33 protein-coding genes and 1 pseudogene (1 of these 34 cut by a window edge) are annotated in these 42,598 nt (G+C 71.9%); 20 read left to right on the plus strand and 14 right to left on the minus strand.

Features of this window, described 5'->3' with window-relative positions; translation table 11 throughout:
• The 5 genes from ACZ7L1_RS22010 to ACZ7L1_RS22030 form a co-directional block, all read left to right on the plus strand.
• Nucleotides 1-247, plus strand: partial view of an oxygenase MpaB family protein gene (locus ACZ7L1_RS22010; protein WP_471439412.1) — the end only. The gene continues 641 nt to the left of window position 1, outside the view; the window shows 247 of its 888 coding nt (coding positions 642-888); its start codon lies off the left edge, out of view; it ends in the stop codon at nucleotides 245-247.
• Nucleotides 248-305: 58 nt separating this feature from the next.
• Complete coding sequence (locus ACZ7L1_RS22015; RefSeq protein ID WP_471439413.1) at nucleotides 306-1,916, plus strand: phytoene desaturase family protein; 1,611 nt, start codon at nucleotides 306-308, stop codon at nucleotides 1,914-1,916.
• Nucleotides 1,917-1,979: 63 nt separating this feature from the next.
• Nucleotides 1,980-3,089 (plus strand): nitronate monooxygenase, encoded by a 1,110-nt coding sequence (locus tag ACZ7L1_RS22020; protein ID WP_471439415.1) that lies wholly within the window; start codon nucleotides 1,980-1,982, stop codon nucleotides 3,087-3,089.
• Entirely contained in the window at nucleotides 3,086-4,636 is a 1,551-nt protein-coding gene (locus ACZ7L1_RS22025) for an acyl-CoA synthetase (RefSeq protein ID WP_471439416.1), read from the plus strand. Before ACZ7L1_RS22020 ends, ACZ7L1_RS22025 begins: the two co-directional genes overlap by 4 nt.
• Nucleotides 4,637-4,702: 66 nt before the next feature.
• Nucleotides 4,703-6,199: an acyl-CoA synthetase gene (locus ACZ7L1_RS22030; RefSeq protein ID WP_471439418.1), complete on the plus strand. Its 1,497-nt coding sequence runs from the start codon at nucleotides 4,703-4,705 to the stop codon at nucleotides 6,197-6,199.
• A gap of 6 nt (nucleotides 6,200-6,205) precedes the next feature.
• Here ACZ7L1_RS22030 and paaK read toward each other — a convergent pair whose 3' ends face one another.
• On the minus strand, nucleotides 6,206-7,501 hold the full coding sequence (gene paaK, locus ACZ7L1_RS22035; RefSeq protein ID WP_471439420.1) for a phenylacetate--CoA ligase PaaK: 1,296 nt from the start codon (nucleotides 7,499-7,501) through the stop codon (nucleotides 6,206-6,208).
• 158 nt (nucleotides 7,502-7,659) lie between these two features.
• On the opposite strand from paaK, the gene ACZ7L1_RS22040 reads away from it, so the two are divergent.
• Nucleotides 7,660-8,496 (plus strand): alpha/beta fold hydrolase, encoded by an 837-nt coding sequence (locus ACZ7L1_RS22040; RefSeq protein WP_471439421.1) that lies wholly within the window; start codon nucleotides 7,660-7,662, stop codon nucleotides 8,494-8,496.
• A 16-nt stretch (nucleotides 8,497-8,512) separates the two neighbouring features.
• On the opposite strand, the gene ACZ7L1_RS22045 is transcribed toward ACZ7L1_RS22040, so the two are convergent.
• The 7 genes from ACZ7L1_RS22045 to ACZ7L1_RS22075 all read right to left on the minus strand — a co-directional run bounded on the left by ACZ7L1_RS22045 (nucleotide 8,513) and on the right by ACZ7L1_RS22075 (nucleotide 17,691).
• Nucleotides 8,513-9,106: a GTP-binding protein gene (locus ACZ7L1_RS22045; protein WP_471439423.1), complete on the minus strand. Its 594-nt coding sequence runs from the start codon at nucleotides 9,104-9,106 to the stop codon at nucleotides 8,513-8,515.
• Entirely contained in the window at nucleotides 9,087-9,461 is a 375-nt protein-coding gene (locus ACZ7L1_RS22050; protein ID WP_471439425.1) for a DUF742 domain-containing protein, read from the minus strand. The genes ACZ7L1_RS22045 and ACZ7L1_RS22050 overlap by 20 nt, the downstream gene beginning before the upstream one ends.
• Nucleotides 9,454-9,885, minus strand: coding sequence for a roadblock/LC7 domain-containing protein (locus tag ACZ7L1_RS22055; protein ID WP_103844764.1), 432 nt, complete (start codon nucleotides 9,883-9,885; stop codon nucleotides 9,454-9,456). Before ACZ7L1_RS22055 ends, ACZ7L1_RS22050 begins: the two co-directional genes overlap by 8 nt.
• Before the next feature lie 14 nt (nucleotides 9,886-9,899).
• Nucleotides 9,900-12,689 carry a sensor histidine kinase gene (locus ACZ7L1_RS22060; RefSeq protein WP_471439427.1) on the minus strand — a complete coding sequence of 930 codons (2,790 nt, stop codon included), beginning with the start codon at nucleotides 12,687-12,689 and terminating at the stop codon, nucleotides 9,900-9,902.
• A 241-nt stretch (nucleotides 12,690-12,930) separates the two neighbouring features.
• Entirely contained in the window at nucleotides 12,931-14,115 is a 1,185-nt protein-coding gene (locus ACZ7L1_RS22065) for an FAD-dependent oxidoreductase (protein ID WP_471439429.1), read from the minus strand.
• 67 nt (nucleotides 14,116-14,182) lie between these two features.
• Complete coding sequence (locus ACZ7L1_RS22070) at nucleotides 14,183-15,721, minus strand: amino acid adenylation domain-containing protein (protein ID WP_471439430.1); 1,539 nt, start codon at nucleotides 15,719-15,721, stop codon at nucleotides 14,183-14,185.
• Nucleotides 15,718-17,691 (minus strand): beta-ketoacyl synthase N-terminal-like domain-containing protein, encoded by a 1,974-nt coding sequence (locus ACZ7L1_RS22075; protein WP_471439431.1) that lies wholly within the window; start codon nucleotides 17,689-17,691, stop codon nucleotides 15,718-15,720. The genes ACZ7L1_RS22070 and ACZ7L1_RS22075 overlap by 4 nt, the downstream gene beginning before the upstream one ends.
• Before the next feature lie 845 nt (nucleotides 17,692-18,536).
• On the opposite strand from ACZ7L1_RS22075, the gene ACZ7L1_RS22080 reads away from it, so the two are divergent.
• A complete protein-coding gene (locus ACZ7L1_RS22080; protein WP_471439433.1) occupies nucleotides 18,537-19,565 on the plus strand; it encodes a GAF domain-containing protein in 1,029 nt (342 codons plus the stop codon).
• A gap of 93 nt (nucleotides 19,566-19,658) precedes the next feature.
• Here the strand turns inward: ACZ7L1_RS22080 and ACZ7L1_RS22085 are convergent, their stop codons facing one another.
• Complete coding sequence (locus ACZ7L1_RS22085; protein ID WP_471439435.1) at nucleotides 19,659-21,290, minus strand: acyl-CoA synthetase; 1,632 nt, start codon at nucleotides 21,288-21,290, stop codon at nucleotides 19,659-19,661.
• 187 nt (nucleotides 21,291-21,477) lie between these two features.
• Between ACZ7L1_RS22085 and ACZ7L1_RS22090 the strand changes: the two genes are divergently transcribed.
• From ACZ7L1_RS22090 to ACZ7L1_RS22125, 8 genes and pseudogenes are all read left to right on the plus strand, one after another.
• A complete protein-coding gene (locus ACZ7L1_RS22090; RefSeq protein WP_471439437.1) occupies nucleotides 21,478-22,278 on the plus strand; it encodes a crotonase/enoyl-CoA hydratase family protein in 801 nt (266 codons plus the stop codon).
• Between the two features lie 22 nt (nucleotides 22,279-22,300).
• Nucleotides 22,301-23,242, plus strand: a complete 942-nt coding sequence (locus ACZ7L1_RS22095; protein WP_471439439.1) for a Zn-ribbon domain-containing OB-fold protein — start codon at nucleotides 22,301-22,303, stop codon at nucleotides 23,240-23,242.
• Nucleotides 23,239-24,288 carry a thiolase domain-containing protein gene (locus tag ACZ7L1_RS22100; RefSeq protein ID WP_471439441.1) on the plus strand — a complete coding sequence of 350 codons (1,050 nt, stop codon included), beginning with the start codon at nucleotides 23,239-23,241 and terminating at the stop codon, nucleotides 24,286-24,288. Before ACZ7L1_RS22095 ends, ACZ7L1_RS22100 begins: the two co-directional genes overlap by 4 nt.
• Complete coding sequence (locus ACZ7L1_RS22105; RefSeq protein WP_471439443.1) at nucleotides 24,285-25,451, plus strand: thiolase domain-containing protein; 1,167 nt, start codon at nucleotides 24,285-24,287, stop codon at nucleotides 25,449-25,451. Before ACZ7L1_RS22100 ends, ACZ7L1_RS22105 begins: the two co-directional genes overlap by 4 nt.
• A gap of 83 nt (nucleotides 25,452-25,534) precedes the next feature.
• Complete coding sequence (locus ACZ7L1_RS22110) at nucleotides 25,535-25,777, plus strand: DUF397 domain-containing protein (RefSeq protein ID WP_471439445.1); 243 nt, start codon at nucleotides 25,535-25,537, stop codon at nucleotides 25,775-25,777.
• Nucleotides 25,778-25,901: 124 nt separating this feature from the next.
• On the plus strand, nucleotides 25,902-26,810 hold the full coding sequence (locus ACZ7L1_RS22115; protein WP_471439447.1) for a universal stress protein: 909 nt from the start codon (nucleotides 25,902-25,904) through the stop codon (nucleotides 26,808-26,810).
• Between the two features lie 61 nt (nucleotides 26,811-26,871).
• Nucleotides 26,872-27,228, plus strand: a pseudogene (locus ACZ7L1_RS22120) (nuclear transport factor 2 family protein); the annotation flags it as partial.
• 153 nt (nucleotides 27,229-27,381) lie between these two features.
• Nucleotides 27,382-27,879: a hypothetical protein gene (locus ACZ7L1_RS22125; RefSeq protein ID WP_103844891.1), complete on the plus strand. Its 498-nt coding sequence runs from the start codon at nucleotides 27,382-27,384 to the stop codon at nucleotides 27,877-27,879.
• 58 nt (nucleotides 27,880-27,937) lie between these two features.
• On the opposite strand, the gene ACZ7L1_RS22130 is transcribed toward ACZ7L1_RS22125, so the two are convergent.
• A complete protein-coding gene (locus tag ACZ7L1_RS22130; protein ID WP_471439449.1) occupies nucleotides 27,938-29,914 on the minus strand; it encodes an N-acetylmuramoyl-L-alanine amidase in 1,977 nt (658 codons plus the stop codon).
• A gap of 285 nt (nucleotides 29,915-30,199) precedes the next feature.
• A complete protein-coding gene (locus tag ACZ7L1_RS22135) occupies nucleotides 30,200-31,339 on the minus strand; it encodes an aminoglycoside phosphotransferase family protein (protein ID WP_471439451.1) in 1,140 nt (379 codons plus the stop codon).
• A gap of 234 nt (nucleotides 31,340-31,573) precedes the next feature.
• Here ACZ7L1_RS22135 and ACZ7L1_RS22140 point away from each other — a divergent pair, with 234 nt between their 5' ends.
• Nucleotides 31,574-33,073, plus strand: coding sequence for a DNA-binding protein NsdB (locus ACZ7L1_RS22140; RefSeq protein WP_471439453.1), 1,500 nt, complete (start codon nucleotides 31,574-31,576; stop codon nucleotides 33,071-33,073).
• A gap of 60 nt (nucleotides 33,074-33,133) precedes the next feature.
• Here the strand turns inward: ACZ7L1_RS22140 and ACZ7L1_RS22145 are convergent, their stop codons facing one another.
• From ACZ7L1_RS22145 to ACZ7L1_RS22155, 3 genes are all read right to left on the minus strand, one after another.
• A complete protein-coding gene (locus tag ACZ7L1_RS22145; protein WP_471439455.1) occupies nucleotides 33,134-34,519 on the minus strand; it encodes a PP2C family protein-serine/threonine phosphatase in 1,386 nt (461 codons plus the stop codon).
• A gap of 279 nt (nucleotides 34,520-34,798) precedes the next feature.
• Nucleotides 34,799-35,824: a Gfo/Idh/MocA family protein gene (locus ACZ7L1_RS22150; RefSeq protein WP_471439457.1), complete on the minus strand. Its 1,026-nt coding sequence runs from the start codon at nucleotides 35,822-35,824 to the stop codon at nucleotides 34,799-34,801.
• A 77-nt stretch (nucleotides 35,825-35,901) separates the two neighbouring features.
• Nucleotides 35,902-36,999: a baeRF3 domain-containing protein gene (locus ACZ7L1_RS22155; RefSeq protein WP_471439459.1), complete on the minus strand. Its 1,098-nt coding sequence runs from the start codon at nucleotides 36,997-36,999 to the stop codon at nucleotides 35,902-35,904.
• Nucleotides 37,000-37,393: 394 nt separating this feature from the next.
• Here ACZ7L1_RS22155 and asnB point away from each other — a divergent pair, with 394 nt between their 5' ends.
• The 4 genes from asnB (at nucleotide 37,394) to ACZ7L1_RS22175 (ending at nucleotide 42,372) form a co-directional block, all read left to right on the plus strand.
• A complete protein-coding gene (gene asnB / locus ACZ7L1_RS22160) occupies nucleotides 37,394-39,235 on the plus strand; it encodes an asparagine synthase (glutamine-hydrolyzing) (protein WP_471439461.1) in 1,842 nt (613 codons plus the stop codon).
• A 326-nt stretch (nucleotides 39,236-39,561) separates the two neighbouring features.
• On the plus strand, nucleotides 39,562-40,194 hold the full coding sequence (locus ACZ7L1_RS22165) for a chaplin (protein WP_471439463.1): 633 nt from the start codon (nucleotides 39,562-39,564) through the stop codon (nucleotides 40,192-40,194).
• Between the two features lie 444 nt (nucleotides 40,195-40,638).
• A complete protein-coding gene (locus ACZ7L1_RS22170) occupies nucleotides 40,639-41,493 on the plus strand; it encodes a GNAT family N-acetyltransferase (protein WP_471439464.1) in 855 nt (284 codons plus the stop codon).
• A gap of 102 nt (nucleotides 41,494-41,595) precedes the next feature.
• Nucleotides 41,596-42,372, plus strand: coding sequence for a GNAT family N-acetyltransferase (locus tag ACZ7L1_RS22175; RefSeq protein ID WP_471439465.1), 777 nt, complete (start codon nucleotides 41,596-41,598; stop codon nucleotides 42,370-42,372).
• Nucleotides 42,373-42,598: the final 226 nt, after the last annotated feature.

The raw sequence follows: 42,598 nt of genomic DNA on the forward strand, positions 1-42,598 counted from the left end.
GCTGTGGCGGCGGGTGGCGAACCTGGCCTACGCCGCCCTGCCCCCGTACGCCCACGAACTCTACGGCCGCCCGGCCCCGAGCCCCGCTGCGGTCACCCGGCGGCTGCGCCTGACCGGCACCCTGCTGCGCCGCATCCCCGCACGGGTGCGCTGGCAGGTGCCCCCGAAGCACGTTCTGCGCGCCGTGGCCCGGCTCGGCCCGGGTGCACGGCCCGCACCGTACAAGGTCGGCGGGCACGTCGGCTGATCCGGCGCCGCCCGGCCCGTCTCTGGCCGATCCGGATCTTCGCGTGCTACGAAGAGGCATGCCTGCACGCGAAGGACACGAGGGAAACCACAGACACGAGCGATTCGACGCCGTGATCGTCGGCGGCGGTCACAACGGCCTCGTGGCCGCCGCCTATCTGGCCCGGGCCGGGCGATCCGTGCTCGTGCTGGAGCGGCTGGACCACACCGGCGGCGCCGCCGTGTCCACGCGCCCGTTCGCCGGGGTCGACGCACGGCTGTCGCGCTACTCCTACCTGGTCAGCCTGCTGCCCCGGAAGATCGTGCGGGACCTGGGGCTGGACTTCCGGGTGCGGGCGCGCACCGTCTCCTCGTACACCCCCGTCGAGCGGCACGGGCGCCCCACGGGGCTGCTCGTCGGCGGTGGCGAGCGGCGTACCAGGGAGGCGTTCGCGCGGCTCACCGGCTCCGAGAGCGAGTTCGAGGCCTGGCGGCGCTTCTACGGGATGACCGGGCGCGTGGCCCAGCGGGTGTTCCCGACGCTCACCGAGCCGCTGCCCACCCGTGAGGACCTGCGCCGCCGCATCGACGACGAGGAGGCGTGGCGGGCCCTGTTCGAGGAGCCGATCGGCGCCGCGATCGAGGCCCGCTTCACCGACGACCTGGTCCGCGGAGTCGTCCTCACCGACGCGCTCATCGGCACCTTCGCCGACGCCCACGACACCTCCCTGAAGCAGAACCGCTGCTTCCTGTACCACGTCATCGGTGGCGGCACCGGCGCGTGGGATGTCCCCGTCGGCGGCATGGGCGCCCTCACCGACGCGCTCGCCGCGGCCGCGCGCGCTGCCGGGGCGGTCGTCGCCACCGGCCGCGAAGTGGTACGGATCGACACCGACGGGCGCGCCGCCGAGGTCGCCTACCGGAGCGCGGACGGGGAGGGCACCGTCTCCGCCCGGCACGTCCTGGTGAACGCCTCCCCGCAGGAGCTGGCCCACCTCACCGGCGACACCCCGCCGGCCCCGGCCGAGGGCGCCCAGCTGAAGGTGAACATGCTGCTCACCCGGCTGCCCGCGCTGCGCGACACCAGCGTCGACCCGCGCGAGGCGTTCTCCGGCACCTTCCACATCGCCGAGGGATACGAGCAACTGGCCACCGCCCACGCCCAGGCCGCCGCCGGTTCACTGCCCGCCGCGCCACCGTCCGAGATCTACTGCCACTCGCTCACCGACCCCACCATCCTCGGCCCCGACCTCGTCGAGCGCGGCTACCAGACCCTCACCCTCTTCGGCCTCCACACCCCCGCCCGGCTCTTCGAGGAGGACAACGACGCCGTACGCGAGGAGCTGCTGAAGGCGACGCTGGCGCAGCTGGACGCCCACCTCGCCGAGCCGGTCGAGAACTGCCTGGCCACCGACGCGGACGGGCGTCCCTGCATCGAGGCCAGGTCCCCGCTCGACCTGGAGCACGACCTCCGGCTGCCGCGCGGCAACATCTTCCACCGTGAACTGACCTGGCCGTACGCCCAGGAGGGCACGGGCCGCTGGGGCGTGGAGACCCGGCACGCGAACGTCCTGCTGTGCGGCGCGGGCGCGGTGCGCGGCGGCGGGGTGAGCGGCGTGCCCGGGCACAACGCGGCAATGGCGGTGCTCGAGGACCTGGGGGAGCCGCTGCCGAAAACCAGAGCCGTCTAGAAAAAACTGACGGCCCATCAGAAAACTCTTCCGTCCTCTCGACCGCTGCGGCATCCTGCGCCCATGCAGACGGAGCTGAGCAAGCAACTCGGGGTCGAGCACGCCCTCTTCGGGTTCACGCCGTTTCCCGCCGTCGCCGCGGCGATCAGCCGGGCCGGCGGTTTCGGCGTGCTCGGCGCGGTCCGCTACACCGCCCCCGACGACCTGAAGCGCGACCTCGACTGGGTCGACGCGCACGTCGACGGCCGCCCCTACGGACTGGACGTCGTCATGCCCGCCAAGAAGGTGGAGGGCGTGACGGAGGCCGATGTCGAGGCGATGATCCCGGAAGGACACCGGCAGTTCGTCAGGGACACCCTCGCCAAGTACGGGGTGCCCGAACTCGCCGAGGGCGACGCGTCCGGGTGGCGGATCACCGGCTGGATGGAACAGGTCGCCCGCAGCCAGCTCGACGTCGCGTTCGAGTACCCGATCAGGCTGCTGGCCAATGCTCTCGGCTCCCCGCCCGCCGACGTCGTCGAACGCGCCCACGACCAGGGCGTCCCGGTCGCCGCGCTCGCCGGCAGCGCCCGGCACGCCCGCAAGCACCAGGAGGCGGGCATCGACATCGTGGTCGCGCAGGGGTACGAGGCCGGTGGCCACACCGGTGAGATCGCCTCCATGGTGCTCACGCCCGAAGTGGTCGACGCCGTCGACCCGTTGCCCGTGCTGGCCGCCGGCGGCATCGGCAGCGGGCAGCAGGTCGCCGCCGCCCTGGCGCTCGGTGCGCAGGGCGTTTGGCTCGGCTCCATCTGGCTGACCACCACGGAGGCCGAACTCCCCTCGCCCGTCCTGGTCCGCAAGCTGCTGGCCGCCGGCTCGGGCGACACCGTCCGCTCCCGGGCGCTGACCGGCAAACCGGCCCGGCAGTTGCGTACCGCGTGGACCGACGTCTGGGACGACCCGGACGGCCCGGGTGCCCTTCCCATGCCGCTGCAGGGCCTGCTGGTCGCCGAGGCGATCACCCGCATCCAGAAGTACGAGGTGGACCCGCTGCTCGGCACGCCCGTCGGCCAGATCGTCGGTCGCATGACCGGCGAACGCAGCGTCCAGGCCGTCGTCGACGACCTCACCCGGGTCTTCGAGAAGGCCGTCGACCGCATCAACCGAATCGCCGGAAGGAGCGGGCGGTGAGCCGGTCCGCCAACGGTTTCTGGGCCCAGGCGGCGGCGGATCCCGAGCGCATCGTCCTCGTCGCCCCCGACGGGGAGGAGTGGAGCGCCGGGCGGCTGCTCGCCGACGCCAACCGGCTGGTGCACGGGCTGCGCGCCGCGGGGCTGCGGACCGGTGACTCCTTCGCCGTCGTCCTGCCCAACGGCGTCGCGTTGCTCACCGCGTACCTGGCCGCCACCCAGGCCGGGCTCTACCTCGTCCCCGTCAACCACCACCTCGTCGGGCCGGAGATCGCCTGGATCGTCTCCGACTCCGGCGTCAAGGTGATCGTCGCGCACGAGCGGTTCGCGGACGCGGCACGCGCCGCCGCCGACGAGGCCGGACTGCCGGCCACCCACCGGTACGCCGTCGGCGAGGTCGAGGGCTTTAGGCCGTACGACGAACTCCTCGACGGGCAACCCGACTCGGCGCCGGTCGACCGCACCCTCGGCTGGGTCATGAACTACACCTCGGGCACCACGGGCCGCCCCCGCGGCATCCGCCGCCCGCTGCCGGGAAAACCGCCCGAGGAGGCCCACCTCGGCGGTTTCCTCGGCATCTTCGGCATCAAGCCCTACGACGACAACGTCCACCTGGTCTGCTCGCCGCTCTACCACACGGCGGTGCTCCAGTTCGCGGGCGCGTCCCTGCACATCGGACACCGGCTGGTCGTGATGGACAAGTGGACGCCCGAGGACATGCTCCGCCTCATCGACGCCCACCGGTGCACGCACACGCACATGGTGCCGACCCAGTTCCACCGGCTTCTCGCCCTGCCCGACGAGGTGAGGGCCCGCTACGACGTCTCATCCATGCGGCACGCCATCCACGGCGCCGCCCCCTGCCCTGACCATGTGAAGCGGGCGATGATCGAGTGGTGGGGCATGTGCGTGGAGGAGTACTACGCGGCGAGCGAGGGAGGCGGCGCCTTCGCTCCCGCCGAGGACTGGCTGAAGAAGCCCGGCACCGTCGGCAAGGCATGGCCCATCAGCGAACTCGCGATCTTCGACGACGACGGCAACCGGCTGCCGCCCGGCGAACTCGGCACCGTCTACATGAAGATGAGCACCGGCGGGTTCTCGTACCACAAGGACGAGGCCAAGACGCGCAACAACCGCATCGGCGACTTCTTCACCGTCGGCGACCTCGGCCGGCTCGACGAGGACGGCTATCTCTTCCTGCGCGACCGCAAGATCGACCTGATCATCTCCGGCGGCGTCAACATCTACCCCGCCGAGATCGAGGCCACGCTGCTCACCCACCCCGCCGTCGCCGACGCGGCCGCCTTCGGCATCCCGCACGAGGACTGGGGCGAGGAGGTCAAGGCGGTCGTCGAACTCGCCCCCGGGCATGAGCCCGGCCCGGCACTCGCCACGGACATCCTCCACCACTGCGCACGGCAACTCGCCGGCTACAAGCGGCCCAAGAGCGTCGACTTCGTCAGGGCCATGCCCCGCGACCCCAACGGCAAGCTGTATAAACGACGGCTGCGCGAACCGTACTGGGAAGGCCGTACCCGCCCCGTGTGACGGCTGCTTGACCTGCCCCGCGTGCCCGGCGAGGATCGCGCCAGGGCGGACACGAAGGAGCGGGACATGACGGCGGGACGAAGCGTCACGGTCGACGGCACGCTGCGGCGCAGCGCCCGACGTACGCCGGCGAGGGTGGCGATCCGCTACGGCGACCGGTCGTGGACCTACGCCGAACTCGACGACGCCGTCTCGCGCGCCGCCCGCGTGCTCCGGGAGGCCGGGCTCGCCCCCGGCGACCGGGTCGGCGCCCTGGGCCACAACTCCGACGCCTATCTGATCGCCTTCCTGGCCTGCGCCCGCGCCGGACTGGTGCACGTACCGGTGAACCAGAACCTGACCGGCGACGACCTGGCATACATCGTCGACCAGTCCGGTTGTTCCCTCGTCCTCGCGGACCCTGACCTCGCGGGGAACCTCCCGCAGGGCGTACTGCGGCTGCCGCTGCGCGACGCCGACGACTCGCTGCTCGCGCGGCTGGCCGCGACCGAGCCGTACGACGGCGAGGAACCGCGCGCCGAGGACCTGGTGCAACTGCTGTACACGTCCGGCACGACCGCGCTGCCCAAGGGCGCGATGATGACGCACCGCGCCCTGGTGCACGAGTACCTGAGCGCGATCACCGCCCTCGACCTGAGCGCGGGCGATCGGCCGGTGCACGCCCTGCCGCTCTACCACTCGGCGCAGATGCACGTCTTCCTGCTGCCCTACCTCGCCGTCGGCGCCGAGAACGTCATCCTGGACGCGCCCGACGGCGACCGGCTCTTCGACCTGGTCGAGGCGGGCCGGGCCGACAGCCTGTTCGCGCCGCCCACGGTCTGGGTCGCACTGGCGAACCGCCCCGACTTCGCCACCCGCGACCTGAGCGGCCTGCGCAAGGCCTACTACGGCGCCTCGATCATGCCGGTGCCCGTCCTGGAGCGCCTCAAGGAGCGGCTGCCGAAGCTCGCGTTCTACAACTGCTTCGGGCAGAGCGAGATCGGCCCCCTCGCCATGGTCCTCGGGCCCTACGAGCACAAGGGACGCATGGACTCGTGCGGGCGTCCGGTGCTGTTCGTGGAGGCGAAGCTCGTCGACGAGTCCGGCATGGACCTGCCCGACGGGGAACGGGGAGAGATCGTCTACCGGTCACCGCAGCTGTGCGAGGGCTACTGGGAGAAGCCGGAGGAGACCGCCGAGGCGTTCCGCGACGGCTGGTTCCACTCCGGGGACCTTGCCGTGCGGGACACCGACGGGTACTTCACCATCGTCGACCGGGTGAAGGACGTCATCAACTCCGGTGGCGTACTGGTCGCTTCACGGCAGGTCGAGGACGCGCTGTACAGCCACGAGCGGGTCGTCGAAGCCGCGGTGATCGGGCTGCCGGACGAGCGGTGGATCGAGGCGGTCACCGCGGTCGTCGTACCGCGCGAGGAGGTGACCGAGGCCGAACTGATCGACCACGTGCGCGAGAGGTTGCCGCACTTCAAGGCGCCCAAGCGGGTGCTGTTCGTGGACGAGTTGCCGCGCAACGCGAGCGGGAAGATCCTGAAGCGGGAGCTGCGGGACCGGTTCGGGCGCTGACGGGGGTCAGCGCGGCCGGAGGTCCACGATCCGCCTGATCTTGCCCACGGACCGCTCCAGGGACTCCGGTTCGACGATCTCGACCCCCACCGAGACACCGATCCCGTCCTTCACGGCCGCCGCGATGGCGAGCGCCGCCGCCTCACGCTGCTCCGGGGTGGCGCCGGGCCGGGCCTCGGCCCGCACGGTCAGCGCGTCGAGCCGGCCCTCGCGGGTCAGCCGGAGCTGGAAGTGCGGCGCCACGCCCGGGGTGCGCAGCACGATCTCCTCGACCTGCGTGGGGAAGAGGTTGACCCCGCGCAGGATGACCATGTCGTCGCTGCGCCCGGTGATCCTCTCGATGCGCCGGAAGACCCGCGCCGTGCCGGGCAGCAGCCGGGTCAGGTCCCGCGTCCGGTACCGGATCACGGGCATGGCCTCCTTGGTGAGGGAGGTGAAGACCAGCTCGCCCTCCTCGCCGTCCGGCAACACCTCGCCGGTGATCGGATCGACGATCTCCGGGTAGAAATGGTCCTCCCACACGTGCAGGCCGTCCTTGGTCTCGACGCACTCCTGCGCCACACCCGGGCCGACGACCTCCGACAGCCCGTAGATGTCCACCGCGTCGATCGCGAACCGCTCCTCGATCTCGCGCCGCATCTCCTCGGTCCAGGGCTCGGCTCCGAAGATGCCGACGCGCAGGGAGGTGGTGCGCGGATCGACGCCCTGGCGCTCGAACTCGTCCAGCAGGGTGAGCATGTACGAGGGGGTGACCATGATGACCCCGGGCCGGAGGTCCTGGATCAGTTGCACCTGGCGGGCCGTCATGCCACCGGAGGCGGGGATCACCGTGCAGCCGAGGCGTTCGGCGCCGTAGTGCGCGCCGAGGCCGCCGGTGAACAGGCCGTAGCCGTACGCCACATGCACCGCGTCACCGGGCCGGCCGCCCGCCGCGCGGATGGACCGGGCCACCATGTCGGCCCACATCGACAGGTCGCCCTCGGTGTACCCGACGACCGTGGGCCGTCCGGTGGTGCCGCTGGAGGCGTGGATGCGGCGGATCCGCTCCCTGGGGACGGCGAACATGCCGTACGGGTAGTGCTCTCGGAGGTCCGCCTTCACGGTGAAGGGGAACCGGGCGAGATCCGCGAGCGTGCGGCAGTCCTCCGGCCGCACCCCCGCCTTGTCGAAGGACTCCCGGTAGAAGGGAACGTGCTCGTAGGCATGGCGCAGCGAGGCCCGCAGCCGCTCCAGTTGCAGGGTCCGCAGCGCCTGGGCGTCGAGCCGTTCCCCCGCGTCCAGCAGGCCCTGATCGTGCGCCATGGGGACGCCTCCCTAGCAATCACAAGCAATCGTCTCGAACCGGTCGACCGATCATTCGGTAGATGTCGAGGATCAGTAATCCAGCTCGCCCGGCCGGAGACAAGAGCCCGACCTGAACTTCTTGCGGTGAATCCCGCCCTGCCGCGAAGATCAGGTACATGCCGACCTTTGACGCCTGCGACGGTACCCGACTCGCCTACCACCTGCGGGGAGAGGGCGAACCGCTCGTCGTGCTGCCCGGCGGACCGATGCGGGCCTCCGCATACCTCGGGGACCTCGGCGGGCTCGACGACCGGCGGCGGCTGGTGCTGCTCGATCTGCGCGGCACCGGGCACTCGGCCGTGCCGGCGGACCCGGACACCTACCGCTGCGACCGGCTCGTCGACGACGTGGAGGCGCTGCGCGAGCATCTCGGCCTGGAACGCATGGACATACTCGCGCACTCGGCGGGCGGCAGCCTCGCCCTGCTCTACGCTGCCCGCTTCCCGGAGCGCGTCGCCCGGCTCGCCCTGATCACCGTCACCCCCTGGGCGCTCGGGATGCCCGCCACGGCCGAGGACCGGCTCGAGGCGGCACGGCTGCGTGAGGGTGAGCCCTGGTTCGAGGAGGCCTTCCCGGCGTTCGAGGCCTGGCTGAAGGGAGACGGCGAGTTCGACCCGGTCTTCATACCCTTCTTCTACGGGCGGTGGGACGCTGAGGCGCAGGAGCACGTCGCGGACCGGGCCGGACAGGCCAACGACGCGGCGGCCGACGTCTTCCTCTCCGACGCGGCCTTCGACCCGCCGGCCACCCTGGCCGCGCTCGCCCGGCTGACCGCGCCGGTCCTCGTGTACGCGGGCGAACTCGACGGCGGCCCCCGCCCCGAACTCGCCCGCCGCCTCACCGAGCTCTTCCCGCGCGCCGAGTCGGCGGCCCAGTCGGGTGCCGGGCACTACCCGTGGCTGGACGACCCCGAGTACTTCGCCGCGCGGGTGGGCGCCTTCTTCGCGGGCTGAGCGACCTCGGGAAGGGTCAGCCGCCCATGCGGGTCAGACGGGCCGCCGCCCGGGCGCGGGCCGCCTCCAGGACCGCCAGCAGAACCGCCTTGCTCGAGTTGCGGTCCCGTACGTCGCACAGGAGCACCGGTGTCGACGCGTCCAGGTCCAGCGCCGCCCGCACCTGCTCGGCCGTGCAGTCCCGCCGCCCGTCGAAGCAGTTGACTCCGACCGCGAACGGGATCTCCCGCGCCTCGAAGAAGTCGATCGAGGCGAACGAGGCGTCCAGACGGCGGGTGTCGGCGAGGACCACCGCCGCCAGCGCGCCCGTCGCCAGGTCGTCCCACATGAACCAGAACCGGTCCTGCCCGGGCGTGCCGAACAGGTACAGCACCAGCTCGGGCGCGATGGTGATGCGGCCGAAGTCCATGGCGACCGTCGTGGACGACTTGCCCTCCACCCCGGTCAGGTCGTCGACCCCGAGGCTCGCTTCGGTCATGCGCTCCTCGGTCTCCAGCGGGGGCACCTCGCTCACCGAGCCCACCATGGTGGTCTTGCCCACGCCGAAACCGCCCGCGATGAGGATCTTCAGCGCGGTGGGCATGACCGGTTCAGAGCTGACGGATACCATCCATCACCCTTTCGATGATTTCCACACTCGGCTGCTCGTCCTGCCCGGGCGGCGACTGGACGATGATGAGCGAGGCGCCCAGCAGATCCCCGCAAAGGATCTTCACCACGCTCACCGGCAGGTCCAGATGCGCGGCGATCTCGGCGACCGCCACCGCGCGGTCCCGGCACAGCTCGAGGATCTGGACCGACTCCGGCTCCAGGTACTCGTACTCGAACTCAGCCTCGGACCGCGAGACGACCAGCGTGATCAGTGTGAACGTGTGCTGACTGTGGCGGGTGCGCCCGCCCGTGATGGCGTACGGCCGTAAATGACGCCCGGCCTCCGCACCGTCGAGCCACCGCGGTTCACGCATCCTGAATAAGACCGCCGGAGGGTGTCTGGACGCGAGGTGCGGCGCTCATGTACTGGCCGACCTGCTTGACGAGCGTGCCCATCTCGAACGCCATCATCCCCACATCCACTTCCTCCGAGGCGATCGCGGCCAGCCGGGCGCCCCTGCCCGCGGCCGTGACGAACAGGAACGCCCTCTCCATCTGGATGACCGTCTGCTGGACCTCCCCGCCGTGGAAGTGGCGCGCGGCGCCCCGGGCCAGGCTGTGCATGCCCGAGCCCACTGCCGACAGGTGCTCGGCGTCGTCGCGGCGCAGGTCCTTCGACTTGCCGATGAGGAGGCCGTCCCCAGACAGCACGATGGCACAGCGGATCTCCGGGATCCGGTCCACCAGGCCGTCGAGGAGCCAGTCCAGCTGCGGCCCGGGATGTACCTGCTCAGTCATTGCTCAACGTTCCCTCACAGTCGATTGGCACCGGGGTCCCCCGAATCCTGCGGCCGGCCCTCCGCGCCGGCCGGCCCGTCCGGATGGGACATCCGGGCCCGCTTCAGCCCCTGCTGAATGGCGATCATCGCGCGCGCCGACGCTTCCGGGGAGACGACACCGTTGTCCTCTTCGCCTTCGGGCCGGCCCTGGTTTTGTGCTGCCTCCCTGCGCAGCTGCTGCGCGAGGCTGGCTCCCCGGGTCCGCTGCGGCAGCACCGGGGGCGTCGTCAGCGGACGCGCCGCATCGGGTGCGGACATCTGCCCGGCGGGCGCGGTGCGCCCCGCGCCGGGCTCACGTCCGAGCGGGGATCCGGCTTGCGGTCGGTGCCGTCCCGATGGCGGACCGGCTTGGGGCCGGTGCTGACCCGGCGGGGGTCCGGCCTGCGGCCGGTGCTGCTCCGACGGTGGCCCGGCCTGCGGCCGGCTGTACCCGGTCGACGGCCCGGAGTACGGGGCCGGCTGCCCCGGGTACTCGGCCGACGGCCCGCTGTACCCGGCGTACTCGGCCGACGGCCCGGTGTACCCGGGCCCGGCCTCGGGGGTCGCCGCCCGTGGGGCCGGGGTCGTCTGCTGGGGCGTGGCCCACCGGTCCGGCTCGGAAGGGGGTACCGGGTGTTCCGACACGGGCGGCAACAGACCTGCACCTCCGTACTCGGGAAAGCCGCTGTGGTCCGCGACGCGGGAGTGCGTGAGCACGTCCGCTCCCGTGACCGCCGGCGCGGTCACGGTTCCGGTGGCCCCCACCGCCGCGCCCGCGAGCGCCCTGTCCTCGGCCCGGGGCTCGCTCTGCAAGGCGTTGCCGGCCGCCGCGGCCGCCGACCTGAGCTGGTCGAGGACCGGCGACTGGAGATCCTCCAGCAGCTCCGAGGGCAGCAGGACGACGACGAGCGTGCCGCCGTAGACGGACTCGCGAAGCTCCACCTTGATCTTGTGCCGCTCGGCGAGCCGGGCGACCACGAAGTGACCGAGACGCGGGTCCTCGCCCAGGGACGTCATGTCCAGCTCGGGCGGATGGGCGAGCAGCTCGTTGGCGTACGCCATCTTGTCGGGCGGTATGCCGAGTCCGTGGTCCTCGACATGGATGGCCAGCCCCTTGGCCACCTTGGTGGCGCTGACGAACACCTGGGTGTCCGGCGGGGAGAAGCTCGTGCCGTTCTCGATCAGCTCGGCGAGCAGGTGCGTCACGTCCGCGACGGCCCGGCCCGCCAGGGCGACACGCCGCTCCGCGGGCAGGTTCTTCACCTTCACGCGCGTGTACTGCTCGGTCTCCGCGACCGCACTGCGCATGACGTCGGTGATGGAGACCGGCGCGGTCATCCGGCGGCTCGGCGGGGAACCGCTGAGGATCACCAGGTTCTCCGCGTGCCGTCGCACGCGGGTCGCGAGGTGGTCGACCTTGAAGATGTCCTTCAGCAGGTCGGAGTCCTCGTGCTTGCGCTCCAGGTCGTCGAGGAGCGAGATCAGACGGTGGATCAGGATCTGGGTACGCCGGATGAGCTGTGCGAAGACCTTCTCGGTGCCCTCGCGGCCCCTCGACTGACGCATCGCGGTGTCCGCGGCGACCCGGCCCAGCCGGTCGATGGCCCCGGCCAGCCGTTCCAGCTCGTCACCGGCCTGGCGATCCTGCGGGCCGAGGACGGCAGGGTCCACGTGCTCGCCGCGCTCGATACGGGCCAGCAACTGGGGGAGTGCACGGGACAGTTCCTCGGCCCGCGCCTCGAGTTCGGACGCCCGGCCGAGCGTCGCGCGGCGGGCGCGCAGCGCGAGCACCGCGCCGCCGGCCAGCGCGGCCAGGGTGGCGGCGGTGCCCAGGAGCACGCCCAGCAGCAGCTCGTCGGCCTGGTCCGAGGCGTCGTCCGCGAGCCCCCGCACGGAGTCCGCGCCCAGCGACTGCAGATCGCCCAGGACACCGCTCGCGGTGTCCGGCCATGTCGAGGCCTTCGAAGGCAGCGCCGTGCCCTGGTCGGACGCCACGGAGTCGCCGAGCGTGCCCAGGGTCGTCCACTGCGCGCCGTCGGTGATCTGCGTGTAGCCGGCGGCCGCCCCGGCGGGCAGGTCACGGGCGGTCAGGCCCGCGCTGAACTCCCGCTGCAGCGCCAGGTACTCCACGAACTGGGCGCGGGTCGCCGCCGGTATGCGCCCGGAGGGCAGGACACCGGACAGCAGGGCGTCCTGGCGCGAGAGCATCTCCGTGATCTGCACCAGGGAGACCGTGGCGGTGCCGCCCCGGGCGAGGGACCCGTTGTCGCTGCGGACGGCGGCGGTCACCAGCGACACACCCTGGGCGATGCTGTCGGTGAAGTACTGGAAGGCGTCGGCGGCGGACAGGGTGCGGGCGTCGATCGCCTGGCGGCGGTCGGACAGCGCGGCCAGCGCGTCGTCGAGCGGCTTCGCCCGGCGCCGCAGCGTCGAGGTGTCCAGGCCGGAGGAGCCGCGGTAGGCGGTGAGGGCCGCGTCGGTCCTCTTGCGGGCGGCCTCGAGGTCACTGCGCGCGGCGCCGGCGCGGCTCGCCTGCCAGACGGCGGTCAGACGGCGCTCGTTCTGGAGCGCGGAAAGCACCGCCTGGGCAGGCCGGGCGGCCGAGGCGTCGTGGTCCGCGTCGGCCTGCAACTGGACGTGCTCGTCGACGAGACCGGCCGCCGTGTACCCCCACAGTCCGGTCAGGCAGACGGCGGGCACGACGAAGGGCAGGACGAACGAGAATCGGAGAGATCTGCGCGGGGCGGACCGATGACGCGTCCGCCGGTCGCGGGTGCCTGGCATCTGATTCCTCGTACGGCAGCGAAGCACTGGTTCGGTTGGGACGGTGCGAGTGCCGGACTGCGCCCGGCGCGGCGACTTGACCTCACCGTCATCGGAGTCGGCGATCAGGCTGAACCGTATCAGGATCATGCAGCAGCGTCAGCTTCCGCTTAGGGCAACTAACGGCTTTCATACGTCAGTTGACAGGCGCGTCCACGGCGTGGGTGCTGTCATTGCCGGGGCGGGCGCCGGGGGGGACGAATCAGAGCAGAGCGAGAAGTTTGGGGGTATAGAGCGCTCCCGCCGTCTCGATTCCGGCCACCATGTCGAAGTAGATGGCGGTCAGTTCCGCATCCGTCTGCACGGCGCGCAGCAGGGACAGTCGCTGTTCGTGCGGTGTGAGTTGAGCCACGCCGAGGGTGGACTCGTAGCCGGGGGTGAGTACTTCGTCCCGTTCCTTGGCGAAATCCTCGAGGGCGGCGTCGAGTCCGGAGGGGTCGCCGCCGAGTCGGCCCTGCAGCCTGCGGGCCAGAACATCGGCCTGGAGGAAGGCGTCGCTGATGCCGCGCGCGGTGATGGAGTCCTTGTGGTGCCCCGCGTCGCCCACCAGGACCCAGCCGGGCCCGGCGGCCTGTCGGAAGAAGTTCTGCTGGTCACCGGTGCCGCGCAGCCGTTCCAGGGGCTCCTTGCCCGCGAGTCGCTCGTACAGGCCGGGCGCGGTGGTGCGGATCTGTTCCAGGTAGGCCCGCCGGGCGTCGGTGCGTACCTCTTCGAAGCGGGACTGCGGGAAGTAGGCGAGGACCAGCGTCGCGGCGTCGTTGGTGGCCACGGCCGCCACCCAACTGCCCGGTCGCTCGTGGAGTTCCAGGGTGGCCGGGACGTCCGCCCAGTACGTGTAGTACGCGCAGGTCTGCCGGGGATCCTCCACGGTGTACGGCGCCTGCGCGAGCCGGGCGACGGTGGAACGCATGCCGTCCGCGCCGATCACGAGGTGCGCGCGTTCGGTGAACGACTCCAGCCCGGATCTTCCTTCCACCCCCACGACCCGCCCGCCGAAGTCGCGCAGCAGCCCGGTCACCCGGCAGTGGTGGCGCACCTCGACGCCCGCCGCGGCCGCCGCCTCCACCAGGAGGGCGTCCAGGACGTGGCGGCGCGGCGCGAACGCCGCCCGCTGCCCCTCCACGCCCCGGGCGCACCCCTCGAGGCGGATGTCGGCGACCTCGTAGACCACGCGGTCCAGGGGCGGGCACCCCGAGGCGCGCAGTGCGTCCAGCAGCCCCCAGCGGGCGAGCGTCGCCACCCCGGGCTGGTGGATGAGATGGGTGGAGAGGGTGTCCGTGCCGGAGGGCGCCTTGTCGAGCAGGAGTACCCGGTACCCCGCGCGGGCGAGCAGCATGGCGGTGGGCGCACCGGCGCAACGGGCGCCTACCACGATGGCGTCGTACATCTGGGTTGCCTCACAACAGACGTCGGGGGAGGGGGCGTCGTGGTGCCGTGACCCGGACGGGCGTGGATCAGCGGGAGCGTCCGAGGTCGTCGAGCAGGGCCCGCCGGTCGATCTTGCCATTGGCGTTCAGCGGCAGTTGATCGAGGACCGCGATCCGGCGGGGCAGCATGTAGGGCGGCAGCCGCTCGCCCAGCGCCGCGAACAGCCCGTCGGACGTGCAGCCGTCGCCGCTCACCGCGGCATACAGCTCCGGCTCGCCGTCGGGCGCGGGCACCGCGAGGACGACCGCGTCCCCTACCCCCGGCTGCTGCCGCACCATGGCCTCGATCTCCCCGAGTTCGATCCGGTGCCCGCGGATCTTCACCTGCTGGTCGGTGCGCCCGAGGTGGACCAGTTGCCCGTCGCGCATCGCCACCCGGTCCCCGGTGCGGTACCAGTGCCGCTCGGTGAGCGGCCCGTCGCCGCCGGGCCGTCCGTGCGGGTCCAGGAAGCGTCCGGCGTTGTTCGCCGGGTCGAGGTAGCCGGGGAACCTCAACGGCCCGCGCACGCACAGCTCTCCGCTGTCCGCGGGACGGCCGTCCTCGCCGATGAGCAAGAGGTCGAGGACCGGATAGCAGGTGCCGATCGGAGCGGTGCCGTTCGGGGTGTCGGGCCACTGCGCCGGGTCGTCCGGGAACCGGTACGCCGTGCAGGAGATGGTGAGTTCGGTCGGCCCGTAGAGCACCTCCAGACGGCTGCCGGGCGCGGCTGCCCGCCACTGACGGGCCGCGTCCAGGGTGAGCGGTTCGCCGCCGAAGACGCTCCACCGCAGGGTGGGCATGCTGCCGGGTTCCAGGGTGCCGAGACGGGAGGCGAAGGAGACCAGCGACGGAACGGAGAACCAGTGGGTCAGGCGCAGGGAGTTGACGGTCTTCACCGGGGACAGCAGCTGGCTGCGGCGCGGCACCACGAGGGTGCCGCCGGCCGCCCAGGCGACGAACAGATCGTGCACGGAGCCGTCGAAGGTCAGCTCGAAGCACTGCGACAGCCGGCTGCCGGGCGCGATGTCGTACCGCGGCACCACCTGGGCGAGGTAGGTCGCGATGTTGCGGTGCGGGATCGGTACGCCCTTGGGGGTACCGGTCGACCCGGACGTGAAGATGATGTAGGCGATGTCGTCGGGGCCGGTTGCCGGATACGGCAGGTCGGGCGCGGGCTCCTTCGACAGGGCCGCCAGCTCCTCGGGCCCCACGGTGAGGGCCGGCACCCCCTGGTCGGCGCCCGCCCCGGCGGTGTCGGCCAGCACGACGTCCACCTCGGCGGCCTTCACGATCTCGGCCGTGCGGGCCGAGGGGTGCTCGGGGTTGAGGGGGACGACGGTCGCGCCGGCGCGCAGGATCGCGAGATACCCGGCGTAAGCGGTCACCGAACGGCTCGCCAGCAGGCCGACGCGGCCAGGCGGGGTGCCGCCCGCCGCGAGGACCAGCCGGGCGGCCAGCCGCTCGGCCAGGTCGCGCAACTGCGCGTAGGTGAGCCGGTCCTCGTCCACCTCCAGTGCGACGGCGTCCTCGCCGTAGGTGTCGGCGGAGCGGGCGAACCAGGAGTAAGCGGTCTCCGGGTGGCTCATCGGGCGGCCGCCTCCAGGTCGCGCGTCCACCGGCGCAGCTCACCCACGGTGCGCAGCCTGCCGAACTCCTCGGGGTCGACCTCCTGGCTGGACCGCTTGGTCAGCTCGACGATGATCCGCAGCTTGGCCAGGGAGTCGATGCCGATGTCGGTGAGCGTGGACGTGTCGTCGAAGCCGGTGCGGGCGTGCTCGCGCAGCACCCAGGACGCCAGGTCGCCACCGTCGTCGTCGTGCTCCTCGCCCGGCCAGTACCGCTTGGTCTGCCACGGGTACGTCGGCAGCGGGACGAATCGGCCCGGGTCGCCGAACACCGCCTCCCAGTCCACGTCCTCGCCCCTGCGGTAGCGCTCGGCGACGGCCGACAGCGGTCTGCCGCCCAGCCCCGGGGAGCCGGTCAGCGCGGACACCAGCTCCTCGTGGCTCGCCCCGACGACCGCGAGCCGGTGCTCGTGATGCTGCCGACGGGTGGCCGCGCTGTAGCAGATGTCCCGCACGGAGTACGCGGCCCCCGCGCCGCCGGGGGAGAGGTGGTCGGCGTACGACCGGGCGAGTGCCTTCAGGGCGGCGGAGCTGCGCGCGGAGAGCACCAGGACGTACGGCGTGGGGCGTGCGGCGCCTGTGGACGCCGGACCTCGCGCGGTGCGGGGCGCGGCGGGGGCTTCGGCGGGGGCGGGGCTGCGGATCACCACGTGTGCGTTGAGCGCCGAGGAGCCCTGCCCGGAGACACCGGCGACGGCCGGCCGTCCCGTCTCGGGAAGGTCGACGAGCCCGGTCGGCACCACCAGCGGCAGCTCGTCCCAGGCCACCTCGGGGTTCGGCCTCGACAGGTGCAGGCTGGCGGGCACCTGCCCGTGCTCCAGGCAGAGCACCGCCTTGATCAGCCCGGCCAGGCCGCCGGCGGCCTCCGCGTGCCCGATGTTCGTCTTGACCGAGCCGACGAGCAGCGGCCGGTCGGCCGGGCGCCCCTCGCCCAGGACCCGGCCCAGCGCGGTCAGTTCCAGGGGGTCGAACGAGGGCGAGCCGGAGCCGTGGGCCTCGACGTAGTCGACGTCCGCGGGATCGATCCCGGCGTCCTCGTACGCCCAGCGCAGCACGTCGATCTGGCCCTGGAGCGAGGGGTTGAGCACCGAGTCGCTGGTGCGGCCGTCGTTGCCGACGGCGCTGCCCTGGATGACGGCGCGGATGCGGTCGCCGTCGGCCACAGCGTCCGCCAGGCGCTTGAGGACGACGACCGCCACGGCGTCGCTCGGCGCGTGGCCGTCGGCGTTCGCGTCACCGAACTTGCTGCGCCCGTCGGCGGCCATCCCGCCGGCCTGTGTCATCACCAGGTCCTCGTCCGGGCGGAGTTTGAGGTTCACACCCGCGGCCAGGGCCACAGGGGTCTCCCGGGAGCGCAGGCTTTGCACGGCCTGGTGGACCGCGACCAGGGAGGAGGAGCAAGCCGTGTCCACGACGACACTGGGCCCGCGGAAGTCGAAGGTGTGGGAGATCCGGGCGGGCAGCAGGGAGCGGAAGTTGTTCAACTGCGAGGCGGTGGCCCCGTCGGGGCCTTGGCGCAGCGCCAACTCCAGGTAGTCCGCACGGGCGTTGCCCACGAACACGCCGGTCCGGCTGCCCGCCAGCAGGTCGGGCCGCTGCCCCGCGTCCTCCAGCGCCTCCCAGGCCGTCATCAGCAACAGCCGCTGCTGCGGGTCGAGCTCCACGGCCTCCGTGGCGGACATCCCGAAGAACTCGGCGTCGAAGTGGGCGATGTCGTCCACGTAGCCCGCGCGGCGGCTGGCTATGCGGCCCGGTCCGGGGACGGGGGAGTGGAGGGCGTCCACGTCATAACGTTCCGGAGGGGTCTCACTGGTGGCGTCCGTACCGTCCCTCAGGAGGGCCCAGAGCTCGTCGGCTCCCGATGCGCCGGGAAGCCGGCAGGCCACGCCGATCACCGCCACCGCCCGGGCGTCCGCGTCCGACCTGTTCATGACGTTACTCCTTCGATGTTCGCCACTGTCCGTAGGAGATGGCGCAGTTGACCTTGCCGCACGGCCTTGTCGCTGTTGACGCGGTATCACGGCATTACCGAGGGCGGCGCGGTGGACGCAACGTGGCGTCCGACACGCCGCCCTACCGCCAGGCCCCCGTCTCCGGGCGGAAGGGACGGTCCGCTCAGGAGCCCGGTACGCCGTCGTACCGGGCTCGTCCGTCGGACAGGAGAGCTTCTCGCGCAGATTGGCGCCCCCCGGGGCCTGTTGTGGGACAGGCCCACGGCGGGGCGGGACAGCGGGTCGTCAGGACCGGCATGGATCTTGGCGGGAAACCGCGCATGGCGCCCTGGCCGAAACGGCGCAGTCGCCCTCTTTCGTGACGGGCGGTCCGCAGCTCGAACCGTACTTGCCCCACGCTGCCGTGCCCTCTCTCGCAGGTGCATCGCACGAACCCATTACACACGGGCCGCACCAGCGGCGACATGTCCCGTCCGTCACAGCCCACGGAAATCCGAACCAAAGTTCGATCATCGCGTGGGTGTTCGTAGAGAATGCGCCGACGTCGAAAACCAGCCCGCCGCACGATTGTCGTACGCCGGATCGTTTCCGCTCGATGGACGCTCAAGGAATGGCGGGAAGTGATCGCCGCAGGTTGAAACCTGGAAATATTTGGACAGAATCCTGGTTTGGGTATCTCTACGCCCCCAGGTGGTCACGGTGGTCGCGCAGGCGCTCCGGCCAAGTCTCGTGCGACCGCGAGGCGTTGGGCGTGAGTCAAGTGATGCGGAAATCAGCGGGTGGGGCGATCCGCGGAAGCCGGGATTCTGCTTTCATCTGATCCCATGGATCCCCTCTCTCCTGACCAGGCCCGGCTCGCGGGTGAGCATCGGAAGCTACGACTGCAGGTTCTCGGCCTCAACACCGTCGAGGCGGAGGCCACGTTCGACCGTGTCGCGAGGCTGGCGGCCAGTTTCACCCAATCACCTCTGGCCATGGTCAACTTCATCAACGACGAGCGGCAGATGTTCCGCGGCATGTACGTGCCCACCGCGTCGCCCGACGACAAGGTGAACCCCGACGGCGGCGGGATCGCCTTCGACCTCAGCAACCTCTCCCGGGAGGCCCCCGGCGACTACGGCTTCTGCCCCCACGTGGTGGCCCAGGGGTCGCAACTGGCCCTGGACGACGTCTTCGACTACCCCCGCTTCAAGGGCAACCCCCTCGTCAACGACCTGGGCGTGCGCTCCTACCTCGGCACCCCGCTGCGCGACAACACGGGCATGATCCTGGGCACCGTGTGCGTCGCCGACTTCAAGCCCCGCGCCTGGGACCGCGGCCTGCGCGAGGGCATGCAGGAACTCAGCCAGACCCTGCTGTCCGACTTCAAGCTGCGGGACAGCCTGCTGGCCCAGCAGCAGGAGCTGTTCGCCGTCTTCGACGGCGCACCCTTCCCCATCATGCTCACCGAGGGCCCCAACCACCTGTTGCGCTACGCCAACGGCAAGCAGGGCGCCGCCTTCGGCATGGTCCCGCAGTTCAGCCCCGGCCGGATGGTGCTGCCCGGCCTGGAGGCCATAGGCGTCTTCAGCGCGATGGACGACGCCTACCGTACCGGGCAGCCCACCACGCTGTCCCAGGTCTCCCTCACCACGTACGACGATCCACGGCCGCAGGAGTTCACCTTCCTGTGCACCCCGGTGCGTACCTCGCCCGGGGCGCCGATCAGCGGTGTCCTGACAGTGGCGATGCAGAGCACCGGACAGAGCTACCCGGGCTCCGAGCAGCAGGCCTTCGCGGCCAACGTCCAGGAGCGCTTCGAGCGGCTCGGCGCCATGCCGGACCACCGGGAGAGCGCCGGCTACCGCACCTGACCACGTTCTGCGCCGATCGCCAGGGCTCGGGTTCCTGAACTGCCCGAGCCCTGCCGGCCGCGGCCTCGCGACAGCGTGTGGCCCCCGCCCCCGTCACAGGTGGGCGGAGCGGTCCGCCGTCACCGCCACCTCCCTGGCCCAGCGGTAGTCCGCCTTGCCGCTGGGCGAGCGCCGGATGACCTCCGTGACGACCAGTTGGCGCGGGATCTTGTAGCCCGCGAGCCGTGTCCGGCAGTGGGCCTGGATGTCCATTAGCGAGGGACGCGCCGCGCCCCGGCGCAGCTGCACCACCGCCGCCACATGGTTGCCCCACGTCGCGTCCGGGACCCCGGCCACCAGGGCGTCGTACACGTCCGGATGTGACTTGAGCGCCTGTTCGACCTCCTCCGGGTACACCTTCTCGCCGCCGGTGTTGATGCACTGCGAGCCGCGTCCCAGGACGGTGACGACGCCCTCCTCGTCGACCGTCGCCATGTCGCCGAGGAGCACCCAGCGCTCGCCGTCCCTCTCGAAGAACGTCTCCGCCGTCTTCCCCGGGTCGTTGTAGTACCCGAGCGGTACGTGCCCGCGCTGCGCGATGCGGCCCACCTCACCGGCCGGCACCGGCTCGTGGGTGACCGGGTCCACGACCCGCGTACGGGAGTTGACCCGGATGCGGAAGCCCCGGCCCGGGCCGGAGTCGGGGGTCGCGGTGCCGTTGAAGCCGGACTCCGAGGAGCCGAAGTTGTTCAACAGCACGGCGTTCGGGACGAGCGCCTGGAACTGTGCGCGGACGGTCTCCGACATGATGGCCCCGGATGACGACACGCTGAACAGGGACGAGCAGTCGGTGCCCTTCATCGGCCCGCTCAGCGCGTCGATCATCGGCCGCAGCATCGCGTCACCCACCAGGGACACACTGGTGACCTTCTCCTTCTCGATCGTCCGCAGTACTTCCTCCGGCACGAACTTGCGGTGCAGCACGACGCGCTGGCCGAAGTGGAACCCGATGAACGCCGTGAGGGTGGACGTGCCGTGCATCAGCGGGGGAGTGGGGAAGAACGTGATGCCCTCGCCGCCGGCCGCGACCCGCTCGGCCAGCTCCTCCGGCTTGCCGACCGGCTCGCCGGTCGGGGCGCCGCCGCCCAGGCCGGAGAAGAACAGGTCCTCCTGCCGCCACATCACGCCCTTCGGCATGCCGGTCGTGCCGCCGGTGTAGATGATGAACTGGTCGTCGCCCGAGCGGGCCGGGAAGCCGCGCTCGGGCGACCCGGCGGCCTCGGCGCCGGCGAAGTCCACCGCGGGCAGCGCGACCGCGTCCGGTGCGGGTGTGCCCACCCGCACCAGGTGCCTCAGCTTCTCCGCCCCGGGCAGCGCCGCCGCGACCCGATCGGTGAACTCCGCGTCGAAGACCACTGCCACCAGGTCCGCGTCCCGGTAGAGGTACACCAACTCGTCCTCGACGTACCGGTAGTTGACGTTGACCGGCACGATCCGGGCCTTGAGGCAGCCCAGCACCGCCTGCAGGTACTCCACGCCGTTGTACAGGTGCAGCCCCAGGTGTTCCCCCGGACGTATCCCCGCGTCCAGCAGATGGTGCCCGATGCGGTTTGCCGCCCGGTCCAGCTGCGCGTAGGTGAGACGGCGCTCCGCACCCGTGCCCGGGTGGTCGACGTACACGAGCGCCTCGCGCTCCGCGGCCACGTCGACGACCGACTCGAACAGGTCGGCAAGGTTGTACTCCACCGTTCCTCCTGAGCTCGGTCACGCGTGGCGAAGAGGGTGCATCCGACGGTTCGCCGGTCATCAGAGCAAAGCCCGGTGCAACTGTGAAGGGCCCTCGGCGAGGAAATCTGACTCACTGTCAGAAAACCCTTGTCCTTGCTCCACCCCTCCTGCAACCTGTTCTCGTTCAGCGGACGGGAGGAAGCGAATGGGCGGAACGGAACACCTCACCGTGCAGCGTGACGGCGCCACACTGGTGCTCACGCTCAACAGGCCCGAGGCCAGGAACGCGCTCTCGTTGCCGATGCTGGTGGGGCTCTACGACGGGTGGGTCGAGGCGGACGAGGACGACACCGTCCGCTCGATCGTGCTCACCGGCGCCGGCGGCTCCTTCTGCGCGGGGATGGATCTCAAGGCCCTGGCCGGAAAGGGCATGGAAGGGCAGCGGTACCGCGAGCGGCTCGACGCCGACCCCGATCTGCACTGGAAGGCGATGCTGCGTCACCACCGCCCCCGCAAACCGGTGATCGCCGCCGTCGAGGGCCCGTGCGTGGCGGGTGGCACCGAGATCCTCCAGGGCACCGACATCCGCGTGGCGGCCGAGTCCGCGACCTTCGGCCTCTTCGAGGTCCGGCGGGCCCTGTTCCCGATCGGCGGCTCCACGGTCCGTCTCCAGCGCCAGATCCCGCGCACCCACGCCCTGGAGATGCTGCTCACCGGGCGCCCCTACTCCGCGCAGGAGGCCGCCGCCATCGGACTCGTCGGCCATGTCGTGCCCGACGGCACCGCCCTGGCCAAGGCACTGGAGATCGCCGAACGGATCAACGGCTGCGGGCCGCTGGCCGTCGAGGCCGTCAAAGCCTCCGTGTACGAGACCGCCGAGATGACGGAGACCGACGGGCTCGCCGCCGAACTGGGTCGCGGCCGGCCCGTCTTCGACACCGCGGACGCCAGGGAAGGCGCCCGCGCCTTCGCGGAGAAACGCCCACCCGTCTACAAGCGCGCCTGACCCACCGAAGGAGTCCGTAAGGATGCCCGGAGTCCTCAAAGCCCCTCTCGTCGTCGAGTTCCCCTTCACCCGCTCCCTCGGCCCCATCCAGAGCGCCTTCCTCACCGGCTTGCGCGAACGCGTCGTCCTCGGGGTGAGGACCCGCGACGGCCGCACCCTCGTCCCGCCCGTCGAGTACGACCCCCTCACCGCCGAGGAGATCCGCGACCTGGTCGAGGTCGCCCCCACCGGCACGGTCACCACATGGGCCTGGAACCACGAGCCCCGTCGCGACCAGCCCCTTTCCAGCCCCTTCGCCTGGGTGCTGGTGAAGCTCGACGGCGCCGACACCGCCCTGCTGCACGCCCTCGACGCCCCCGGCCCCGAGGCCGTCCGCACCGGCCTGCGCGTCCGAATCCGCTGGGCCGAGGAACGCTCCGGCACCATCACGGACATCGCCTGCTTCGAGCCGTACGACGGCGAACCGGGCCGACCGGCAGGTCACGACGGCGAGTTCGCGGACGCGATCACCGGCATCGTCACCCCCGCCCGCCTCGACTACACCTACTCGCCGGGTCGCGCCCAGTCCGCCTACATAGGCGCCCTCGCCGGACAACGCACCGTCGGTGAGCGCTGCCCGAAGTGCCGCAAGGTGTACGTACCTCCGCGCGGCGCCTGCCCCACCTGTGGTGTCGCCACACAGGAACAGGTCGAAGTGGGCCCTCGCGGCACGGTCACCACCTTCTGCATCGTCAACATCAAGGCGAAGAACCTCGACATCGAAGTGCCGTACGTCTACGCGCACATCGCCCTGGACGGCGCCGACCTCGCGCTGCACGGCCGTATCGGGGGCATCCCCTACGACCAGGTCCGCATGGGGCTGCGGGTCGAGCCGGTGTGGACCGAAGGGGCGCGCTACCCCGACCACTACCGGCCCACCGGCGAAGCCGACGCCGACTACGACTCGTACAAGGAGCTGTTGTGACCCGCGAGATCGCCGTCGTCGCCTTCGCCCAGACCGCTCACCGGGGCACCAGCGACGAGCTCTCCGAGGTGGAGATGCTCATGCCGGTCCTGCACCAGGTGCTGGAGCGGACCGGCCTGAAGACCGCCGACATCGGCTTCACCTGCTCCGGTTCCAGCGACTACCTGGCCGGCCGCGCCTTCTCCTTCACCCTCGCCCTGGACGCAGTGGGCGCCTGGCCGCCGATCTCCGAGTCGCACGTCGAGATGGACGGCGCCTGGGCGCTGTACGAGGCGTGGACGAAGCTGCTCACCGGCGACGCCGACACCGCGCTCGTCTACTCCTACGGCAAGTCCTCACCCGGCTCCGTACGGGACGTGCTCACCCGGCAGCTCGACCCCTACTACGTCGCCCCCTTGTGGCCCGACTCCGTGGCCCTGGCCGCCCTCCAGGCGCAGGCGCTCATCGACGCGGGCGAGACCGACGAGCGGGCCCTGGCCGCGATCGCCGTCCGCAACCGCGCGGGCGCGAGCACCAACTCGCATGCCCCACTCAGGGGTTCCGTACCGCGGGGTGACTACCTCGTACGGCCGTTGCGCGCCGGGGACTGCCCGCCGATCGGTGACGGAGCCGCCGCCGTGATCCTCGCGGCGGGGGAGCCGGCGCGGGAGCTGTGCGCACGGCCCGCCTGGATCCGGGGCATCGACCACCGGATCGAGACACACGGGCTCGGCGTGCGCGACCTGACGGACTCGCCGTCCACGCGGCTCGCCGCCGAGAAGGCCGGCGCCTTCGAACGGCCCGTCGACACCGCCGAGTTGCATGCACCGTTCACCTCCCAGGAGGTGATCCTGCGCAAGGTGCTCCGCCTCGACGACAACGTCACGGTCAACCCCTCCGGCGGCGCCCTCGCCGCCCACCCGGTCATGGCGGCCGGACTCGTCCGCGTCGGCGAGGCCGCCGCCCGCATCCACCGTGGCGAGTCCGACCGCGCCCTGGCCCACGCCACCTCCGGACCGTGTCTGCAACAGAACCTGGTCGCCGTACTCGAAGGGGATCCCCGATGAGCAAGGAACCCGTGGCCGTCGTAGGGATCGGCCAGACCAGGCACGTGGCGGCGCGCCGGGACGTGTCGATCGCGGGGCTGGTGAGGGAGGCCGCCGGACGTGCCCTCAAGGACGCCGAGTTGTCGTGGGCGGACATCGAGGCCGTCGTCATCGGGAAGGCGCCCGACTTCTTCGAGGGCGTGATGATGCCGGAGCTGTACCTCGCCGACGCCCTCGGCGCCGTGGGCAAGCCCATGCTGCGGGTGCACACGGCCGGTTCGGTCGGCGGCTCCACCGCGCTCGTCGCCGCGAACCTGGTCGCGGCCCGTGTCCACCGCATCGTGCTGACCCTGGCCTTCGAGAAGCAGTCCGAGTCCAACGCCATGTGGGGACTGTCGCTCCCGATCCCCTTCCAGCAGCCGCTGCTGGCCGGCGCGGGCGGCTTCTTCGCGCCGCACGTACGGGCGTACAAGCGGCGCAGCGGCGCCCCCGACACCATCGGCTCGCTGGTCGCCTACAAGGACCGGCGCAATGCGCTCAAGAACCCGTACGCGCATCTGCACGAGCACGACATCACGCTCGAGATGGTGCAGTCCTCGCCCATGCTGTGGGACCCGATCCGCTACTCCGAGACCTGCCCCTCCTCCGACGGCGCCTGCGCGATGGTGCTCACCGACCGTGCGGGGGCGGCCCGTTCGCCCCGGCCGCCCGCGTGGATGCTCGGCGGCGCCATGCGCAGCGAGCCGACCCTCTTCGCGGGCAAGGACTTCGTCTCACCCCGGGCCGGAAGGGACTGCGCCGCCGACGTCTACCGGCAGGCCGGGATCGCCGACCCGCGCCGGGACATCGACGCGGCCGAGATCTACGTGCCGTTCTCCTGGTACGAACCGATGTGGCTGGAGAACCTCGGCTTCGCCGACGTGGGCGAGGGCTGGAAGCTCACCGAGGCCGGGGTGACCGAACTCGACGGAGACCTCCCCGTCAACATGTCGGGCGGGGTGCTGTCCACCAACCCCATCGGCGCCTCCGGCATGATCCGCTTCGCGGAGGCGGCGCTCCAGGTGCGCGGGCAGGCCGGGGAACACCAGGTGGACGGGGCCCGCCGGGTGCTCGGGCACGCCTATGGCGGCGGGTCGCAGTTCTTCTCCATGTGGCTGGTCGGCGACCGGCCGCCGAGCTCCTGAACGCATCCCCCTCACGTGCCCTGTCGGCCGTGCGATGCGATCGCTAGGCTGGCCGCGGACGACGAACCGGGAGGAGCACGGACGTGGCCGAGAGCACCATCCAGCAGCACCCGTTCGCGGGCTGGGACAAGCCGGAGCTGGACCTCAGCAACGCCGAGTGGCAGTCCAGCAGCCGAGGGCGCGGGGATGTCCAGATCGCCTTCGTGGAGGGCTTCATCGCGATGCGCAACAGCGGCCGCCCCGAGAGCCCGTCCCTGATCTTCACCCCCGCGGAGTGGGGTGCGTTCGTGTCGGGAGCACGGGAGGGGGAGTTCGACCTCACCTGAGTCCTCGCCCGCCGAGTCCTCGCCCGCTGCCGAATCTCCGGACACGCGGGCGGTGAACCCGCCCCGGGGCCGCCCTCTGCGTCAGGCTGAGGGAACACAGCCGCGTCCCGGAGGCGAGGATTCCATGAGCACCGAGTCGGTCATCGCGGCCGTCGACGGATCGGACGACAGCCTGCGCGCACTGGACTGGGCACTGACCGCCGCACGGCTGCGCGATGTGCCGCTGCGCGTGGTCCATGTGCGGCAGTACGGGCCCTGGGCGCAGCCCGGCGCCCTGGTCGCCGGCCCCCCGGCGCCGGCCGAGGACCCGGTGCTCGACGAGGTCAGGGCGCGTCTGGACGACAGGACCGACCGTCCGGTCACCGATTACCTTGCGGTGGACGGCTTCCCGGCCGCGGTCCTGCCCGAACTCGGAGCCGACGCCCAGTTGATGGTGCTCGGCTCACGGGGCCGCGGCGGCTTCGCCGCCCTGTTGCTCGGCTCCACGAGCCTGGCCGCCGCGCGCGACAGCGCCTGCCCGGTGGTCGTGGTGCCGCGCCCGGGCCGCGAGGTGCACGAAGGGCCGCCGGTCGCGCCCGGTCGGCGCGTGGTCGTCGGACTGCACGTCGACAGCCCCGCCGAGGCCACGCTTGCCTTCGCGTTCGCGGAGGCGGCCCGCCGCGACGCCCGCCTGCATGTGATCGCCACCCACCCCTGGCCGCCGTTGGAGATCTGGCCGGCGCCCGGCGAACTCATGCCTCCGGCCGTCGACGAGGACGCCGTCGAGGACGAGATCCGGACCCTGGCCGCGAGCCTTTTGGGCCCCCATCACGCACGGCACCCGGACGTGCCGACCGACCTCACCACGCCCCCCGGTGACGCGGCGGGTCACCTCGTCGCGGCGTCGCGCGGCGCCGAACTGGTCGTGGTGGGCCGCCACCGCCGCCGCATCCTCGCCCCCGCCCGCATGCTCGGCTCGGTGACCCAGGCGGTCCTGCTGCACGCGGCGAGCCCCGTCGCGGTGGTACCGCCCGCCGTGGAGCCCGCCGGATGACCGGGCGAACACGCCCCGCCCAGGCCGGCCTGATGGCATGATCATGCCGGAGGCGGAAGCCATGGCACTGCACGCCGACGAGCGGCCGGCCATCACCGAGCTGCTCTCCCTGCGCGGGCACCTGTTCGACGCCGGTGAGATGGACCGGCTCGACGAGCTGTTCACCGCCGACATCGTCTACGACGTCACCGACTTCGGCCAGGAGCCGCTGACCGGCATCGCCGCCATCCGCGAGGCGTCTCGCGCCCTCGGCACGGCGAACCCCATCGCGCACCACATCACCAACGTCGTCCTCACCGAGATCACCCCCGGGCAGGTGCGCGCCCTGTCCAAGGGCCTCGGCGTCCACGCGGACGGCACCTGCGGAAGAGTGACCCACGACGACACGGTCGTACGCGTCCGGGACGGCTGGCGCATCAGCCGGCGCCGGGTGACCGCGCGGCGCGTGCCGCTAAGGCGGAGCGTGATCGGCTCAAGCGCGGCGCGCATGATCGCCTCACGCTCGGCGGAGTGTGATCGGCCTCGCCAGGAGGCGGGCCCGGTTTCGCGGTCGGCCACGTACCATGGCGGCATGTCCTTCCTCCGCCGCCGCAGTGCCACCCCCGCCGGGCCCGACTTCGACGTACTGGCCATGGACCCGGGTGACTGGCCGGGCAATCTCGGTGCCGGTCTGCTGCCCGCGCCCGACGGCAGCTGCCAGGGCGTCTTCCTGCGCTACGACCTCTTCGGCGGCCGCGGCCCCGCGATGATCATCGGTAATCTGCCGGAGGGCTCCCCGGCCCGCGACGTCGCCGAGGGCGAGGTCCCCTTCGAGGTGGCCCAGCTCCTGCTCGCGCTGGAGAACGACGAGGAGGTCACCGTCGTCGGCAGCGAGGACATCCCGGTGATGCAGGGTGACAACCTCCTCATCGTGCGCCGCCTCAAGCTCTCCGAGGGCCGGATCTCCTGCGTCCAGTTCGACCGCAGCGACGGCGTCCTGGTGACCATCGCCGCCTGGGACCGCCCCATCACCGACGACCTTTACGCGCTGCTGAAGCCCCTGCCCGCGGAGCTGTTCCAGCAGGGCTGACACGCCGGAAGGCACTTCAGGGCCGGGACCGCCCGTGGTCCCGGCCCTTCCTTTCGTGCTACGACGCCGACGCCACCACCCGCACGTCCGCCGCCCGGACGAACGCCACCCGGTGGCCGAACTGGATCTCGTAGTACAGGTCCTTGCCGGCCACCACCCGGTGCGAGTCGGTGGTGAAGGTGGTCGAGTAGTAGTACTCACCCGGCACCACGCCGCCGATCACGTACCGCTGGCCCGCCGGCAGCCGGTACGGCAGCGGCGAGACCGACTGCACGGGCACCCCCTCCGGGTACGCCTCCTTCTCGGGGTAGGCGCGGCCGTACACCGGGACGTCCGTGAGACCGTCCCTGGGCGTGACCACGAACCCGGACGCGTTCACCCCCGTGGGCTGCGTCTTCGGGTTCCTGAACCACGCCTTCTGGCCCAGGTACCAGATCGCCGTCCAGTCCCCGTCCCGGTCCGCGACCGCGTACCGCTGACCCGTGGAGGCCCGCGAGCCGACGTCGTTCACGTCGGTCGTCGAGTCGTCGCCCCTGGGGTACAGGCCGATGTCCTTGATCAGCGGCGCGGACTCGTCCGGCGCGCTGTGGAGCCGGACCTCGCTGGAGCCGTGCACCGCGCAGGGCTCGCCCGCGGTGGTGCAGCCCGTGTACGGCGGCTGGTTCGCGGGGTAGTCCGGCAGGATGGTCACCAGCCCGCCCCTCGGCCCGGCCGTGGCGTGGAACGGCCTGCCCAGCAGCTCGAAGTAGTGCCGCCAGTCCCAGTACGGGCCCGGGTCCGTGTGCATCTGCGGGATGTACGAGGAGGTCGGGCCCGGAACGTTGTCGTGGCCGAGGATGTGCTGACGGTCCAGCGGGATGTCGTACCTCCCGGCGAGGTACCTCACCAGCCGCGCCGACGAGCGGTACATCGCCTCCGTGTACCAGGCGTCCGGCGAGGCGAGGAACCCCTCGTGCTCGATGCCGACCGATGCGGCGTTGACGTACCAGTTGCCCGCGTGCCAGGCCACGTCCTTCGCCTTCACGTGCTGGGCGATCAGTCCGTCCGTGGAGCGCACGGTGTAGTTCCACGACACATAGGTCGGGTCCTGGATCAGCTTGAGGACGCCGTCCCACTGGCCTTCCGTGTCGTGGATGACGATGTACCTGATGCGTTGCGAGCCCGGCCGGTCCGCCAGGTCGTGGTTGCCGTAGTCGTTGTCGCCGAACTGCGCGTACGGCGCCGGGATCCACTCGCAGGACACGCTCCTCGGGCACTCGGTCCCGTCCGCGTCGGCCGCGCGGAGCCCGGCGCGCCTCAGCTGTGCGGTGTCGGGCGCGAGGCCCGGCTCCGCGTCGAGCCGTACCCTCTCGCCCGTGTCCGTGGTGCGCTGCTCGCCCTCGCGAACCACCGCGAAGACGTCGTTCGCGTACGCGGCCGCCGTGGCGCTGTCGTCCGCGCCGGAGAACTCCGCCACCGCCCCGTACCAGTCGGCCGGGTCGGCGCTCAGCGGCTCGCCGAGGTGTTTCTGGGCGTCGGCGAGCAGGGCGGCCCCGCCCGCGATGTTCGCCGCCGGGTCGGTGCGCAGCCGCTCTGCCGACAGGCCGGTGAGCGTGGCGGCCCGGGCCAGCGTCTTCAGCCGGTCCGGAAGTTGCGCGTCGACCGGCACCTGCGTGGTGGGCAGCAGCGCGGGACGGGCCTGGTCGCCGCGCGCGTCCTCCGCGCCCTCGCTGTGGTGCGCCGCCTCGGTGGCGATCGCGGTGCGGGCGTCCGTCAGATGCATCGGGCCGTAACCGCCCGCGACGCTCGGCGCGCCGCCGTGCGTGTCCCAGCGGGACTGGAGGTAGGAGACGCCGAGCAGCACGCTCCGCGGTACGTGGTACTGGGCGGACGCGGCGGCGAACGCGCTCTGCAGGCCGGCAGGCCTGTCCTGCCCGGGGGCCGGGGCGGCGCCCAGCAGCGGCAGCAGCAGCGCCGCCGAGGCGACGGCGCCCACGGTCCTGGAGGTGCGTCTGTGGTCGGCGGGGGCATGGGGGTCGGTGGTGGATCCTCGCAATGCAGCCTCCTGGGACGGTCGGGCGCTCTGGGGCGTGCGGGGGCCGAACGTCCGTCAGTGGTACTAGGTGACCGACGATCCGTCAATCATGCCTGCGCTCAGGAGAATTCCCACGTCAGCGGTGGTTGCCGGGAGTTTCGCGGCGGCGGTGACAGGGCCTGCGGGGCGTCACTGGCGTGGACCAATGAGCCGAACGGAGGACGCCGAAGGGGCCCCGGCGGGCTGGACAGGGCGAAGGTCCGCGGTGCGCCACTTTCGTGAGCGCTCCGCGGACCTACGTCTCCGTCAGCGAGTGCCGACCGCCGCTCGTACGGCCCGCCGGGCCATCTGGCAGTCGTCGTGCAGCCGCCGCAGCAGCAGCCGCTGCTCCTCGCCGGACGGCGCGGCGCCCGGGTGGGCCACTCCCGGTGCCGCCGGGGTCGTGTCGTGCATCGAACGCTGCACGGCCGTCTCGTACGTGCGGATCTCGCGGGTCAGGACGAGCATCAGGTTCACCAGGAACGCGTCGCGCGACGCCGGCCCCGCCGACTGTGCGATCTGGCTGATCTGACGCCGCGCCACGGGGGCGTCGCCGAGGACGGCCCACAGCGTCGCCAGGTCGTACCCGGGCAGGTACCAGCCCGCGTGCTCCCAGTCCAGCAGCACCGGGCCCGTCGGCGAGAGCAGGACGTTCGACAGCAGGGCGTCGCCGTGGCAGAACTGGCCCATGCCCTGTCGGCCCGCTGCGTGGGCGATGCCGTGCAGCAACTTCTGCAGATCGCCCATGTCCCGGTCCGTGAGCAGGCCCAGATCGTGGAAGCGCGAGATCCGCTCCGCGTAGTCCAGCGGGGCGCCGAACGTGCCCGCCGGGGGACGCCACGCGTTCAGCCGGCAGATCGCGCCCAGTGCCGCCCGGATGTCCGCGCGCGGCGGCGCTTCCACCGGATGCCGCTGCAGCGCGGCCACCCGGCCGGGCATCCGCTCGATGACCAGGGTGCAGTTGTCAGGGTCCGCCGCGATCAGTCGAGGCGCCCGCACCGGAGGGCGGTGCCGGACGAACGACCGGTACGCCGCTATCTCGTGCCTGAAGCGCTCGGACCAGATGGGGGAGTGGTCCAGTAAACACTTGGCCACGGCCGTACTGCGCCCCGTGGTGCCCACGAGGAGCACGGAGCGCCCGCTTCGGCGCAGCACCTGCACCGGGGTGAACTCCGGGCAGATGCGGTGCACCGAGGCGATCGCCGTGCGCAGTTGGGCGCCCTGGGGGCCGGGCAAGTCGATTCTCCCGCTGAGCGGCTGGGTGCCGACGCCCGGAACGCGCCGCGTCCTGCCGGCACCGAGCACGGGGGCCGCCGGTCGCGCGGGCTCGAGATAGGGGCCGTCGGCGCCCGGGCGGGGACGCAGCGGCCGGGGCGGGGCGGACACGGAGGACGATGCTGCGTACATGGGTGAGACAGATCCCTTCGTGTGCCTGCGAATTCCGCGCCCGCCCGGCCCGGCCGCCGCCGGCGCACCCTGGGGAATGTCCCTGCGGCGACCGGGTCGGGGTGGCGCGTTCCTACCTGACACCCGATGGGCCGTGGCACACCATCTGGCGCACCCTGGCGAACCCTGGCGAATAGTCCCGCTGCAACTGACAGCGGGCTACTGTCAACTCAGCCGAGAACCTGGGGGCTTGATGTGAGCGGACAACCCAACACCCGCCTCGCGGACCTGTTCGGCCTGGCCGGCTGGTCCAAGGGGGAACTCGCGAGGATGGTCAACCGGAAGGCGGCGGCCATGGGCCACCCCCAGCTGGCGACCGACACCTCCCGGGTGCGGCGTTGGATCGACGTGGGAGAGATCCCGCGCGATCCCGTGCCGCAGGTGCTGGCGGCGCTGTTCACCGAGCGACTCGGCCGTGTCGTGACCATCGAGGACCTCGGTCTGGTTCGGCACGGGCGCGCGGGGAGACGGCGTGACGAAGGGAGTGCGAAGCACCCCGACGGAGTGCCATGGGCGCCCGAGCGGACGGCTGCGGTCCTCACCGAATTCACGGGAATGGACCTCATGCTCAACCGACGCGGCTTGGTGGGCGCGGGTGCCGCGCTCGCCGCAGGATCCGCACTCAGCAGCGCCATGCACGACTGGCTGCGCACCGATCCGGCCCTGGCGGCCGACGCCCCCCGCTACGAAGACCCCCTGCACGCCGACCCCGCCGGGTTCGACCGCTACGAGGCCGCCCCCATCGGGTCGCAGGAGGTCGAGGAGCTGGAACGCTCGGTGGAGGTGTTCCGGGCCTGGGACGCGGCCCGCGGCGGCGGCCTGCAGCGCAAGGCGGTCGTGGGACAGCTCAACGAGGTGGGAGGCATGCTCGCCTACCGCCACCCCGACCATCTGCAGCGGCGTCTGTGGGGCGTCGCCGCCAACCTCGCCGTTCTCGCGGGCTGGATGTCGCACGACATCGGCCTGGAGCCCACGGCACAGAAGTACTTCGTCATCGCGGCGCACGCGGCACGCGAGGGCGGCGACCGGCCCCGCGCCGGGGAGGCGCTCTCCCGCGCCGCACGGCAGATGGTGCACCTAGGCCGTCCCGACGACGCCCTGGACCTGATGCAGCTCGCCAGGTCGGGCTCCGGCGACGAGGTGCTGCCGCGCACCAGGGCCATGCTCTGCACCATCGAGGCCTGGGCGCAGGCGTCGATGGGCAAAGGCCAGGCCATGCGGCGCACCCTCGGCGAGGCGGAGGACCTGTTCGTCTCCGACAAGGGGGACGTGCCCCCGCCCAGCTGGATGCAGATGTTCGACGAGGCGGACCTGCGCGGCATGCAGGCCCTGGCCTACCGCACCCTCGCCGAACACGAGCCCGGTGCGGCCCTCATCGCACAGCGCCACGCCAAGGAGGCACTGGAGCTGCGCGGAGCCGGCCGGGACCGGTCGAAGATCTTCGACCACATCTCCATGGCGTCCGCCTGCTTCATCGCCGACGACCCGGAACAGGCCGACCGCTACGCCCGCCTGGCCCTGACATCCATGGGGGCGAACTCCTCGCAGCGCACCTGGGACCGGCTGCGTGAGATGTACCGGCTCACCGCGCAGTACTCGAGCTATCCGAAGATCCAGGACCTGCGCGAGGAGATCGAACAGGCGCTCCCCAAGGGCTTGTCGAAGCCGAAGGGTGGCAACCGGGCACAGGCATAAGGGGCCTGTGCGTCCGTGCCGACAACAAGGCGGAGCCGTTCTGCCCCGTCTCCCTGACCGTCAGGAGACCACCCTGGCGACGAGCACGCACGCGTCGTCCTCGCGCCCGCTCTCGCCGAACTCCTCCACGACAGTCCGTACGCAGCCCTGGGCCGTGTGGTCTGCGCGGAGGCGCGGAGCCAGGTCGAGCAGCCTCTGCACGGCCTCCGTGCCGGTGTGCCGCGGGACCAGCCCGTCGGTGTGCAGGAGCAGCAGGTCGCCTTTCCGAAGCGTCTCCTCGGCCTGCCCATAGGCTGCTTGGGGCCTCGCTCCGAGCAGGACGCCCTCAGGTCCGGCCAGCACGCGCCCCGTCCCGTCGCGGAACAGCAGCGGGGCGGGGTGCCCCGCCTGCGCCCAGCTCAGGGTGCGTGTGGCGGCCCGATAGCGACAGCACACCGCGCTGCCCAGGGCCGGCTGGTCGGAGCCGTCCAGGAGCTGGTTGAGCCAGCCCAGGAGCCGACCGGGCGCGGCGCCGGCCATGGCCATGCCCCGAAGGGCACCGATCAGGGTCGCCATGCCGGAGGCCACGGTCATGCCGTGCCCGGTGAGGTCGCCGGCGCCGAGCAGCGTGTCCCCGTCGGGCAGGTCGAACGCGTCGTACCAGTGGCCGCCGATCGGCGCGCTGGCGGACGCGGGAAGATGGCGGGCGGCCAGGTCCAGGGCGCCGGTGCCCTGTCGCGGGAGGCGTAGCGAGCCACGCCGCGGCGGCAGCACGGCCTCCTGGAGCTCGGCCGCGAGCCGGTGCTCGGTCCGGGCCCGGTGGCGCTGCATCGCGTCGCCTCGCTCGCGTACCGTCCGTTGGCTGCGGCGCAGTTCGCTCACGTCCCGCAGCACGGCCCACATCGAGGCGGTGCTGCCGTCGGCGTCGAGCACCGGCTCGCCCATCATGTGCACCGTGCGGACCTCGCCGTCGGGGCGACGGATCCGGAACTCCCCGTCGATGGGCTTGCCGTCGACCAGGCAGTCCGTCACCATCGCCGTCAGCAGCGGCCGGTCCTCGTCGTGTACCAGCGAGGGCAGTTCGTCGAGGGTGAGCGCGGGGGACGAGGGTTCACGACCGAGGATCTGGTACAGCTCGCCCGACCAACTCGCCTCGTCGGTCAGCAGGTTCCACTCCGCGCTGCCGACCCGGCTGAGCAGGGACCCGGCGGGCGGCGCGGCGGGCACGGGGGGCGGGCCGTCGCGTAGCTGCGCCAAGTGGGCGTCGAGGTCGTTGAGTTGGTGCAGTGCGAGGTCGCACAGCGCTCGCTGCCACCGGCCCTCGGGGTCCGTGCCGTCCTCGGGTGCCTCTCGCCGCACGGCGTCCACCTCGCCGCGCAGCCGCCGGGTGTGCGAGATGAGCGCGTCGACCGAGTCACGGCCGGGCGGCGGGGGGGCGGGGCGGTCCGCGGAGAGATGGGGTGGCATGACGCGCTCCGATGCGGGGACGGTTCGACCAGGTCCGGCGGGAGGACCGTTACGACTGTGGCACAGCCGACGACGGGGCGTAAGGGATTTGGCAACACCCGATACGGTGGTGCTTCTGGCATATGCCAAAGGCCCTGCGGAAGAAGTGGTCGGAGCCGGTGACGGGGTGGTCCGGCCGAGCAAGTCGTAGGGAGAGTACGCCACTTGACGTTCGGGGCACAGACGTCAGGTCGTGCACGAGTACGGGTGATGAATGCGTGTACGGGTCCGCTGAGGCTGTCAGCGGTCATCGCCCCCGTACAGCTCGGGGCGCGGTGCCAGGGTGACCGTCTCCCGTTTGCCGCTCTCCTGGGCCCGTACGCCCGCCTCGGCGACCACGGAGGCGGCATAGCCGTCCCACGCGGAGGGCCCGGTGGCCCGCCCCTGCCGGGTGGCGTCGACCCAGGCCTGCACCTCGCGGTCGTAGGCGTCGGCGAACCGGACGAGATAGTCCTGCGCGACCTCCTCACGCGCGCCGTCCGCGGTCGTGACGACCATGGAGTGCCCCTCGCCGATGCGGGCGCTGCCGCCCTCGCAGACGGCTTCGCAGCGCACCTGGTAGCCGAAGCCGGTGTTGACGAAGATCTCCACATCGACGAGGGCGCCCCCCGACGTCTCGAACAGCACGAATTGCGGGTCGAGCAGGCCGTCGGGAGCGTTCGAGGACGACCCGGGGCGCAGCACGGTCACCGCGGTCGGCTCCTGGCCCAGCAGCCAGCGGGCCGCGTCGATCTCGTGCGAGACGGAGCTGTCGATCAGCATGGCGGTGGTGAAACCGGGAGGCGAGGAGACGTTGCGGTGCGTGCAGTGCAGCATCAGCGTCCTCCCCAGCCGGCCGCTGTCCAGCAGCGACTTCAGTCGTAGGTACTCGGCGTCGTACCGGCGCATGAACCCCACCTGCGTGAGGCGCCGGCCGAGCCGGGACTCCGCCTCGACCACGCGCAGCGCCCCGGCCGCGTCCGGCACCAGCGGCTTCTCGCACAGCACCGGCAGCCCGCGCGCGAAGGCCGCGAGCAGCGCCTCCTCATGGGCCGGGCCCGGCGAGGCGATCAGCACGGCCCGGACGCCGGGCGCGTCCAGCGCGGCCTCGGGTTCGACGTGCACCACAACGCCTTCGACACCGGCCGTGGCCTGCTCGGCGCGGTCCTTCTCGGGATCCGCCACGGCCACCACCCTCGCTCCGCTCACCACGCGGTCCAGCCGGCGTATGTGGTCGGCGCCCATGTGCCCCGCACCCAGTACCGCCACGCCCAGCAGATCGCCCATGTGCCCCCGCCCTCTCTCTCCGCGGACCGTCCCCGGCAGGGTAGACCGCGGAGGGACGGCCTCGGCAGGTGAGCGGCTCAGTAGCGGAGCACCCCGGCGATCCCCTGTGCGTCGCCCAGGGCACCGTCCGGGACGAATCGGACGTCGGCACCGGTGTCCAGGCAGCGCTCCACGATCTCGTCCACGATGTCCTCGCGGGCGTCCAGGTCGCCGCTCTCGGCGGGCACCAGATGGTCGCCGCCGTCGGCGCGTACCGTGACGCGGTAGTTCTCCTCCACCGCGAGGAGGCGGATGCGTCCGTCGGAGGCGTTCTGCCAGACCTCGTCGACGCCGGCGGCGAACGCCTTGCGGCCGCGGGCCGACTCCAGCTCACGGCTGACCGTCTCGACGGTCCTGTGCTCCTCGGCGGCGATCACCGGCCCGACGGCCTGCCACACGGCGTCGGGGGTGCCGTGGGCGAGACCGCCGTGGCGGACGTGGACCGCGTCCTTGGTGACGGTGCCGAGCTCGTCCAATACGGACAGCGCGGCCTGCTCGCCGGCGACGTAGAGCGGGCGCGGATACCGGCGCAGGACCCTGCTCATCGCGGTGTCGGCCTCGCGCAGGAAGCGGCGGGTCGTCTCGTCGCGGGACGTGCTCGGCATGTCGCCGATCTGCATCTGGCGCTCGGCGTCGAAGTTCTCCCGGCTCCGGGTCAGCGGGAAGCCGCCGACGCGCTCCTCCGCGACGTGGCCGGCACCGCCGTTCCACAGCGTCACCCGGTCGGCCGAGACCGTGAGCACCCAGAACGGCCGCTCGGCGACCTGCGCGGCCACCAGGTTCCGGGTCAGGAAGGTGTCCGAGAGCACCACGCGCTCGGGCACCGCGCGGGCCAGCGACCACACCTGGTGCTCGCCCGGCGCGGCGAAGATCACCAGGCCGTCCTCGGTATGCGCGAGGTCGACCTCGGCGAGTGCCCGGTCGAGTTGGTCCGCGACGTCGATACGGCGTTCCCTGGGGACCGCCGGGTCGGCCTCGAGTTGCTTCTTGGCGTCGGCCAGCGCGTTGCGCAGCCGTACCCGGTCCTCCGCGTGCTCGGTCGCGCGGCGGTGCGTCGGCGTCAGCACCGACACCGCGGGGTACGGCCGGGGCCGGCGCAGTTCCGCGAGAGTCGTGGGACTGAGGGCATGCTCCATATCAGCACCTTAGGACCGATTCGCTTGTCGGGCATTCGGGGCAACTGTGGGCAAAGTGATTACTGTGACATCCGGCTGGGCGGCGGCGCCGTCCCGTGGGCCGACGGCCCCCGAGAGGAATCGGGATGTTGGAAAACTCTTTGCCCGTGGCCGAGACCCGACGGCCGCGTCCCTCGTTGAGGCCCACCGGCGCGTACACGAGACGTAAAACCCGGCCGAAACAGTGGGGGCGAGCGAGCCCGGCCGGGTCACTGCCGCGTTGACCGCCTGCCGCGGCATGACACACGCTCGACATATAGCTGCTTAATACAACTGGTTGGTCGGGGCGATGCTCGACCCTTGCGAAGCCGCAGGTCGACGCATAGTCCCGGCGATCGGACGCGGGAGGCGACACATGTGCGGCATCACCGGGTGGGTTTCCTACGACCGCGATCTGCGGACCGAGACCGCGACATTGGATGCGATGACGCGGACCATGGCCTGCCGGGGCCCCGACGACAGCGGCACCTGGACCGGCGGTGCCGCCGCCCTCGGCCACCGCAGGCTCGCGATCATCGACCTGCCCGGCGGACGCCAGCCGATGACCGCCCAGACCCCGCAGGGCACCGTCGCGCTCGTGTACTCGGGGGAGACCTACAACTTCACCGAGCTGCGCCGTGAACTGAGCGCCCTGGGTCACCGCTTCACCACCGATTCGGACACCGAGGTCGTTCTGCGCGCCTACCTCGAGTGGGGCGACGCGCTCGCCGAGCGTCTCAACGGCATGTACGCCTTCGCCCTCTGGGACGGCCGCCGCGACACACTCGTGATGATCCGCGACCGCATGGGCATCAAGCCCTTCTACTACCACCCGACCCCCGACGGCGTCCTCTTCGGCTCCGAACCCAAGGCGATCCTCGCCAACCCGCTGGCCCCCGCCCGGATCCGCCTCGACGGGCTGCGGGAACTGCTCGCGCTGGTCAAGACGCCCGGGCACGCCGTCTGGGACGGCATGCGCGAGGTGGAGCCCGGCACCGTCGTCACCGTCGACCGGCAGGGCGTACACCGGCGCGTCTACTGGCAGTTGGAGACCCGGCCGCACACCGACGACCGACACACCACCATCGCCACCGTCCGGGCGCTGCTCGAGGACATCGTGCGCCGCCAGCTCGTCGCCGACGTGCCGCGCTGCACCCTGCTCTCGGGCGGCCTCGACTCCTCCGCGATGACCGCGTTGGCCGCGCGGCAACTGGCCCTGCGCGGCGAGAAGGTGCGCAGTTTCGCCGTGGACTTCGTCGGACAGGCCGACCACTTCGTCGCAGACGAACTGCGCGCCACCCCCGACGCGCCGTTCGTGCACGACGTGGCCCGCGCCTGCGCCACCGATCACCAGGACATCGTGCTCGACGCCCAGGCCCTCGCCGACCTCGACGTGCGCGCCAAGGTCATTCGCGCCCGCGACCTTCCGACGGGACTCGGCGACATGGACACCTCGCTCTACCTGCTGTTCCAGGCGATCCGCGAGCAGTCCACCGTAGCGCTGTCCGGGGAGTCCGCCGACGAGGTCTTCGGCGGCTACCAGCAGTTCTTCGACGAGGAGGCACGCCGCGCCGACACCTTCCCCTGGCTGGTCCGCCACGGCCGGGACTGGGGCGAGGACGCCGACGTCCTGCGCCCCGACCTCACCGAGGCCCTGGACCTCAAGGCGTACATCGCCGACGGTTACCGCACGGCCGTAGCGGACATCGGGCGCCTGGAGGGGGAGAGCGACTTCGAGTACCGGATGCGGCAGATCTGCCATCTGCACCTGACCCGCTTCGTACGGGTCCTGCTCGACCGCAAGGACCGTACGAGCATGGCGGTCGGCCTGGAAGTGCGGGTGCCGTTCTGCGACCACCGGCTCGTCGAGTACGTCTACAACACGCCCTGGGCGCTGAAGTCCTTCGACGGACGCGAGAAGAGCCTGCTGCGGGAGGCGGCCGCGGACCTGATCCCGAAGTCCGTGTACGACAGGGTCAAGAGCCCCTACCCCTCCACCCAGGACCCCAGGTACGCCCTCGCCCTCCAGGAGCACGCGAAGGACCTCCTGGCCCGTCCCTCTCACCCCGTCTTCGACTTGGTCGACCGAGAACGGCTGCGCCGGGCCGCCCACCGCGACACCCCGCAGATCACCCAGGCCTCGCGCCACGGCCTGGAACGGGCCCTGGACCTGGCCCTCTGGCTGGACCTGTACACCCCGGAGCTCTCTGTCAGCTGAGCGCCGCTCAGCCGGGCGGCTCCGGGCGGCAGGAGCTCCCGTTCGGCGGCAGATCCCCGTGAGCATGGGCCTCCGGGGACGACCCTGTCGCGGCTCCGGCGACGACCCCGTGATCACCATGGGCGGGCCCTGCGGAGCGCGCCTCCGGACAGGCGGAACGGGCGGACCTGCCGTACCGTGCGCCACCCGCGACGGCCTGCCCGCCGGTTCGACAACCGTGCCACTCGAAGGGGTGAAAGGCAGATAAGCCATAACTCGGATGGTTCGTCTGCGTTTTACGGGGTGCGAGCGAGTGCTCGCGACCATGTCTGGAAGGCAGGGAACCTATGAATCGGGTTACCCGGAATGGTTTGATCGCCGTGGCCGCCGCCTCGGGGGCGATGGCCGTGGCGCTGCCGGCGCACGCGGACTCCGCGGCGGACGGCACCGCGGCGGGTTCGCCCGGGCTGATCTCCGGCAGCACCCTCCAGGTCCCGGTGCACGTGCCGGTCAATGTGTGCGGCAACACCGTGGACGTCGTGGGGCTGCTGAACCCGGCGGCGGGAAACTCCTGCGAGAACCGGGGCGCGGGCCGGTCCGGCGCAGGGCAGGGAGCGGTGTCCGGGGGCGGTGCCACCGCGCACACCGGCGGAAAGGATTCCTCGGGCGTGCTCGCGGGCAACGGCCTGCAACTCCCGGTCGACGTCCCCGTGAACGTCACCGGCAACTCGGTCAGTGTGGCCGGGGCCGGCAACGCGTCGGTGGGCAACAGCTCCACGAACACCTCGAGCACGGCCCGCCCCGCCACACCGCCGAAGGCCCACACCCCGGTACGGACGGCGCCTCCGGTGCAGCAGGCCGGGGTCACCCTCGCCCACACGGGCGCGGACGTGACCGTGCCCGCACTGGCGGGAAGCGGGGCCCTGCTGCTCGGCGGGACGCTGCTGTACCGGCGCTTTCGATCGTCAGCGACCCGCTAGCGCCCCTACGGGCGGCGTTCGCCCCGTCGCGAGGGCCGGCCAAGAGCACGCGCCGGACACCGTTGCTTGACGGGCGAACACCGCCTGCCGGGTCATCAGCCGACCGAACGCATCGGCCGAAGGCCCCGCCGCACCGACCGGCGGCGGGGCCTTCGGCACCGTCGGTGTCAGCCTGGGCCGGTTGTGGCCGGGTCGCCCCGGAGAACGGCGTACCGCACGCCGTCGCGCCACCGTCCGCCATGGAACACGACGCTGCGGTGGTCGCCCTCACGGGTGAACCCGGCCCTCTCGGCCTTCTGCTTCAACGCCCGTCCGGGGACGAGGAATTGTCCGAGGCGGCAACCAGCGTGCCTACGGTGGCGCACGTCTTCGGCATCGGAAAGGATGCTCGCGGCGCGGCCGGTCCCTCCGCCGCGCCCGACCCCCATGGAAGGGAGCGCGACGATGACCTCTGCGGGTCCCGATGACCTGGTCGTCACCCGGGCCACGCTCGACGACTGGCCGGTGATCAGCGGCTGGGCCGCGGACGAGGGCTGGAACCCCGGTCTGTCCGACGGCGCCGCCTTCTTCGCCCAGGACCCCGAGGGCTTCTTCATCGGCCGGCTCGGCGGCGAGCCCGTCTCGGCGGTCTCCGTCGTCACCTACGGCGCCGACTACGCCTTCCTGGGCTGCTACCTCGTACGGCCGGACCTGCGCGGTCGCGGCCTGGGACTGACCACCTGGAAGACGGGGCTGGCCCACGCCGGCGACCGTACGGTCGGCCTCGACGGCGTGGTCGCCCAGCAGGACAACTACCGCCGCTCCGGCTTCGAACCGGCCCACCGCACCGTACGGTTCACCGGAGCCGCCCCCGCCGCGGAGCCCGTGCCCGGAGTGCGCCCGGCCGAGAGGGCCGACTTCGACGCCATCGCGGCGTACGACAGCGCCTGCTGCCCCGCCGACCGCCCCCGCTTCCTGAAACACTGGCTCACCACCCGCGGCCACCGGGTCTTCGTCCGTCCCGGCGACGGCCGCCTCACCGGTTACGCGGTGATCCGGCCCGCCCGCGACGGGCTGCGCATCGGCCCCCTGTTCGCCGACAGCGCCGAGGACGCCGACGCCCTCTTCGCCGCGCTGGCAGCCGAAGCCGCGGGACGGGAGATCGCCGTCGACGTCCCCGAACCGAACACGGCGGCCGTGGCACTCGCCGAACGCGCCGGCCTGACCCCGTCGTTCGAAACAGCGCGCATGTACACGGGACCGGTCAGATCCTTCGGCGAGGAGCGTGTGTACGGGGTGACCACTCTGGAGCTCGGCTAGTTCGCCGCGCGCCGGTGGAAGCGCCGTTGCAAGGGGGACCGAACGCCCCGTGGTCACGATGTACTACGGTTCCAGCACATGCCCCGGACGTTGGAGTGAGCCATGGATCACGCTGCCGTACTGGCTTTGTACGACCGGGACATGAGGGAGGGCGCGCGGCCCGACGAGCCTGGTGCCCGCATCGAGCGGGGCGCGACGGTGGTCCGCCTGACCGGCTCGCCGCACGGCTGGAACGGAGTCGTCTGGTCGGACCTGGACGAGTCCACGGCGGACACGGCGATCGCCGAGCAGATCGCCTACTTCACCGGGCTCGGCCGCGAGTTCGAGTGGAAGCTGTACGGGCACGACCTCCCGGTGGATCTGGGCGAGCGGCTGCGGGCGGAGGGGTTCACCCCCGAGCCCGAGGAGACGCTGATGGTCGCGGAGGCGGCCGACCTGACCCTCGACGTAGCGGTGCCCGACGGCATACGGATCGTGCCGGTCACCGATCCGGCGGGCGTCGACCTCGTGGCGGACGTCCACGAGAAGGCCTTCGGCGCCGACGGCGCCCGGCTGCGCCACCGGCTTCTCGCCGGGCTCGCCGGTGACCGGGACAACGTCGTCGCCGTGGTGGCCCTCGCGGGCGACGAACCGGTGAGCTCGGCCCGTCTGGAACTGGTGCCCGGCACCCGCTTCGCGGGACTGTGGGGCGGCGGCACCGTCCCCCACTGGCGCGGCCGAGGCATCTACCGGGCCCTGGTCGCCCACCGCGCCGAGGTCGCGGCCTCCCGCGGCTACCGCTACATCCAGGTCGACGCGACCGATCAGAGCCGCCCGATCCTGACCCGCCTCGGCTTCGAACCCCTGACCACCACGACGCCCTACGTGTACAAGCCCTAGCCGGCGCGGGGGCCGTTGACGGCCGGCGGTCAGGCCGGGTGACAGCAGCGCGCCTTCGGCGTCACCCCCACACCGCTCGTGAAGGCGCTGGACGCCACGCTCGCCTGGTACGGGGAATGGCCGGCGATCTGGTGCTGTGGCCGGAAAGGTTCACCGGCTCGCGGCGTCCGGCACGGCACCTCGCCGCGTTGTCGCATCGCCCGAGTACATCCGGTACGCGGGCGAC

Source organism: Streptomyces sp. NPDC107546 (assembly GCF_055639175.1).

What these genes read in the sequence shown, in the direction of transcription:
- ACZ7L1_RS22080 (WP_471439433.1), top strand. Translation starts at nt 18,537, where the DNA reads ATGGATCCCCTCTCTCCTGACCAGGCCCGGCTCGCGGGTGAGCATCGG.
- ACZ7L1_RS22170 (WP_471439464.1), top strand. Translation starts at nt 40,639, where the DNA reads ATGACCTCTGCGGGTCCCGATGACCTGGTCGTCACCCGGGCCACGCTC.
- ACZ7L1_RS22095 (WP_471439439.1), top strand. Translation starts at nt 22,301, where the DNA reads ATGCCCGGAGTCCTCAAAGCCCCTCTCGTCGTCGAGTTCCCCTTCACC.
- paaK (WP_471439420.1), bottom strand. Translation starts at nt 7,501, where the DNA reads ATGGCGCACGATCAGGGCCTGCTGGACGCGGGGGAACGGCTCGACGCC.
- ACZ7L1_RS22015 (WP_471439413.1), top strand. Translation starts at nt 306, where the DNA reads ATGCCTGCACGCGAAGGACACGAGGGAAACCACAGACACGAGCGATTC.
- ACZ7L1_RS22055 (WP_103844764.1), bottom strand. Translation starts at nt 9,885, where the DNA reads ATGACTGAGCAGGTACATCCCGGGCCGCAGCTGGACTGGCTCCTCGAC.
- ACZ7L1_RS22065 (WP_471439429.1), bottom strand. Translation starts at nt 14,115, where the DNA reads ATGTACGACGCCATCGTGGTAGGCGCCCGTTGCGCCGGTGCGCCCACC.
- ACZ7L1_RS22115 (WP_471439447.1), top strand. Translation starts at nt 25,902, where the DNA reads ATGAGCACCGAGTCGGTCATCGCGGCCGTCGACGGATCGGACGACAGC.
- ACZ7L1_RS22145 (WP_471439455.1), bottom strand. Translation starts at nt 34,519, where the DNA reads ATGCCACCCCATCTCTCCGCGGACCGCCCCGCCCCCCCGCCGCCCGGC.
- ACZ7L1_RS22060 (WP_471439427.1), bottom strand. Translation starts at nt 12,689, where the DNA reads ATGCCAGGCACCCGCGACCGGCGGACGCGTCATCGGTCCGCCCCGCGC.
- ACZ7L1_RS22150 (WP_471439457.1), bottom strand. Translation starts at nt 35,824, where the DNA reads ATGGGCGATCTGCTGGGCGTGGCGGTACTGGGTGCGGGGCACATGGGC.
- ACZ7L1_RS22090 (WP_471439437.1), top strand. Translation starts at nt 21,478, where the DNA reads ATGGGCGGAACGGAACACCTCACCGTGCAGCGTGACGGCGCCACACTG.
- ACZ7L1_RS22070 (WP_471439430.1), bottom strand. Translation starts at nt 15,721, where the DNA reads ATGAGCCACCCGGAGACCGCTTACTCCTGGTTCGCCCGCTCCGCCGAC.
- ACZ7L1_RS22165 (WP_471439463.1), top strand. Translation starts at nt 39,562, where the DNA reads ATGAATCGGGTTACCCGGAATGGTTTGATCGCCGTGGCCGCCGCCTCG.
- ACZ7L1_RS22135 (WP_471439451.1), bottom strand. Translation starts at nt 31,339, where the DNA reads ATGTACGCAGCATCGTCCTCCGTGTCCGCCCCGCCCCGGCCGCTGCGT.
- ACZ7L1_RS22045 (WP_471439423.1), bottom strand. Translation starts at nt 9,106, where the DNA reads ATGGTATCCGTCAGCTCTGAACCGGTCATGCCCACCGCGCTGAAGATC.
- ACZ7L1_RS22020 (WP_471439415.1), top strand. Translation starts at nt 1,980, where the DNA reads ATGCAGACGGAGCTGAGCAAGCAACTCGGGGTCGAGCACGCCCTCTTC.
- asnB (WP_471439461.1), top strand. Translation starts at nt 37,394, where the DNA reads ATGTGCGGCATCACCGGGTGGGTTTCCTACGACCGCGATCTGCGGACC.
- ACZ7L1_RS22155 (WP_471439459.1), bottom strand. Translation starts at nt 36,999, where the DNA reads ATGGAGCATGCCCTCAGTCCCACGACTCTCGCGGAACTGCGCCGGCCC.
- ACZ7L1_RS22030 (WP_471439418.1), top strand. Translation starts at nt 4,703, where the DNA reads ATGACGGCGGGACGAAGCGTCACGGTCGACGGCACGCTGCGGCGCAGC.
- ACZ7L1_RS22050 (WP_471439425.1), bottom strand. Translation starts at nt 9,461, where the DNA reads ATGCGTGAACCGCGGTGGCTCGACGGTGCGGAGGCCGGGCGTCATTTA.
- ACZ7L1_RS22175 (WP_471439465.1), top strand. Translation starts at nt 41,596, where the DNA reads ATGGATCACGCTGCCGTACTGGCTTTGTACGACCGGGACATGAGGGAG.
- ACZ7L1_RS22075 (WP_471439431.1), bottom strand. Translation starts at nt 17,691, where the DNA reads ATGAACAGGTCGGACGCGGACGCCCGGGCGGTGGCGGTGATCGGCGTG.
- ACZ7L1_RS22105 (WP_471439443.1), top strand. Translation starts at nt 24,285, where the DNA reads ATGAGCAAGGAACCCGTGGCCGTCGTAGGGATCGGCCAGACCAGGCAC.
- ACZ7L1_RS22040 (WP_471439421.1), top strand. Translation starts at nt 7,660, where the DNA reads ATGCCGACCTTTGACGCCTGCGACGGTACCCGACTCGCCTACCACCTG.
- ACZ7L1_RS22125 (WP_103844891.1), top strand. Translation starts at nt 27,382, where the DNA reads ATGTCCTTCCTCCGCCGCCGCAGTGCCACCCCCGCCGGGCCCGACTTC.